This is a genomic window from Pseudomonas sp. CDFA 610 (assembly GCF_021147865.1).
Lineage (GTDB): Bacteria > Pseudomonadota > Gammaproteobacteria > Pseudomonadales > Pseudomonadaceae > Aquipseudomonas > Aquipseudomonas alliivorans.
This window is the reverse complement of sequence record NZ_JAGTPM010000012.1, coordinates 170851-228521: the sequence shown is the minus strand read 5'-3', so window position 1 is coordinate 228521 and position 57671 is coordinate 170851. Positions and strand designations below refer to the sequence as shown.

Below are 57671 nucleotides of genomic sequence, written 5' to 3'. Positions count from 1 at the left end.
ATTCACTTACTCTAAAATCCACTACCGGCCCAGTGGACACTTGAATGTCTAATGCCTTTAAATCTCCCTTAAAGTCAATTCTTTCTGCCTCCTTTGATATAGGAAATGAAGGTATATGTATAAACATATCTTCATCATCAGGAAAAACAATACTATCTGCATCAAAAGTAAAGGCTTCCATATCTAATAAAGCATCGTCTGTTGACCGACTTATCGATATGCTGCCTTGCACGCCACCTCGCCTTAGAACTATTATTACATTTTCCTGCAATACCGAATCATCTTTAAAAACGGCATTTCTGGCTTTGAACAAATGAAGATGCACTACTGAAGCATTGGAAAAAATCAGCTTTCTAAACTTCTTGAAATATGTACCCGTGCAAAAACTTCTTGGTATCAAAGCAACCAATAACCCGTTCCTTTTAAGCTGAAGCAACGAAAGCCCCACAAATCCAGAATACAAATTGGTAGCATCAACCCCCATTAGCTTCAAGTTTTTACTGTGAGCAGAGTCACTTCGAATTTTTTTATATGGTGGATTTAGTAAAGCATGGGTATACCTTCGCTCTAAACACCCTAGCTTCAAAAACTCCTTCGTTATTAAATCTATATAATCACCATTAACAATGGTTGCGCTACACCCATCGTAACTCTCCAAGTTTTTCTCAAGATCTCCAACTAGCGCGCAGTCAACTTCATAAGCAGTGACTTTTACTTTGTTCTTTGTTTTTAAGCCCTTATTTTCCATACCTTCTAGAAACGCACAACTAAGAGCGCCCACCCCTGCCCCTGCATCTAACAGGTGATAGTTTTTAAAACTGACATCAGGAAACAAACTAGACATAAATCTAGCTATATTTTCGGGGGTCAAAAACTGTCCCAGCTTAGACTTATGTTCTTGCGACACATTTGCAGACACGGCTCGTCTCAACAACTCCGCCCGGCTTAACATTTTTCATACCAAACGAATACTGATACGTTTCTAAAGCATTGAATCTCTAAACAGTTCACTACACTCAGCCTTTGAGATTTTTGCCCAAACTATATCGAAGATTATATACAAATCAATAAAATGTAGATAGATACTTTTCTCACAACAACGGAAACACGCAGCGTAAGATATTTAATCGCGTCGTGAAGCCAATGAGCGCTTTGGTGTACCTCATGTGTAGACCCCTTCACCTTTAGCCCGGATGTTACATACCCAAGGAGACCAACATGCCTTACCGCAATCGTGAAAGCCTTATGCTTTGATCTCATATCCTAAGCTTTCTCACAATACTCAAGCAGAAAAGATTATCTCACGTCTAGTCGGCTCACGATGCGCCGATAACCGATCATACGATTGGAGAGCACTGATCGGCCCAGTCCATTTCGTAAGGAACCTACCCTCGTTATCTGCATTGCCGCACTGATAAATCTGGGTAACACGCGGTCTAGACGCTCGTGACCGTCTTTGTGCAGACTGATTTTAGACCTCATAGCGCTTCTCTGCGCAGCGAAGTTCACACTCATCATCGCGAATCGCGATGCATCCATTTGAAAGCAACGCTCCATTACTCCGGTGATGGCGAAAAGCGATTTGCGGGTCTGGAGCGTTTTCTCATCTTACGAAACACTGCCGGGGGTGCCTGATACATGGGCAAGATTGTTCACTTTCCAAGGCCCATTTCTGATTTTGTTGCTGATGCACATCAAGCTAAAAGAGATCACCCCGAAGATTTGGCATAGATTCGCAGTGTCTGCAAACATTATCCTCGTGAAGCTAGTCAGGTGATCCAAGCCCTGATGGTCCGGAGCGACAGCTATCTGCATGAATTTGAAATCGCCGGTGAGCGGTACGGCTCCCGATCCTGAAGGCTGGGGGCGGAAAGTGAATAAGGAGGCTTGCAAAACCTCGATCGAAGTGCCGAATGGAAAGCGGACGCTTACTTATCTCTACGGCCTCGAGGACAGCCCGGAGCACATATCAAGGCCGAAAAACGTTGCCTGCGAACGCCTTTCCTCAAATACCAACTGCTTCGAAGGTGCCGATGCTCGTCCACCCGAAGACATGGATGGCGAGGCGTTACAAGATGCTCCGGAAGGCTGTGGCCGCCCCTGAAAACCCCGAGCACAAATCCATGATGGAATGGATCGGGAAAGATTTCAACCCAATACACTTCGATCACAAGGCCGTAAACCACTGGCTTGCACGCATCTCCAAACGGCAGTGGGACGGCGCTTACCTTGAAACAGTCCGGCAGAAGTGTTGGGCAAGTCGTGCGGCCATACGAACACTGGCTGAACTGTCTCATCGAGGTTGACAGACAAACCTTTTTCAAGCGCTTTTTCGACGTTCAGATGGACATTAATCTAGCCACACGTTGAAACGACAGCCCCTCACCACTTCGAAAAAGGATTCCACCATGACCAATGCCACTTACAACCGCCTGAACAAAGACGACGCCGTAGTTCTGCTGGTCGACCACCAGACCGGTCTGATTTCGCTGGTGCAGGACTTCACCCCGAACGAGTTCAAGAACAACGTGTTGGCGTTGGCCGACGTGGCGAAGTTCTTTGAGCTGCCGACCATTCTGACCACCAGTTTCGAACAAGGCCCGAATGGTCCGCTGGTACCGGAACTCAAAGAGATGTTCCCGGACGCGCCGTACATCGCTCGCCCTGGCCAGATCAACGCCTGGGACAACGAAGACTTCGTCAAAGCCATCAAGGCTACTGGCCGCAAGCAACTGATCATTGCCGGTGTGGTGACGGACGTTTGTGTCGCCTTCCCGACGTTGTCGGCGCTGGCTGAAGGCTTTGATGTGTTCGTGGTGACCGACTCTTCCGGCACGTTCAACACGGCTGTGCAGCAGGCCGCCTGGAACCGCATGACACAGGCAGGCGCGCAGATGATGAACTGGTTCTCGGTGGCGTGTGAGTTGCAGCGCGACTGGCGCAACGATATCGAAGGTTTGGGCAATCTGTTGTCGCAGCGTATTCCGAACTACCGCAATCTCATGAACAGCTATGCAGCGTTGACTGCACGCTGACCGGTAATCGCAGGAGGGCATTTTGCCCTCCTGCATGCACCTCGATATCAACGCTGACTAAGCGGTACCGCCCTCAGCTCGGCATTCCCCTCAACCTGAGCACTTCCCTCGCTTGAATCCCCCGCTCCTCTTCACTCAATGCCCGCTCGCAATATTCACGACTCAGGAAAAGTATCACGTCGTTCCCATCCGGCTCTGCGGCATACCCCGGATGACCTGCAACCTCCACAAGCAGTGCCTCAGTAACCGGCGCGACATGAAAATGCAGACTGAACCCGGCAGAGAATCCCAATTTATATATCACCACTTTTCGAGGCTCATACGCCCGCACCAGAAGCTGTTCTGTTCTGCGCAAAACACCTCCCAGCTCGGCCAGCGCCGCCTCGTTCAGGTCGCCCAGATCAGAAGCGGGTGCAACAGACGCAACCATCAGATAGCCGCGGTATCGCGCATCACGTCGATGGCTGACACGCCAGTGCCCGGTCTCAAAGATGTCACACTCGGTCATACGCCCCTCCTCTGGTCCCTTATCTGCAACTGACTCACAACGGAGGATATGACACTGCACCTCAGGCATGCGAAATTGCAGGCACTTGTTATCCACCGCACCAGCAGGAACGGCTCTCAATGGACCTGACATTCAGCCACATCGACGTTCTCGTCACCGACCTTGAAGAAGCCTGCGCTTATTACGCGCAGATCCTGCAAGCCAAAATCTCCAGAACCCTGATCTGGGAACGCGGCGGTCTGCATGTGCGTTATGCCATTGCGATGATCGGCACTGAACGCTTCATGCTGGTCCAGCCGTTGGCGGGGAATCTGAAGGACCTGCTGGATACGTCAGGCGAGGGCATGATTTATCGACATTGTTATTCGACGCCGGATATCGAGAAGGCTTACGACGAACTGATCGCAGCCGGTGTGCAACCGGAGGACGAGAACGGCAAACCGCTTGATCGCTCAAACCTGCAATCACCGTCCGGGGGAAGGATTATCTGGCTGCCCAAACGGTTCGGGCATTTCTCGGTGGAGATTCTGGAAGAGAAGACGCTGGAGGCGTTTATCGAGGCGGCGTTTGCCTGAAGTCCAATAACGCGCGACTGACACACCGCACTAACCTCATCGCGGGCAAGCCCCCTCCCACAACTCGATGTTCGCCACGACACTGCGCAAACGCCCCCTCCCCTCGCTATTTCCAGAATCACAGCTAAACCTAGTACAGGCGCACCATGCACTTCGTCACCCAATTGTCATCAACCGGACGGATGGCGCCTGTGCGCTCTCAAGTTGCCATGATCGAGGCAGATAACCCCTAAGTTGCTTTCATCCGCTGCAATGTTCAAGGATCGAACCTATGACGTCGAGTCAGTACAGTAGTACTCCAGGTCAAAGTCATCCACGTTTCCTCTGGTTTCCACTGGTCCCGGTGATCCCGGCCATTGCCTGGATTCTGACTCAGTCGGGCACCTCTCCTGCCAATCTTGCTGCCTGTGGCGTACTGGCCGTTCTGGGTGTCGGTGCCGGGGTGTGGAGTGCGCGTTCGCAACGTGAACAAGCCGTGCGTCTGACCGACGATGCGCTTACACAGCATCAGTCCAATGACGCTGCAATCGGCGCGAAGGCTTCTCGGGCGCAGCTCAATGAAGTGCTGCTGGGTGCGATGCCGATCTGGGCCAAGCAGGTCGAAAGCTCGCGTCAGCAGACCGAGACCGCCATTATCGAGCTGACCAGTCGGTTCACCGGTATTTCCGAACGATTGCAGGAAACTGTTCAGGCGTCGCAGCAGGCCGCAGGCGAGCTGGACGGGCAGAATGCAGACGGCGCGCTCAAGGTGCTGGCGCAGAGTGACAGCGAGCTGAGCCAAGTCATCGATTCCCTGAAAGCCACGCAGGCCAGCCGCGACCAGACGCTGACTCAGGTGCGCAGCCTCACGGCCTATACCGGCGAGTTACGTACCATGGCAGCCGACGTTGCGGCCATCGCGGCGCAGACCAACCTGCTGGCCCTCAATGCGGCCATTGAAGCAGCCCGCGCCGGTGAAGCCGGGCGAGGCTTTGCGGTGGTGGCCGATGCGGTGCGCAGCCTGTCGAGCAAGTCCAGCGAGACCGGCCAGCAGATGTCGGCCAAGGTCGACATCATCAACAACGCAATCACCCAGTTGGTTGAGGCCGCCTCCAGCGGCGCGGATCAGGACAGCCATTCGGTGACTGAGTCCGAACAGAGCATTCAACACGTGCTGCAGCGTTTCCAGAGCATAACCGGACGTCTCGCCGAATCCGCCGATCTGCTCAAGCAGGAAAGCTACGGCATTCGCGACGAGATGACCGAGGTGCTGGTCAGCCTGCAGTTTCAGGACCGAGTCAGTCAGATCCTTACCCATGTGCGCGACAACATTGACTCGCTGCACACCCATTTGCAGCAATCCAGCCAGTCTCCAGACGAAGCCGTCGCGATCAATGCCCGTGAGTGGCTGGCACGCATGGAATCCACTTACGCCACTGACGAACAGCGTCTTACACATCGCGGCGAATCAGCAGCGCAGCAGAATTCTCAGGAAATCACGTTCTTCTAGGAGCGCATCATGGCTAAGAGTGTATTGGTGGTCGACGACTCAAGCAGCGTTCGGCAGGTCGTCGGCATCGCGCTGAAAAGTGCCGGATACGACGTGATCGAAGCCAGCGACGGCAAGGATGCACTGGGCAAGCTCACCGGGCAGAAGGTCCACTTGATCATCAGCGACGTGAACATGCCGAACATGGATGGCATCACGTTCGTCAAGGAAGTGAAGAAGCTGGCCAGTTACAAGTTCACGCCCATCATCATGCTGACCACCGAGTCCCAGGAATCCAAGAAGGCTGAAGGCCAGGCTGCCGGGGCCAAGGCCTGGGTGGTCAAGCCGTTCCAGCCTGCACAGATGCTGGCGGCGGTCTCCAAACTCATTCTGCCCTGAGTGTCCGGGCCACGGAGGCCAGCATGCCGATGTTGATCGAAACCACTGCTGACACCGTGCGTGTCAGCATCGATGGCGAACTGACGATTTACACCGTGACCGAGCTTGCTGCGGGCCTGCTGCCGCAGATGGGTGCCACGCCGCGCATGCAAATCGATCTGTCGCAGGTGACGGAAATGGACGGTGCGGGGTTTCAACTGCTGGCGGTCATCGAGCGCGAGGCTGGCAGGACCGGCACCGCGCTCAGCCTGACCGGGCAGAGCAAGGCGGTCGTGGAAACATTCGAACTGTGTCATCCGGGTGCCTTCGCTTAGCGTCCGTTGCAGTGTGGTTCAGTGACCGAAAAGGAAGTTCACGTGAGCATTAATCTTGATCAGGCACAGCAGACGTTCATCGTCGAGGCGCGCGAGCTGTTGCTGGCCATGGAGGAATCCCTCCTGCAACTGGAAAGTGAGCCGGGCGATCAGGATGCCATCGGTGCGATATTCCGTGCGGCCCACACCATCAAGGGCTCTGCGGGATTGTTCGGCCTGACGCCAATCGTCAGCTTTACCCATATTGTCGAAGACGTGCTCGACCGGTTGCGTGAAGGCAGCGTCTCGGTGGATGCGGCGTTGATCGCAGTGCTGCTCAGGTCCGGCGACCACATGCTTGAACTGATCGACGTGGTAGCCAGCCGCGGCGAGCAGCTTGCAGCCGCAGCGCTGGAGCGTGAAGCGGCGCTGCGTCAGGCCTTGCAGGCGTATCAGGCACCTGCGGAAGCGGCTGCCCGGCCTGTGCAGACGCCCACTGTCAGCGATGTGCAGACGTCCATGCTGTGGCACATTTCCCTGCGCTTTGGCGTGGACGTGTTTCGCAACGGCATGGACCCGCTGTCATTCCTGCGCTACCTCAATACGCTGGGCCAGATGGTCCAGGTCACGACGGTGACCGACAGCATTCCGGCTGTTGAGGAATGGGACCCTGAATCCTGCCACCTGGGTTTCGAGATCGACTTCCGCTCGGCAGCCGGGCACGCAGCAATCAATGAAGTGTTCGATTTCGTGCGCGAAGACTGTGCGGTAGAGATCACAGCCGTGAACGAAACCATCACAGCGACCGGCACCGATCTGATGCCGCAGAACGACAACAGCCCGGTGGTCAGCAGTGGCGAACTGCTGGGCGATCAGCGCGCCGTGCCGCGAGGCCCTGCACAGGTTTCCACAGAGCGCGCCTCACCCGCGAACGAACAGAAGAATAAGGACGGCCGCTATGTGCGGGTCAACGCCGACAAGCTCGATGAACTGATCAATCTGGTCGGCGAACTGGTCATCGCCAGCGCTGGCGCGAATCTGCTGGCGCGCTCCTGCAACCATGCGCCGCTTCAGGAGGCCAGCTCGACGGTATCGGGGCTGGTCGAGGAAATACTCGATGGTGCCCTGCACCTGCGCATGATCCCCATCGGCGACACCTTCAACCGCTTCCGTCGAGTGGTGCGCGATGTCAGCCAGGAACTGGGCAAGGACATCGACCTGATTATCAGTGGCGCAGAGACCGAGCTGGACAAGACCGTGGTCGAAAAAATCGGCGACCCGCTGATGCACCTGTTGCGCAACTCCATGGACCACGGCATTGAAAGCGCTGAAGCGCGTCGTGCTTCAGGCAAGTCGGCAAAGGGTCATTTGAACCTCAACGCCTACCACGACTCGGGCAGCATCGTGATCGAGATTGCCGATGACGGCGCTGGCCTCAACCGCGAGCGGATTCTGGAGAAGGCTCAGGAGCGCGGACTGGTGGCCAGCGGTGCGGTGCTGACCGACCAGGAGATCTACAACCTGATTTTCGAGCCCGGTTTTTCCACTGCCGAGGCGGTCACCAATCTGTCCGGACGGGGCGTCGGCATGGACGTGGTCAAGCGCAACATCACCCTGCTGCGCGGCACCGTGGACCTGGACAGCCAACCCGGTCAGGGCACCATCGTGCGGATCCGCCTGCCGCTGACGCTGGCAATCATCAACGGTTTTCTGGTCGGCATCGATCAATCGACGTATGTCATTCCTCTGGACATGGTTCAAGAGTGCATCGAACTCGACGAACAGGACCGTCAGTCCAGCCGCGACAATGGCTATCTGGACCTGCGCGGCGAGGTACTGCCGCTGGTGTACCTACGCGATCACTTCAATCACGAAGGTCCCGCCGCCCGCCGCCAGAATGTGGTGGTGGTGCGTTACGCAGAGCACAAGGCCGGGCTGGTGGTGGACGACCTGCTCGGCGAATTCCAGACCGTGATCAAACCGCTGGGCAAACTGTTCGGCGGCCTGCGTGGCATCAGCGGCTCGACCATTCTGGGCAGCGGCGCGGTGGCACTGATTCTCGACATACCGGCACTGCTCAATCAGATCGTCCAGCTGGAAGCCCGCTCGACCCAAACCCCTTATTCGCTGTCGGCTTCGACCCGCTGACGCGCCTGTATTTCCATGGAGGTAACCCCGATGAAATGGTTTTACGATCTGAAGATATCCACCAAGTTGATCACCTCCTTTCTGGTGGTGCTGGCGCTGACGGCGGCCATGGGCGTGTTCGCCATCATTCAGCTCGGGCAGGTCAACCAGACCGCTCATGACATGAAGGAAAACTGGATGCCCTCGATGCGCGCCGCTTCGGGCATGCGCTTTTACGCGGCCAGCTACCGCCTGAAGGAAAACCGGCACATCGCAGCCGATACCGCGCAGGAAAAGACCCAGATGGAGCAGGAGGCTGCCGAAGCACGCCAGCAGTTCGAAACCCGCCTGGGCACCTATGAACATCTGCTGTCCAGCGACACGGATCGCCAAATGCTCAACGGCGTGAACACTGCATGGTCCGCGTACCTGGTGGTCAGCAAAGAACTGTTCGACCTTTCACGGCAGGGTCTCGAGAATCAGGCTCGCACGCTGTTGAAGAACGAATCGAAACTGCACTTCGATGAAGCGACCAATCAGTTACAGAAAATGGTCGAGTTCAACGATGCAGGCGCAACCACGGCCAGCGAGAAAGGCACAGCCCTGTATGAAAACGCACGCATCTCGATCATTGCGGTGCTGGTCGCTGCGCTGCTGATCGGGCTGGGCCTGGCGCTGTTCATCGCTCGTATCATTTCCCGTCCACTCAAGGACGCCGCCATCGCCGCCGAGCAATTGGCCGAAGGCAATCTGAGCGCGCACATATCGGAAGGTTCGAAAGACGAAACCGGGATGGTGCTCAACGCCATGCGCAACATGGTCGGCAAGCTGTCGCATATTATCGGCGAAGTGCGAAACGCCGCCGACAACCTGGCCAGCGCCTCGGAAGAAGTCAGCGCCACGGCTCAATCCATGAGTCAGGCCACCAGTGAACAGGCCGCCAGCGTTGAAGAGACCAGCGCTTCGGTCGAACAGATGAGCGCCAGCATCAATCAGAACACCGAGAACGCCAAGGTCACCGACGGCATGGCCAGCAAGGCCGCCAAGGAAGCCACAGAAGGCGGCGATTCGGTGCAGCAGACCGTGGTGGCGATGAAAAAAATCGCCCAGCGCATCAGCATCATCGACGACATCGCCTACCAGACCAACCTGTTGGCCCTCAACGCGGCCATCGAAGCGGCCCGTGCGGGTGAGCACGGCAAGGGCTTTGCCGTGGTTGCCGCCGAAGTGCGCAAGCTGGCCGAGCGCAGCCAGGTGGCGGCTCAGGAAATCGGCGAGCTGTCTTCGAGCAGCGTGGACATGGCCGAGAAGGCCGGCAAGTTGCTGGACGAGATGGTGCCGTCGATCAACAAGACCTCGGATCTGGTGCAGGAGATCAGCGCTGCGTCCGAAGAACAGGCCGCAGGCGTGGCGCAGATCAATACCGCCATGACCCAACTCAACCAGGTGACGCAGCAGAACGCGTCGAGCAGTGAAGAGCTGGCGGCCACAGCCGAAGAAATGAGCAGCCAGGCCGAACAGCTGCAGCAGGCCATGAGCTTCTTCGTTTTGAGTCCGGCTTCCAGAGCGGCCGTGAACGACATCAGTGTCGACACCTCCGGCAGTACGCCGCCTCGCCAGCCGTCGCGCCCGGTCAAGACCGCCCCCAAAAAGGCGTTTGCCTACAACATGGCCAGCGCGCCGGATGAATCGGAATTCACCCGTTTCTGATCGCAGACCGGATACAGGTCATACAGGGAGAACGACATGGGCGCACTGGCCAAGACACACCAGACCGCATCCGCAGTGGAAGAAGAGGCGCAGTACCTGACCTTCATGCTCGGTGGCGAGATGTTCGCCATCGGCATTCTGGGCATCAAGGAAATCATCGAGTACGGCAGCCTGACCGTGGTGCCGATGATGCCCTCGTTCGTGCGCGGCGTGATCAACCTGCGGGGCGCTGTCGTGCCGGTGGTCGATCTGTCGGCGCGGTTTGGCCGGCAAAACTCGGAAACCACACGACGCAGTTGCGTGATCATCATCGAAGCCAGCACTGAAGACGGTCAGCCGCAGGACATCGGTCTGCTGGTCGATACGGTTTCGGCCGTGCTGGAAATTCCCGCTTCGCAGATCGAGCCGCCGCCCAATTTCGGCGCGCGCATTCGTGCCGACTTCATCAGCGGCATGGCCAAGGTCGAGGGCAAGTTCGTCATCGTGCTGGAGGTCGAGCGCGTGCTGTCCATCGACGAGATGTCGAGCCTGGCCGAAGCAGGCCAGACGCCTGCTCTCGATTTCGACGCACACTGAGATTCGCACATGCCTGACACAGCCGCACTCAACGACCGCGAATTCGGCCAGTTCCAATCCTGGCTGTATCGCGCAGCGGGTATCAATCTGTCGCCTGCCAAGAAGGCGCTGGTGGCCGGTCGCCTGTTCAAGCGTCTCAAACACTATGAACTGAAAAGCTATGGCGACTACTTCAAGCTGATCATGACGGACCAGCGACACGGTGAACTACAGATCGCGCTGGACCTGCTGACGACCAACGAGACGTACTTCTTCCGGGAGCCCAAGCATTTTGATTTTCTGCGCCAACACGTGTTGCCCCTGGCAACGCCGGGCAAGACGTTTCGACTGTGGAGCGCTGCCAGTTCATCCGGCGAAGAGCCCTACAGCCTGGCCATGACCCTGGCCGAAGGCCTGGGGAGCACGCCCTGGGAAATCATCGGCTCGGACATCAGCACTCAGGTGCTGGCCAAGGCGCGCACCGGTCATTACCCCATGGAACGCGCGGGCACGCTTGCGCAGCCGTTGCTGGTCAAGTACTGCCTGAAGGGCACCGGGCGTCAGGAAGGCACCTTTCTGATCGAGAAGTCGCTGCGCAACCGGGTCAATTTCGTTCAGGTGAACCTCAACGAAACCCTGCCGGATCTGGGCGAATTCGACGTGATCTTTCTGCGCAACGTGATGATCTATTTCGACCAGGAAACCAAGAGCAAAGTCGTTGCGCGCCTGCTGCCGCGTCTCAAGCCGGGCGGCTTTTTCATCATCAGCCACTCGGAAAGCCTCAACGGTGTGAACGACACCCTGAAGCTGGTCGCCCCCTCGATTTACCGCAAACCATGAAAAAGCCTGTCGGCGCGGCCGAAGTGGTGCTGGCTCCCGGTGAAGTGAGCTTTGCGACCCGCCCTACCCGTCTGCGCACTCTGCTGGGGTCCTGCGTGGCAATCACCTTCTGGCATCCGCTGCGGCATATCGGCGGCATGTGCCACTTCATGCTTCCGGGACGCATACGCAGAGGCCAGCCACTGGACGGCAAGTACGCCGATGAAGCACTCGAATTGCTGATCCGCCATGCCCGAATCAATGACACACGGCCTGAGGACTACCAGGTCAAGCTGTTCGGCGGTGGCGAGATGTTTCCCTGCCATCGCAACGGTCTGCATATGCATGACGTTGCCAACCTCAACATCAACGCCGCCCTGAATCTCGCCGAGCAGCACCACTTGCACCTGATGGCCCAGGACATGGGCAGCACTGGCTACCGCAACATCATCTTCGACCTTTGGAACGGCAACGTCTGGGTCCGGCACACACCAACAGGGACCATCGAAAAAGATGCCAACCAAAAAAATAAGCGTACTACTGGTCGATGACTCGGCCGTGGTTCGTCAGGTGCTGCTGGCGATCCTCAATGACACGCCCGACATGCATGTGATGGGTGCCGCTTCGGACCCGATCTTTGCCATGGACAAGCTGGCCAAGGAATGGCCGGACGTCATTGTGCTGGACGTGGAGATGCCGCGCATGGACGGCATTACTTTTCTCAAGAAGATCATGAGCGAGCGGCCGACGCCGGTGGTGATCTGCTCGTCGCTGACGCAGAAAGGCGCAGAAACCTCATTGCAGGCACTGTCCGCAGGCGCCGTGGAAATCATCACCAAACCCACCACGGGCCTGAAGAACTTCCTCATCGAGTCGGCAGCAGAATTGGTGACGGCGATCCGAGCGGCGGCCAACTCCAACGTCAGGAATCTGGGAAAGCGTGCTGCGGTTCCGGTCTTGGCGCCCGCCAGCAAGCTCACTGCTGATGCCATCCTGCCCGCTGCCAACGGCCACGCCATGGCTCAGACAACCGAACGGATTGTCGCCATCGGTACCTCGACCGGGGGAACCCAGGCGCTGGAAGCTGTGCTGACGTCCTTGCCCCGGGTGTGTCCTGGCATGGTCATCGTCCAGCACATGCCGGAGAAATTTACCGCCTCGTTCGCGGCACGCCTCAACGATCTGTGCCAGATAGAAGTTCGCGAAGCGAAAAACAACGACCGGATCCTGCCCGGACTGGCGCTAATTGCGCCAGGCGGCAAGCACATGATGGTGACCCGCAGCGGCGCCTACTATCACGCCCAGGTCATCGACGGTCCGCTGGTCAACCGGCATCGGCCGTCGGTGGATGTGCTGTTTCGTTCGGTGGCCAAATTCGCGGGCAAGAACGCCACCGGGATCATCATGACCGGCATGGGCGACGACGGCGCGCGTGGTCTCAAGGAAATGCTCGATGCCGGCAGCTCGACTGTCGCTCAGGACGAAGCAAGCTGCGTGGTGTTCGGCATGCCCAAGGAAGCCATCAAACTCAACGCCGCGCAACGCATCATGCCGCTGCAGGAAATCCATCAGGCCATACTGCATCGTTAGGCCTGCGCATCAGGAAACCGAACCTGGAGAGCAACCCGGCCATCAATCGTAAAACGGCGCAACCGGCACCCGGCTGCCCACGAAAAAGCTGTCCGCCACCAGCCGCAATGGCTGCAGGTCCAGGTCGCTCTTCCTATCGCCAATCAGCTGCTGAAAATGCCGGTATACCACGGTGTATTCGCCCTCTTGCGAGACTGTCTGGCGCACGCCATCGATGCTCAACAACGCGCCTCCGTTATCCAGCCGCAGGACGCCTTCTGCGCAACGGATTTCAATGCTCCACAGTTCGTTTTGACCGTGGTCGAAGTCGAACTCGGCGCGGATGTCGAGGTGGCGGGCGTCGGACATTTTAATGTCAGCGGCGATGGGCGACTGGCAGTTGTCGGGGACACGCAGTTCGGCGGACTCGACGAACAGTTGCAGCGGTAACAGGTGGGTCAGGATCGACAGGGCATTGATGCCCGGATCGAAAACACCAAGACCGCCGGGCTGCCAGATCCACGCCTGGCCGGGGTGCCATTTGCGGACATCTTCTTTCCATTCGATCTTCACGCTATTCAGGGTGCACGTCGCAAGCCAGTCACGGGCGACTTCGATGCCGGGTGCGTAGCGCGAATGCCAGGCGAACAGGCCGCTGACGCCTTGTTCGTGCACCTGACTCACCAACTCCATGGCTTCACCCAGCGTGGCGCACGGCGGTTTTTCGACCAGCACATGTTTGCCAGCAGCGATGGCTTGCTGCACCAGCGCGAATCGGCCTTGGGGCGGTGTGCAGAACGCGATGGCGTCGACTTGCGGCCCGTTTTCGAGCAGTTCGGTCAGGGACTTGAAGTTCTCGACCCCGGCACAGGGCTGGCCTTGGGTGGCGACAGACACGAGCGTGAAGGCGGGGTTGGCGAAGATGGCGGGGACGTGCTGGTCCTGAGCGATCTTGCCGTAGCCCACCAGACCGAGACGAATGGGTTGCATCGGTGACTCCTGATTCTTGTACTTATTAGAGGGTGCGATTAATAGTCATACTAATTAGGGAGCAAATTAGACGTAAATGACGTGCCAGACAATGGGCAAACGCGACATACGTCAGTTTTCCGCTCAGGCTGCGGTCACGAGATTGGCAATCCTGCCGAGAAACGGGTCGAGCCGCTCGCGTGGCGCGTCTTGCTCGACCACCAGCGCCGCCACGTCTTCGCACTGGGCTACCTGGTAGTGAGCAACGCTGGACAGCTTTTCATTGGTCACGGCCACCACAATCTGACCGCTCGCTGCGACGACTGCGCGCTTGAACTCGGCGTCTTCCAGCCCGAATGCAGTGACGCCGTTGTCCGGGTCCAGCGCGCAGGCGCCGAGGAAGCACAGGTCGAAGTTGAACTGACGCAGTTGCCGGACCGCCGTCAGGCCGATCACGCCTCCCGCCGTCGGATTCAGGCGGCCACCCAGCAGAATCACTTCGGCGTTGGGCAATGCCATCAGTTGCACGGCAATCAGTGGCGAATTGGTGGTGAGGGTCAGGTGAAGCCGCGGATCAATGGCGCTGGCGATGGCAAAGTTGGTGGAACCGGCGTCGATGAAGACATGCTGCCCGTCGCTGAGCAGGGAAGCTGCGGCCCGTCCGAGGCTGTCTTTGCGTGTGGTGTCCTGCTGCACACGTGCGGCCATGGGGCCTTCGGCACTGCGCAACAAGATGGCGCCGCCATACACGCGCTTGCACAGACCCGAGGCGGCCAGCGCGCTGAGGTCGCGGCGGATCGAGTGTTCAGACACGTTGAATTCACTGGCCAGATCGGCCGCAATCACCCGGCCATAACGGGCCAGGCGCTCACTGATCAATTGCTGGCGTTCGCCGGGAAAGGTTTCGTGGGTGGGAGTCATGACAATCTGAGCCTGCATAAACGAGCATTAACGATCGAAAACGAGCGCTAATATGCCGGGCAGGTGGTGGAGCGTCAATCGGTGTGTAACGACCGATGTGGCACGGAGCGTCCCGACGGCACGCCCACGCAGAGCATTGGTGTGATCAAACACCACCCCCGCGTGGGAACGCCGCTCAGGACACTATGCGCCCCGGAACTTCATGTTAATACCGAGCAGAAACAATCAGGCTCTCGGTTCAAAGCTTCGGCAACTGCCCGATACGTCCCATCATTTCCGTCACGATCTGCAGGTCGAGCAAGAATTGCTCGGTGGTCTTGAACTCGCTGTCGGTGTGTCCGGTGTATTTGGCTTCAGGTCGAGCCAGACCAAACTGCACGCCGTTGGGCAAGTTGTGGACCGAGGTAGCGCCCGCCGAGGTGCCGAATTTGTGCGGCATGCTCAGGTTTTCAGTGGCGACGGCCAGAAGCGCCTTGACCCATTCACCTTCAGGGTTGCGGTACATCGGCTCGGCGATGGAGTAATCGAACGCAGGCGCAATCTTGCTCTGCTTGCTCCATGCCGTCAGCTTTTCAGCGATCTCGGCCTTGAGCTTCGCAGGCGACTTGCCTTTCGGTACGCGCAGGTTGACCGCGAGTTTGAAGGTCTTCGCATCCATCCCCACGAAGGTCAGGGAAGCGGTCAAAGGCCCCATGAACTCGTCCGAGAAACCGACACCCAGCTTGCTGCCCAGATAATCCAGCCCCCAGTTGTCCGCCGCATAGCGGGCCGCGTCGGTGATGTGGTTGTGTTTCAGCGCAAGCTTGCCGTCGAGGCTGTTGATGAAGTCGAGCATTCTGGCCACCGGGTTGACGCCCGAGGCGGGCTCGGACGAGTGGGCAGACACACCCGTGACGGTCAGCGTCACATCTTTGCCCTCGACCGCAGCGTCCACCTGAAAGTCGCCACCGTTGCGCCTGGCGTACTCGGCACCGGCCTTTTGCAGCTCGGCGGCCAGCTCTGACGGGTTGTCCGCCACCAGCGTGGCGACTGATTTCGATGGAATCTGATTGGTCGCCGCGCCGCCAGTCAGCGAGGTGATTTCCGCCCCCTTGCCCTCCCCTTTACGCACGGGGAAGTTCGCCATCACGGTGCCGTAACCTTTCTCGGCGATGACCACCGGGTAGCTGCCGTCCAGCGCCAGGTTGTAGTTCGGCGTCGGGTTGCGTTCGAAGTAATACGGAATCGCATCGCCGGAGGTTTCTTCGGTGGTGTCGATCAGCAGTTTGAAGTTTCGGGCCAGCGGCAGCTTTTCTTCCTTGATGACTTTCATGGCGTACATCGCGACCACGATGCCGTTCTTGTCATCCTCGGTACCGCGACCGTACATGCGATCACCAATCAGCGTGACCTTGAACGGGTCGAGTCTGGTGCCGTCCGGCAGCACCCAGTTCGCAGGCGTCACAGGCACCACGTCAGCGTGGGCATGAATACCGACGACTTCTTCGCCCGCGCCTTCGAGCGACACTTCATAGACGCGGTTGTCGATGTTGCGGAAGTTAAGGTTGAACGACTCGGCGAGTGTCTTGAGCTTCTCGGCGATCTTGATGAACTCGGGGTTGTCGTGCTGCGCAACACCTTCCACGGCGAAGGTCGGGATGGCGACCAGTTCACGCAGGGTTTCATTCGCTGCACTGCCATATTTCACGCGGGCGTAAATACCCAACAGCCGATGGATTTCGTTTTGCTGCTCGGCCGTCAGGGTTTTGTTGCCGAGAAAGGCATGGATAGCAGGCTCGAGGCTGGCGGTTTTGGCCAGATCACTTTTCGCGACGCTTGCCAGGAACTGTCTGAAATCAGTCGCCGATTTTTCGTTGAAAGCTTTCAGAATGTCCGCACTTTGTTGCGGCGTGATATTGGCCAGCGCAAGCGGTGTGAACGCTGAAAGGCTGGCGAACATCAGGGTCGTTGCGGCCAGATGCCTGAGTGAAAGGTTCATTGTTGAGGGCATTCCTTCGCGGAGAGTTGTGAGAAATAGCTGATCAGTCGATCAGAAACATCTCAAAATAACACCTCGCAGGATGAATGCGGGAGCCAACAGAACACGCGTTGTCGCGTTGGCGGTTGAAAGCGGCGCAGAACTGCAAAAACGAATACTGGCACTTTGTATTGCATCCCCCATGCAAAACATGACGCCTGAACGAACGCTTAACTAACTCGATTCTCGATAAACGAGCCGATTAAAACAGCCAAACAGCACTCAATAAAACGCGCCAATACGACGCCAGCTTAAAATACTCGCAAGACAATTAAATGAATTCAAATTAAATAATTCACCCTCGACAGACAAAGCTGTCGCCTCACTTAACGACTCCAATCTTTCAGTACAGCGCACTCTGTTTTGGATCAACAATGATCCATCCGCCGAGTGATCGTGCGCCTTGACACCGGTACGGAAGCCTTTGAAAACGGGCTGTACGCTCGAGACAAGCGACGACTCACGTAATGATTGACGGCGTTGAAAGCGTTAACTGCTTGCAGTTTAAACCCTCAGACGCGGGCCTGTTCCTGACCGTTAGACATTTGATTAAACGGCGGCCATTGAATGTCGTTTATCGACGGCGTGGCATAAACACACTTCACGTTATTTAGCCTGCGTGGGAAACCCATTGATGAATCAGTCTTTTCTTCCATTTTCGCGTCCGTCCATGGGCGATGAAGAGATTGCGGCCGTTACTCGCGTATTGAAGTCTGGCTGGATCACCACCGGACCGGAATGTCAGAAGCTCGAAGAGCAGTTCGCCGAGCGGGTAGGCGCGCTGCATGCCATTGCGCTGTCATCCGCGACAGGTGCCATGCATCTCACGTTGCTGGCACTGGGTATCGGTCCTGGCGACGAAGTGATCACCCCGTCCCAGACCTGGGTTTCCACCGCCAACATGATCTGCCTGCTGGGTGCGACCCCGGTGTTCGTCGATGTGGATCGCAACACGCTGATGGTGGATGCCGCACACGTCGCACAGGCCATCACGCCCCGGACAAAGGCGATTGTTCCGGTGCATTACGCAGGTGCCGCGCTTGATCTCGACCCGCTCTACGCGCTGGCCAGCCGGCACGGCATTGCGCTTATCGAAGACGCTGCCCATGCGGCCGGCACCGAATACAAAGGGCGGCCGGTCGGTGCTCGTGGTACTGCGATCTTCTCGTTTCACGCCATCAAGAACATGACCTGCGCCGAGGGCGCGATGTTCGTCACCGATGACGGCATGCTGGCCGCTCGCGTGCGCCAGTTGAAATTCCACGGCCTCGGCGTCGATGCCTATGACCGCTTAACGATGGGACGCAAGCCGCAGGCCGAGGTCATCGAACCAGGGTTCAAGTACAACCTGGCCGACCTCAACGCCAGCATTGCCCTGGTGCAGTTGCAACGCCTGAACGCGATCAATGCCAAGCGTCAGATGCTTGCCAGTCGCTACCTCGAAAGGCTCGCCAGCAGCGCCGTATTGCCCTTGTCGCAATCCGGCTACGCGCAGCGCCACGCCTGGCACCTGTTCATTCTGCGCATCGACGTCGAGCGCTGCGGGCTGGATCGCGATGCGTTCATGAAAGCGTTGCAGACGCACAACATCGGCAGCGGCATTCATTTCATCGCCACCCACCTGCACCGCTATTACCGCCAGCGCTTCCCCGACGTTCACCTGCCGGACACCGAGTGGAATTCATCGCGCCTGTGTTCCATCCCGCTGTTTCCCGACATGACCCTGGACGATGTCGAGCGGGTCGTGAACGCCATTGAATCAATCGTGGAAGCCCGGCCTTGAAACCCTACCCTATTCACTGTGTGTCAATCGTCATCCCGGTCTACAACGAGCAGCAAAGCCTGCGGGAACTGCTACGGCGTACTGAAGCAGCGTGCGCACTGCTGCGTCATGATTACGAGATCGTACTGGTCGATGATGGCAGCCGCGACCAGTCCGCCGAGATCCTGCAACAGGCCGCCGAACGCGAAGGCAGTCCGGTCGTTGCAGTGATCCTGAACCGCAATTACGGCCAGCACGCGGCGATCATGGCCGGTTTCGAGCAGTGCAAGGGCGATGTGATCGTCACCCTCGATGCCGATCTGCAAAACCCGCCGGAAGAAATCCCGCGCCTCATTGCGCTGGCCGAACAGGGTTACGACGTGGTCGGCACAGTGCGCAACAAGCGTCAGGACTCGGCCTGGCGACGCTGGCCCTCGAGACTGATCAACCTCGCGGTGCAGCGTTCGACGGGCGTGGCCATGAACGACTACGGCTGCATGCTGCGCGCGTACCGCCGCACCATCGTCGACGCGATGCTGGCCTGCCGTGAACGCAGCACGTTCATACCTGTCCTGGCCAACAGCTTCGCCCGCCACACCACTGAAATACGGGTCGAGCACGCCGAGCGCGAGCATGGCGATTCGAAGTACAGCCCCATGCGGCTGATCAATCTGATGTTCGACCTGATCACCTGCATGACCACCACGCCCTTGCGGCTGCTCAGCATCGTCGGTTTCAGCATGGCGTTTCTGGGCCTTCTGTTCGCCGTGATGCTCATCGTGCTGCGGCTGATCTTTGGCGCGCCGTGGGCCGAGAACGGCACCTTCGTGCTGTTCGCCGTGCTGTTCGTGTTCACCGGCGGCCAGTTCATCGGCATGGGCCTGCTGGGCGAGTACCTGGGCCGGATGTACAGCGATGTGCGAGCCAGGCCGCGCTTCTTTATCGAAAAGGTCGTACGCAGCTCAACCGAGACGACGACCGACAGTGTGGATTCCTCTGCTTCTCCTTATCTGAACAAGGTTGCGCCATGAGCATTAAAGCTGTCGTTTTCGCTTACCACGATATTGGCTGTGTCGGGCTGCAGGCGCTGCTGGAGAGTGGCTATCACATCTCTGCCGTGTTCACCCATGCCGATGACCCCGACGAAAAAACCTTCTTCGGCTCGGTCGCGCAACTGTGTGCGCAGCACGACATCCCGGTGCACGCCCCAGAGGACCCGAACCATCCGCTGTGGATCGAGCGCATCGGCAAGCTGGACCCGGACTTCATCTTTTCCTTTTACTACCGCCAGCTGCTCAGCGAGCCCCTGCTGGCCTGTGCCAGGAAAGGCGCCTTCAACCTGCACGGTTCGCTGCTGCCGCGCTATCGCGGCCGGGCACCGGCCAACTGGGTGCTGGTCAATGGCGAACGCGAAACAGGCGTCACCCTGCACCAGATGGTCAAGCGTGCGGATGCAGGTCCCATCGTGGCGCAGCAGCGCGTGCCGATCAGCGCGCTGGACACAGCCCTGACCTTGCACGGAAAACTGCGCAAGGCCGCCGCCAATCTGCTCTCCGACGCGTTGCCGCTACTGGCGCGAGGCCGATTGCCCGGCACGCCGCAGGACGAATCCCAGGCGACTTACTTCGGCCGTCGCACACCGGCCGACGGACTGATCGACTGGGCACGCCCAGCCGTGCAGTTGAACAACCTGATTCGTGCTGTGACCCAGCCCTACCCCGGCGCTTTCTGCCCGGTGGGCGAGCACAAGCTGATTATCTGGAGCGCACGTGTGGAAGAGGCCGACCACGGTCTGGCGCCCGGCACGGTCATCAGCTGCGATCCGCTGCGCATTGCCTGTGGCGAGGGCGCTCTGGTGATCGGTGCAGGCCAGCGCGGCGACGACGGTTTATACCTGAGCGGCGTACAACTGGCCCGCGAGTTGGGACTGGTCGAGGGTTCACGTCTGCAGGGCCAACACCAGACCGGTTCGAAACGCCGCACACGCGTGCTGATTCTGGGCGTCAACGGGTTTATCGGTAACCACCTGTCAGAGCGTTTGTTGCAGGATGACCGCTATGAGATCTACGGCATGGACATCGGCTCGGACGCCATCGAACGTCTGCGCGCCAAGCCCGACTTTCACTTCATCGAAGGCGACATCAGCATCCACACCGAGTGGATCGAGTACCAGATCAAGAAATGCGACGTGGTTCTGCCGCTCGTGGCAATTGCGACGCCCATCGAATACACCCGCAACCCGCTGCGCGTGTTCGAACTGGATTTCGAAGAAAACCTGAAGATCGTTCGCTATTGCGTGAAGTACAACAAGCGGGTGATTTTCCCGTCCACCTCGGAGGTGTACGGCATGTGCCAGGACGCCAGCTTCAAAGAGGACACGTCGAACCTGGTGGTCGGCCCGATCAACAAGCAGCGCTGGATCTACTCGGTGTCCAAGCAACTGCTGGACCGGGTGATCTGGGCCTACGGTCAGAGGGGACTGCAATTCACACTGTTTCGCCCGTTCAACTGGATGGGGCCGCGTCTGGACCGTCTGGATTCGGCGCGGATCGGCAGCTCGCGCGCCATCACCCAGTTGATCCTGCATCTGGTGGAAGGCACGCCAATCCGGCTGGTGGACGGCGGCGCACAGAAACGCTGCTTCACCGACGTGGCCGATGGCATCGAAGCACTGGCGCGCATCATCGAAAATCATGGCAATCGCTGCGACGGCCAGATCATTAACATCGGTAACCCGGATAACGAAGCCAGCATCCGGCAATTGGGCGAAGAGCTGCTGCGCCAGTTCGAAGCGCACCCGTTACGCTACAACTTCCCGCCGTTCGCGGGGTTTCGTGAGGTGGAAAGCCAATCCTTCTACGGCAAGGGCTACCAGGACGTCAGCCACCGCAAGCCCTGTGTCGACAACGCCCGACGACTGTTGGACTGGACGCCCACCATCGAGCTGAGCGAAACCATCGGCAAAACCCTGGACTTCTTTCTGCGCGAAGCCATGGCCGAACAAACGGATCGGCGCTGATGCAGGCAGGCCTGAGAGTCGACGTCGACACCTACCGTGGCACCCGCGAAGGCGTGCCGCGCCTGCTGGACATACTGGAGGAAGCGCAGGTCAAGGCGACGTTCTTTTTCAGTGTCGGTCCGGACAACATGGGGCGTCATGTCTGGCGGCTGATACGCCCGCAGTTTCTGTGGAAAATGCTCCGTTCCAGAGCCGCCAGTCTTTACGGCTGGGACATTCTGCTGGCTGGCACCGCCTGGCCGGGCAAACCCATCGGCCGCGACCTCGGTCCATTGATGCGCAGGGCCATGGACGCAGGCCATGAAGTCGGCCTGCATGCCTGGGATCACCATGGCTGGCAGGCCAATGCCGGGCACTGGAACCCGGCGCGACTGCACGCGCAGATACGTCGGGGGGTCGACTGCCTGAGCGACATTCTGGGCGGGCCGGTGACCTGTTCGGCAGCGGCTGGCTGGCGGGCCGACGAGCGTGTGGTACAGGCCAAGCAGTCTTTCGGGTTTCGCTACAACAGTGATTGCCGGGGTCACTCGATGTTTCGCCCGACCCTGGCTGATGGCACGCCGGGCACTCCACAGATTCCGGTGGACCTGCCGACCTTTGACGAGGTGGTCGGCCCGCACATGGAGGCCCACGCGTTCAACGCTTTCATTCTCGGTCGTTTTGCGGCCGAGCGACTGAATGTCTATACACTGCACGCCGAAGTCGAAGGCATCGTCATGGCCGAAGACTTCAGGCAATTGTTGGCGCTGGCGCGCGTTCAAGGCATCCGCTTCCAGCCGCTTGGCAACCTGTTGCCGGACGCCCTCGAGCATTTGCCCTCCGGTCAGGTGATTCGCGGAACACGCCAGGGGCGTGAAGGCTGGCTCGGGGTGCAGCAATGACGACAGGCCGCCATCGCGATATCGCCCTGCTGTTACTCGCTTTCGTCGTGGGCTACCTGCTGCCGCTCGGCTCCCACGGGCTGTGGATTCCAGACGAGACGCGCTACGCGCAGATCAGTCAGGAAATGCTCCACAGCGGGCAATGGACCGCGCCGTACTTCATGGGTGTGCGGTACTTCGAAAAGCCTGCAGCGGGTTACTGGTTTATCGCAGCCGGACAGGCGGTCTTTGGCGAAAACCTGTTCGGCGTACGCATTGCCTCGGCACTGAGCACGGGCCTGAGCACGCTGCTGGCCTACCTGATCGCTGCCCGGATATGGAACGAGCCGCGTAAAAGCGTTGCCAGCGCACTGCTGTTCATGAGCTTCGGCTTCGTTGCCGGACAGGCCGGTTATTGCAACCTCGATCCGCAATTCACCCTGTGGGTCAACCTGTCACTGGTCGCATTCTGGTTCGCCATTCAACACGAAGGCCGCGCGCGACTGGCGGCCTGGACGGTGCTTGGTCTGGCCTGCGGCATGGGGTTCATGACCAAGGGCTTTCTGGCCTGGGTGCTGCCGGTACTGATCGCGGTGCCCTACATGCTATGGCAGAAACGTTTGCTCGAGTTGATGCGCTACGGGCTGCTCGCCATTGTCGTCGCCATTGGCGTATGCCTGCCCTGGGTGCTGATGGTCCACGCTCAGGAGCCCGACTACTGGCGCTTTTTCTTCTGGCACGAGCACGTACGCCGTTTCGCCGGCGAAGATGCGCAGCACGCCCAGCCGGTCTGGTTCTATGTACCCACACTGATTGCCGCCAGCCTGCCCTGGGCCCTGCTGCTGCCTGTAACGTTCAGGCAGGCATGGCAGCAAAAACAGCAACCGGCCATCGGTTTCCTGCTGATGTGGACGCTGTTTCCGCTGGCCTTTCTGAGCCTGAGCCGTGGCAAGCTGCCGACCTACATCCTGCCCTGCCTGTTGCCACTGGCCCTGCTGATGGCCGACGCGCTGGTCGAACGCCTCAAGCACGGCCAGGTTACGGCCCTGCGCCTCAATGGCGGGTTCAACGCCGTCGCCGCCCTCGTCGGTCTGGCGGCGCTGCTGTGCCTGCAATGGAAAAACCCGGTCTACGACCACGAACCGATGCACCTGCTGCTGGCCATCGGTGTGCTGACGGTCTGGATGCTGGCCAACGCGCTGCAGGGTCTGCGGCCTCTGTCGGCCTGGGCGATGCCGGCAGCGGGCAGTCTGCTGCTGGTGGCGCTGTTGCCCGCAGCGCTGCCTTACAGCCTGGTGTACGACAAGACACCCGACCAGTTCGTGGCCCGACACTTCTCGGAGCTGGCGGTCAGCCAGTCGTTGTTGAGTAATGATCTGGGGGCGGCCTCGGCGCTGGCCTGGCGTTTGAAACGCCCGGACATCGCGTTCTTCAATACGGTAGGCGAGCTGAAGTACGGTCTCGGCTATCCGGATGCCAGTCAGCGCAAGGTCAGCCTGAACAGCATTGATGCCTGGATGACCGAGGCCCGGCGCAAGGGTCAGGTCGGGGTGATCATGCGCGGTGACGGCAGGGAGGAATTACGCGAGATCGATGCGTTGCCCAAGGACGGCAAGCGCTATGAGGAAGGTGATCTGATCATCGTGATCTACAGGCAGTCGGCATCATGACCTGGCTGTTGCTGTTGACCGCGTGCGCGCTGACCTGCCTGGGACAGATCGCCCAGAAATGTGCCGTCGAAAGATGGCGAGGCCAGTTCACCGGCCTGCGGGTCGCTGCACGCTCGGCATGGTTGTGGCTGGCGATGTCTTGCCTGGGACTTGGGTTGCTTGTCTGGTTGATGGTGCTGCAGCGCCTTGAGGTTGGCGTCGCGTATCCCATGCTGGGCCTGAACTTCGTGCTGATCACCCTGACCGGTCGTTACCTGTTCCATGAGCCGGTCGACCGCAGGCACTGGCTGGGCGTGATGCTGATTCTGGCGGGCGTCGTTCTGTTGGGACGTCAGGCATGAGCCGTCGTGGCGTAATGCTCGCGCTGGGCAGCGTTGCGCTGGTCAGTGCCGCGCAACTGGGCATGCGCTGGAGTATGAGCCGCCTGCCCTCGCCCGCGCAGTTGTTCGAATTTCAAAACGTTGGCGCAATCGACTCAAGCGCGGTGACCATCATCTGCCTCGCAACGGGCGCTTACGCGCTGTCGATGCTGCTCTGGCTGATGGCCCTTCGCAGCCTGCCCCTGAGTCGTGCCTATTCCTTACTGAGCATCAGCTACGCACTGGTCTTCGTGCTGGCCGCTGGCCTGCCGTTTTTCCATGAGACGGTCACGGTTTCGAAAACTGTGGGTGTCATCCTGATCGTGATGGGGGTTCTGACCATCAACCTTCGGCGCATTTCTCGCACTTCTCTTCAGGGTTCTCTCCATGAAAATCAGCGTTTTCGGTAGCGGATATGTCGGTCTGGTACAAGCGGTGGTGCTTGCCGAAGTGGGTCATGACGTTGTGTGCATGGACATCGATCAGGCCAAGGTCGACCAGTTGCGTCAGGGGCAGGTGCATATCTATGAGCCGGGCCTTGCCAGTCTGGTACGGGAAAACCTCGACAACCATCGGTTGAGTTTCACCAGCGATGAGCAGATGGCCGTCGAACATGCCGAGGTCCTGTTCATCGCCGTCGGCACGCCATCCTGCGAGGACGGATCGGCGGACATGCGCAGCTTCTTCGCCGTGGGCGAGAGCATCGCCAGGCACCGCAGCGAGCCATTGATCATCGTGGAAAAATCCACAGTGCCGGTGGGCAGTGGCGACGCGTTGCGTACGCATATCGACAAGGCCTTGCGACAGGCAGGGCGCTTGCTGCAGTTCGACATCGTCTCCAACCCCGAATTTCTCAAGGAAGGCTCGGCCGTCAAGGATTGCCGCCGCCCGGACCGTATCGTCATCGGCTGCGAAAGCGAAGCGGTCAGAAAGGTCATGCGCGAGCTGTATGCTCCCTTCAACCGCAATCATGACCGGATCATGTTCATGGACCTGCGCAGCGCCGAACTCACCAAGTACGCGGCCAACTGCATGCTGGCGACCAAGATCAGCTTCATCAACCAGATCGCCGAACTGGCCGAACACCTGGGCGCGGACGTCGAAGCGGTACGACTGGGTATCGGTGCCGACTCGCGCATCGGTTACGACTTCATTTACCCCGGCTGCGGCTACGGCGGCTCATGCTTTGGCAAGGACATCCGCGCGCTGATTCACAGCGCCCGCGAAGCCCATTGCTCCAACGACCTGCTGTCGGTGGTCGAGGCCATCAACGAGCGGCAGAAGAACAAACTGTTCGAGCGGGTCAATGCGTTCTTCAAAGGTGATTTGCGCGGCAAGACCTTTGCCTTGTGGGGCCTGGCGTTCAAACCCAACACCGATGACATGCGCGATGCGCCGAGCAGGGTGTTGATGGAAGCCTTGTGGGCGGCGGGCGCAACCGTGCGCGCGTTTGATCCCGAGGCCATGCAGGAGACCCAGCGGATCTACGGCTATCGCAAGGATCTGGTGCTGATGGGTACCCCGGAATCGACCCTCGACGACGCCGACGCCCTGATCATCTGCACCGAGTGGCAACAGTTCAAGGCACCCGATTTTGACCTGATCCAGCAACGGCTCGGCGCTCCAGTGATCTTCGACGGACGTAATCTGTACGACACCGAGCGCCTGTCAAAAAGCGGCTTCCATTATTTCCCGATCGGCCGTGGCGAATCGTGCGAGCTGCCGATCCCACAGAAACAGTGGATGCCTGTGCAGCCGGTCGCCAATCGCCAGACTTTCTGAGCTCAACTGCCAGGCGTCGAGCGGTCGTAGCTGACGAAATAGTAGCTGCGACTGCCGACCTTCACTTGCTGGATGGCCTTGAGCGGCGGCGCAGGCTCGCTCGTGCGCTCCATGATCGCCACATTACGCGAATCGCTCATCAGGAAACGGTTGACGCTTGCGTCGCTGTCGTAAGCGTCAAGCAAGGCGTGAACGTAAAATGCACTCGCACCTGACAACCGCTCGCTGGGCTGGAACAAGGCCACCTGATGCCCCTGAGCCTGCAGTGCCTGAACGGTCGTGGCCAGCGGCAGGAACGAGAAGTGTCGGTCTTCCCGCGGCAACAGCCACACCGCTGCCGACAGGTAGGCCGTAACGGTCAACGCGATGCCCGTTGTCATCAGCGTGCGTTGGTGGCGTACTGCAAATGCGGCAATCATCGAGTTTCGGGACCGCGCCTTGAGCCTTTCACCCAGCACCGCCGCGTACTCTGCTGCAATCACTGCCGCTGCGGGTGCCGCCGACATCAGATAGACCATGCGCTTGCTGGACGCCAGCGTCAGCAGCAGGAACTGCGCAGCCAGCCAGAGACTGAAGAACAACAGATACCGATTGGCGAGCAGTTGCCTGCGAAAATGCCAGAGCCCGAGGTACACCAGAACGTTCCAGGGCATGAACGCTTCGGGCAGTTTGGCGATGTAGTAATAAAACGGCTCGTAGTGCCCGGCCTCCTGAAAAGAGCCGTCGAAGCGACCGACACTGTTGGTCCACAGCACATCCTTGAGTGATTGCACGCCGCCCTGCCCGTACAGGAAATACAGCCAGACCATCAACGGTATCAACCCCAGCAGCGTGAAGGCCGCCGGACACAGCCAGTCGACCAGGATCAGCCGCCGTTGTCGCACCGTTTCGCAAAGCAGCCAGGCGAAAATCACCACACCCGGCAGCGCCAGTCCCAGCACGCCCTTGCTCAGCGTCGAGATGGCGATACCCAGCGTGAACAACCACCACACCCAGAATTTTCGAGGGTCCGACGGCGCTCGATTGACCGCATGAACATACATCAGCAAAGCCATGGTCACGCCAAGCGCCAGCAGTGCATCTTCACCGACCTGGCGTGAGTTGGACCAGAAGCTGGCCAGGGTTGCCAGCATGAACGCGGCCAGCCAGGCGACCGGTGCCGGACGCGCCATACGCTTGAGCATCGCGTAGAGCAACAGGACGCTGAACAACCCGGCGAACGCCGACGCCAGCCGCACCGCCCAGGGCGTGGCACCCAACAGCCGGATCGCGCTGGCATCGAGCCAGACACTCAACGGCGGCTTTTCCAGAAATGGCTGCCGGCTCAACGTCGGCATGACCCAGTTGTCCGTCAGGTGCATCTCCATGGCGATACCCGCCACGCGCGGCTCCGTCGAACTCTGGAGTTGATGGTTACCCAGTGCAAAGAAGAACAGCAGGACGCTCAGCATCAACAACCACAGCGTGCGAGAAGCCAGCATTGCAGCGATCCGGTAAGCCAGGAGGACTCGCAGTATAGGCACCCGGATATGCCCGATTCATGAAACAAAGCGTCTCGTTCAGGTGTTTCGCATCCCTTGAAACACACGCAAAAGCGGGCCGCCGAATAGAAACGCCATGAGCTGACCCGAGCAACAGGCCATCCGCCTGCCCTGCTGCGGTCGCAGTACGCGCTATGCGATCAACTGGCCGTGACGATCAAGAATTCCTGAATCCGTCCGAAAGCCTTTCAACCGCACACGCTGAACCCCGCAATCACCTTGCACATGGAAAGGACTCCAGATGAATTACACCGCCATACTCGGTCCGGCCTTGAACATGCTCATCTGGCTGGTTCCGGCCGTGCTGTTTGTGGCGTTCCTGAAATCTCCCTGGGCGAAAGGCCAGATCGGAGAGTTCTGGGTGCGTCTGTTCACGCACTGGAAACTGGACAGAACGGTCTATCGTCGTCTGAACAATGTCACGCTGAATACGGTCGATGGCACGACGCAGATCGATCATGTGTTTCTTTCGCCTTTCGGCATTTTCGTGCTGGAGACCAAGAACATGAGCGGCTGGATCTTCGGCGGCGAGAAACAGCCGCAGTGGACGCAGAAAATCTATCGTCGTACTTACAAATTCCAGAACCCGCTCAGGCAGAACTACAAACACCTCAAGGCGCTTGAAGCGACGCTGGGTGTCAGCCTGGAGAACGTTCACTCCGTGGTCTGCTTCGTCGGTCAAAGCACGTTCAAGACCCCGATGCCTCCCAACGTAACTCAGGGCATCGGCTACATTCGTTACATCCGCTCTTTTCAGCAGCCGGTGTTCAGCGACGCGCAGGTCGATGCCCTGATGCAGACCTTGCTGAGCAGCAGGCGAGCGCCCACGCGAGCGACCCACCGTGAGCACGTGCAGAAACTCAAGCGTCGCCGATGATTGTTTCCGCGCCGGCCATCACTCAGAAACCAGCCGCCTGCATCATCAAATGTGGCTTACTGGCAACCATTGCCATCCAATCAGGGATTTCTTCCCCACCCTCGCGGTCTTTTAACGCATGACGAATTCGCGCTCTGCTTACATACCTTCCTGGCTTCGCCCTGTTCTGCGTCCCTTGCTGGATCCGTATCGCCGTTATCGAAATGCACGGCTGATCCACGCGGCGCGGATTTCAGTGGGTTTGCTGGTGACCATTCTGCTGACCACCGGGCTCAATCTGCCCCATGGCGAGTGGGCGTCGGTGACCATGCTGATCGTGATCGGCGGATTGCAGCACCACGGCAACATCGGCAAGAAATCGGTCGAGCGGGCCTACGGCACCTTGATCGGTGCGGGGCTGGGCCTGATGGTCGTAGTGCAGCAGGGTTATCTGGAAATACCCCTGCTGACCTACGCGATCATGTCGGTGCTGTGCGGTTTCTTTGCTTATCACGCCATCGGCAAGGGCGGTTACACCGCGCTGCTGTCGGCCATCACGCTGTTCATCGTCGCAGGGCATGGTTACAACCCGATCAGCGACGGGCTGTGGCGCACCGTGGATATTCTGATCGGTATCGCCCTGGCGCTTGTCTTCTCCTTTGCCCTGCCGCTGTACGCTGTGTTTTCGTGGCGTTACAACCTGGCCAGCGGACTGCGTGATTGCGCCAAGGTCTACGGACGGATCGTGCAGGGTCAGCCCGTGACAGCCGATGAGCATGTGAAGCTCACCGCAAAGCTCAACGCAACGATGCTGCAACTGCGCTCGCTGCTCCCGTCGGTGTCCAAGGAAGTGAAGATGTCGATGGTCGAGCTGGACGCCATTCAAGGACACTTCCGCATGTGCCTGAGCACGCTGGAAATCCTCGCCAATATTCGCCCGGCCAATCTGGATCAGATAGCGGGAGAGTCATTGAAGGCATCGCTGGATACCGAGTACCGGCAGGTCCGTCGTCAGTTGATCGGCATGGCCCGAGCGCTACAGACCGGCGCGACCGACCGGCTGGCGCGCTCTTCGGAAACGAACCCTGCGAAACCCGACGTTCCCGCCGAGCTGGTGGGCTATCAACTGATGACTCAACAGCTGGCGCACAATCTGGACGGTTTGCAGGCGCGTCTGGCCAAGACTGCCAGGCGCTGGAAGTTCTGATACAACGCTGATTCACCGCAGGCATGCGATTGTGGGAGGCGGCTTGCCGGCGAAGGTGTCAGGCCAGTCAATGATGGGTTGCGTTGGAAACCCAGATCGCCGGAAAGCCGCCTCCCACAAAAAGTATTTTGCCAGTAGCCTGTGTTTTTGATGGAGATTCCTGTGTCCGCTGCTCACCCACCCGTGCTGGACGAAATAGACCGCAAGCTGATCGCCGCCCTGCAGATCAACGCCCGCGAGAGCGTTGCCACGCTGGCCCGCCAGCTGGGTATTGCGCGGACCACGGTCACCTCGCGTCTGGCGCGGCTGGAGAGCACCAAAACGATCACGGGCTACGGCGTGCGTCTTGGCCAGCGTGTGGTTGATGGCGGTTTGCAGGCCTATGTCGGCATCACCGTGCAACCGCGCTCGGGCAAGGAAGTGTTGCGTCGGCTGAGTGCGCTGGCGCAGGTACAGCAACTGTGTGCAGTCAGCGGCGAGTTCGATTACGTGGCATGGCTTCGCACCGACTCACCCGAGCAGCTGGACGAACTGCTGGACTTGATCGGCAGCGTGGACGGCGTTGAAAAGACCACCACGTCCATCATCCTCAGCAGCAAGATCGACCGGGGCCAACCGGTGTGAAGCTGATCAAACCTACGGACATCTGCGCAAAATAACCGCCAGCTTCGTCACTTTGCACAAACAAACATCATATCGACGACACTTTGCGTCTTATTAACGTACGCGCGCTTATCTAGACTGTTGTTTTTCGCCGTTGCCCACCAAGGTCAGTCATGAAAAACAACCGTCACCCCGCCAACGGCAAGAAGCCGATCACCATGTTTGGTCCGGATTTTCCGTTTGCCTTCGATGAATGGATCGAGCACCCGAAAGGTCTGGGCAGCATCCCCAAGGAACAGCATGGCGCGGAAGTGGCGATCATCGGTGCCGGTATCGCCGGGCTGGTAGCCGCTTATGAGCTGATGAAGATGGGCCTGAAACCCGTGGTCTACGAAGCGTCCAAGATGGGCGGACGTCTTCGCTCGCAAGAGTTCGAAGGCGCCAAGGGCATCGTCGCCGAGCTGGGCGGCATGCGTTTTCCGGTGTCGTCGACGGCATTCTTTCATTACGTCGACAAACTGGGCCTTGAATCCAGACCCTTCCCTAACCCGCTGACGGCGGCCTCGGGCAGTACAGTCATCGATCTGGAAGGCACCACCTATTACGCACAGATGCTGTCGGACTTGCCCGTGCTGTTTCAGGAAGTCGCCGACGCCTGGGCCGATGCACTGGAAAGCGGCTCGCAGTTCGCTGACATTCAGCAGGCGATTCGCGACCGTGACGTGCCGCGCCTCAAGGCGCTTTGGAACAAACTGGTCCCGCTGTGGGACGACCGCACGTTCTATGACTTCGTCGCGACCTCTAAGGCGTTCGCCAAACTGTCGTTCTACCACCGCGAAGTGTTCGGCCAGGTCGGTTTCGGCACCGGCGGCTGGGACTCGGACTTCCCCAACTCGATGCTGGAAATCTTTCGCGTGGTCATGACCAATTGCGACGAACATCAGCACCTGATCGTCGGTGGCGTGCAGCAGGTGCCGGTCGGTCTGTGGAGCCATGTGCCCGATCATTGCGCGCACTGGCCCAAAGGCACCAGCCTGTCATCCCTGCACCGCGGCGCACCCCGTCCCGGCGTGAAGCGCATCGCTCGCAGCGAAGACGGCAAACTGACCGTGACCGACAACTGGGGCGATACCCGCCAGTACGCTGCCGTGCTGACCACTTGCCAGAGCTGGCTGCTCACCACCCAGATCGAATGCGAGGAAACGCTGTTCTCGCAAAAGATGTGGATGGCGCTGGACCGCACGCGTTACATGCAGTCGTCGAAAACCTTTGTCATGGTCGATCGCCCGTTCTGGAAGGACAAAGACCCGGAAACCGGCCGCGACCTGATGAGCATGACCCTCACGGATCGCCTGACCCGTGGTACTTATCTGTTCGATAACGGCGACGACAAGCCGGGCGTGATCTGCCTGTCGTACTCGTGGATGAGCGACGCGCTGAAAATGCTGCCGCAACCCATCGACAAGCGCGTAAAGCTCGCACTGGACGCCCTGAAGAAGATCTACCCGAAAGTCGATATCGCCGCGCGCATCATCGGCGACCCGATCACCGTTTCCTGGGAAGCCGACCCACACTTCCTCGGCGCGTTCAAGGGTGCGCTGCCGGGCCATTACCGCTATAACCAGCGCATGTACGCGCACTTCATGCAGCAGGACATGCCCGCCGAACAGCGCGGCATGTTCATCGCCGGTGACGACGTGTCCTGGACGCCCGCCTGGGTGGAAGGCGCGGTGCAGACGTCGCTGAATGCGGTGTGGGGCATCATGAACCACTTTGGCGGCAAGACTCACGCCGAAAACCCAGGCCCCGGCGACGTGTTCAATGACATCGGGCCGATTGCACTCGCCGACTGACAGAAGGGAATCCCCATGCGTGTCGCTTTGTATCAATGCGAGCCCATGCCGCTGAACGTCAGCGGCAACCTGACTCGGCTGGAACACCAGGCCCAGGCGGCGGCCGCGCAAGGTGCGCAGGTGCTGGTCTGCCCGGAGATGTTTCTGACCGGCTACAACATCGGCGCCAGGGCCTGCGCTGAGCTGGCGCAGGCGCAGGACGGACCTGCCGCACAGCGCATTGCGGAGATTGCCCGTCAGTACGCAATTGCGATTCTGTACGGCTACCCGGAACGCAGCGTCGAACAGCGGATCTACAACGCCGTGCAGTTGATCGACAGCCGAGGCGAGCGATCGAGCAACTACCGCAAGACCCACCTGTTCAGCGAGCTGGACAAGTCGATGTTCAGCGCGGGAGAGGATCTTGGTCCCGTGGTCGGGCTGAACGGCTGGCGGCTCGGGATGCTGATCTGCTATGACGTGGAATTCCCGGAGAATACCCGCCGTCTGGCACTCGCCGGTGCCGAGCTGATTCTGGTGCCGACCGCGAACATGGCCCCCTTCGATTTCGTCTGCGACGTGACCGTGCGGGCGCGAGCGTTCGAAAATCATTGTTACGTGGTGTACGCCAATTACTGCGGCAGCGAGGGCGAGATTCGCTATTGCGGCCTGAGCAGCGTCTGCGCACCGGACGGCAGCCGTCCCGCCCTGGCAGCGCAGGATGAGCGGTTGCTGATCGCCGATCTGGACCAGGCGCAACTCGCGCAGGCCAGAACGGTGAATGACTATTTCAAGGATCGCAGGCCGGATGTGTACTCACTGCGATAAGCCCGCACCGATCATGCCCGCGCGCAGCGATGGGCATAATCAGTGCCGAGGCCTGTTCATAGCCATAGGCACCTCGCGGAGCGGCCTGATTATCCGCTAGCATGACGTTCTGTCTCCCCAGCCCTTGCGATCCGCCATGCCCGCCCCGCGCACGTCTGCCGTCGAACGCATCACCCTGGCCAACGGCCTGAGCGTGGTGCTGTGCCATGAGCCACGGCTCAAGCGCTGCGCCGCTTCGTTGCGGGTCGCAGCGGGCAGTCATGATGTACCGCAGGCATGGCCAGGGCTGGCGCACTTTCTGGAGCACCTGTTCTTTCTGGGCTCCGAGCACTTCGCCAAAGAGCAGAACCTGATGACCTTCGTGCAACGCCACGGCGGTCAGATCAACGCCAGTACCCGCGAACGCACCACCGACTTCTTTTTCGAATTGCCGCCCGCTGTTTTTGCCGACGGGCTGGAGCGTCTGTGCGACATGCTCGCTCATCCGCGCATGGCCGTTTCAGACCAGTTGCGTGAACGCGAAGTGCTGCACGCCGAGTTCATTGCCTGGCGCGGAGATGAACAGGCTCGTCAGCAGAATCGTCTGCTGTCATCGGTGAACCCCAGACATCCACTGCGCGGCTTTCATGCAGGCAACCGCTACAGCCTGTCGGTGCCCAATCCTGCGTTTCAGCAAGCGTTGAAAGCCTTCTACCAGCGCTTTTATCAGGCCGGGCAGATGACACTGTGCCTGAGCGGGCCGCAGTCGCTGGCCGAACTCGAAACAGTGGCAACGCGTTACGGCACATTGTTCGCCAGCGGCCAGCGCATCGAGCAACAGGCGCCACCTTCATTGGCTGAAAACGCTGCACCCGTGCTGGATACCGAGTCCCGGCATCTGCACCTGTTATTCGCCTGCGAAGGTTTGCCGGAAAGGGCTGACGAGGCCGTCGCGTTCCTTTGCCACTGGATGAGCGTTGCAAAACCGGGTGGACTGGTGGCGACATTGATCGAGCGGGGGCTGATCGATTCGCTGAAAACCACGCCGCTGTACCAGTTTGACGGACAGTTGCTGCTGGATGTGGCGTTCGAGAAAAGCGCCTCAAGCACGGTCACGCCCCTGGAAGCGGCGCGTCTTTTACTCGATTGGTTTTCGTTTTTCAGGCAAAACTGGCCCTCGCTCGCAGAAGAATATGGGCGTGTTCAGCAACTTCAGTTGCAGGCCTGCGGCGCTCTGGCGCTGGCGCATCACTATTGCCGCGATCTTCCGGCCCGACTCAGCGGGCAAGGTGCAGAGGCGTTGCGCACGCTACTGGATCGGCTCGGCCCGGACACGCTGATCAATCTCCCCGCTGTGGATAACTCGACGCCTGAGCACGTTGTCTGGCATCTGCCTGCACCCAATCCGTTTTTGCTGGCGTTGTCAGACGCTCAACCCATCGCCGACGAAGCGGTCCTGTATCTGCGCTGGAGATTGCAGCACCCGCAGCCCGCGCTCTGGCGAATGCTCAATGACAGCCTGAGAGACCTGATCGAAGATGCCCGACAGGCAGGCGTGACCCTGAACTTCAGTGCCTACGGCACGTATTGGCAACTCAGGCTTGGCGGGGCGCCGGCGCCATTCGCCGCGATTATCGAACATTGCTTGCAACGATTGGCGCATCCAGCCGCTGAAGCCTTGGTCCGCTACGGGCAACCGGCAAGCGAATCAGCGCTGATCCCCATTCGGCAGTTGCTCAAAGAGCTGCCTGATCATTTTTTAAACACGGCTTCAGGACCAGAGACCGACGACCTGCAACGTGTCTGGGCGGCGTCAAGCTGGACGAGTCTTGCAACAGGATTGCCGGAACACTGCAAAACTCGCGTGGATGCAGCGTTGGCCAGCGCGCCGGGCAGTCCACAAACTCAGTCGCAGACGTTCAGCGCCAGGCAGTCAGGCAAGCGCTGGCAAACAGAAGCATCGCCTTCCTCGGAAAGCGCAGTGGTGCTGTTCTGCCCGGCACCCAGCTTATCGGCGGAGGATGAGGCTGCGTGGCGCCTGCTCGCTCACCTGCTTCAAGCGCCCTTCTACCAAAGGCTGCGGGTCGAATTGCAACTGGGTTATGCAGTGTTCAGCGGCATCCGGCAGATCGACGGAACAACCGGACTGCTGTTCGGTGTCCAGTCACCGGTGTGCGATGCCGATCAGCTCGTCGCACACATCGAGGCGTTTCTGGGTGCGTTGCCTGAGCTGACAGCCCACGCCTCTCTGTCCGAACAACGCCAGGCATTGAGCGCGCAACTGGACCTGTCCACCCTGCCCTGTGATCAGGCTGCCGAAACGCGCTGGCAGGCACACCTCGCCGGGCACACCGCAGGTCACGCAGATCGCTTGCGAAATGCTCTGTCAAATCTGGATACACACTCGTTGAACGCGGCCGCACGCCGTTTGAGTGATGCCAGCGCAGGCTGGCTCATCCTCGCCAATCGCCCGCCAGCCCCAGCCTGCAAGGATCGTTACCTGAACGGTAATGGTCTTTCGTAGAGATTTGGCCCCTTCGGGATGGTTAAATTGAGTAAGATAGCTCCCTAAGCATCTGAACGTATGGCGTTACCCGTGCACTAAGATGTAGTCACCAACCGCAGCATTATCTGAAGGAGCTTTCCCATGTCGTGGACTAAACCTGCTTACACTGATTTGCGCATCGGTTTCGAAGTCACCATGTACTTCGCAAGCCGCTGATTCCAGTGCGCTGTAAAGCCTCGGTTCGCCGGGGCTTTTTTTATTGTCAGGCTGCTTTTGTTTTTTGTTTCGGGTCATGTGGTAGGGAGCTGACATGTACATCCAGATTCTAGGTTCCGCTGCCGGTGGTGGTTTTCCCCAGTGGAATTGCAACTGCGTCAACTGCGCAGGCTTTCGTGACGGCAGCCTGCGGGCGCAGGCGCGCACCCAGTCGTCCATCGCGCTGTCCGACGATGGCGTGAATTGGGTGCTGTGTAACGCGTCGCCGGATATTCGCGCTCAATTGCAGAGCTTCGCACCGATGCAACCGGGCCGTGCGCTGCGTGACACGGGCATCAGCGCCATCGTGTTGATGGACAGCCAGATCGACCACACCACGGGCCTGTTGAGCCTGCGCGAAGGCTGTCCGCACCAGGTATGGTGTACCGACATGGTTCATGAAGACCTCAGCACCGGTTTTCCACTGTTCGAAATGCTCAAGCACTGGAACGGCGGTCTGAACTGGAACCGCATCGAGTTGCAGGGCAGTTTTGTAATTCCGGTCTGCCCGAACCTGCGCTTCACGCCATTCCCGCTGCGCAGTGCCGCGCCGCCCTACTCGCCGCACCGTTTCGACCCGCACCCGGGCGACAATATCGGTCTGCTGGTGGAAGACACGCGCACCGGCGGCAAGCTGTTCTACGCGCCGGGCCTGGGCAAGGTCGATGAAGCGCTGGCCGAGAAGATGCGCGACGCCGACTGCCTGCTGGTCGACGGCACGATGTGGGACGACGACGAAATGCAGCGCCGTGGCGTGGGCACTCGCACCGGGCGGGAAATGGGCCATCTGGCTCAGAACGGTCCCGGCGGCATGCTCGAAGTGCTGGAAGGCTTTCCAACCCAGCGCAAGGTGCTTATCCACATCAACAACACCAACCCGATCCTCGACGAAGACTCTCACGAGCGCGCCGAGCTGGTCCGCCGCAACGTCGAAGTCGCCTTCGATGGCATGAGTATCGAGCTTTAGGAGCCGACATGAGCGAAGCCACTGCGCTGTCCCCCGCCGAATTCGAGCAGGCCCTGCGGGCCAAGGGCGCGTATTACCACATCTACCATCCCTATCATGTGGCGATGTACGAAGGCCGTGCGACCCGCGAGCAGATTCAGGGCTGGGTCGCCAACCGCTTCTACTATCAGGTGAACATTCCGCTCAAGGACGCCGCGATTCTGGCCAACTGCCCGGACCGCGAGATTCGCCGCGAGTGGATTCAGCGCCTGCTCGATCATGACGGCGCCCCCGGTGAGGACGGCGGCATTGAAGCCTGGCTGCGACTGGGTCAGGCCGTGGGGCTGGACCCGGATCAGCTGCGCTCGCAAGAGCTGGTGCTGCCGGGCGTGCGTTTTGCCGTCGATGCCTATGTGAACTTTGCCCGCCGCGCCAATTGGCAAGAAGCGGCCAGCAGTTCGCTGACCGAGCTGTTCGCGCCGCAGATTCACCAGTCGCGTCTGGACAGCTGGCCGCAGCACTACCCGTGGATCGACCCCGCCGGTTACGAGTATTTCCGCACGCGTCTGGGTCAGGCACGTCGTGATGTGGAACACGGTCTCGCCATCACGCTGCAGCACTACACTACGTATGAAGGCCAGCAGCGCATGCTGGAGATCCTGCAGTTCAAGCTCGATATTCTGTGGAGCATGCTTGATGCGATGTCCATGGCTTATGAATTGAACCGCCCGCCCTACCACAGCGTCACAGACCAGAGGGTCTGGCATAAGGGAATCGCGCTATGAACGTTCATCCCCACAACGATAATTCGAACCCGGAACGCCTGGCATTTCGCAACAAGGTCCCCAAGTGGCGCCAGGGCTATCGCTTCCAGTTCGAGCCGGCTCAGAACGGCAATGTGCTGCTGTACCCCGAAGGCATGATCAAGCTCAACGACAGTGCCGGCTGGATCGGCGGTCTGATCGATGGACAGCGAACGGTCGCCGCCATCATTCAGGAACTGGAGCACAAATTCCCCAACGTTCCTGAGCTGGGCATGGACGTCGATGACTTCATGAAGGTCGCCCAGGAAAAACACTGGATCACTCTTGACTGACATGACACTCGCAACCTCCAGCCCACTGATACCGCCCAGGCCGGAAACCGGCCTGCCGCTGTGGCTGCTGGCCGAACTGACCTATCGCTGCCCGCTGCAATGCCCGTATTGCTCGAACCCGCTCGATTTCGCGAAACAGGGTCAGGAGCTGACCACCGAGCAGTGGTTCAAGGTGATGCAGGAAGCCCGGCAGATGGGCGCCGCACAGATCGGCTTCTCCGGCGGCGAGCCGCTGGTGCGTCAGGACCTGGCCGAACTGATCGCCGAGGCGCGACGGCTGGGCTATTACACCAACCTGATCACCTCCGGGATCGGCCTGACCGAAGAGAAAATCATCGCGTTCAAGGAGGCCGGGCTGGACCATATCCAGATCAGCTTTCAGGCCAGCGATGAGCAGGTGAACAACATGCTTGCCGGCTCGAAGAAAGCCTTCGCGCAGAAGCTGGAAATGGCCCGCGCCGTGAAGAAGCACGGCTACCCGATGGTGCTGAACTTCGTCACCCATCGGCATAACATCGACAAAATCGACAAAATCATCGAACTCTGTCTGGCCCTCGAGGCGGATTTTGTCGAGCTGGCGACCTGTCAGTTCTACGGTTGGGCGCACCTGAACCGCATCGGCCTGTTGCCGACCAAGGATCAGTTGGTGCGCGCCGAGGCCGTCACCAATCAATACCGTGAACAGCTGGAAGCGGAAAATCATCCGTGCAAGCTGATTTTCGTCACTCCAGATTATTACGAGGAACGCCCCAAGGCCTGTATGAACGGCTGGGGCAGTATCTTCCTGACCGTGACACCCGACGGCACCGCCCTGCCGTGCCACGGCGCGCGCCAGATGCCGATCCAGTTTCCCAATGTGCGCGAGCACAGCATGCAGCACATCTGGTACGACTCGTTCGGCTTCAACCGCTTTCGCGGCTACGACTGGATGCCCGAGCCTTGCCGGTCCTGCGACGAGAAGGAAAAGGACTTCGGCGGCTGCCGCTGCCAGGCGTTCATGCTGACCGGCGACGCCGCCAATGCCGATCCGGTGTGCAGCAAGTCCCAGCACCACGGGATGATCACGCAGGCTCGCGACGAATCCGAGACTGCCACCCAAACCATCGAAGAGCTGGCCTTCCGCAATGAACGAAACTCACGACTCATCGCCAAATCTTCCTGAGCCGCTTTCCGCCGCCCAGGCCGTCGCTGCAGGCGTGGACTTCGCCGAACTGGATGTCAGTTCGGCAGGTCTGTTCTGGAATGAATTCCGCCCTGAAGACGGCGCTTGCCGCATCTGGCAATGGTACGCGGGCGATACGCGCTGCCTGACGCCCGATGGCTTCAGCGTGCGCAGCCGGGTGTATGAGTACGGCGGAGGATCGTTCTGCCTGGCCGATGACGCGGTGGTGTTCGTCAACGAGCGCGACCAGCAGCTGTATCGTCAGCCTCTGGATGGCAGCACACCGGTGGCGTTGACCCAAGGGGATAAACGCTACGGCGGCGTATTCCATACCAATGGCCAGATCCTTGCCGTTGAAGAAGACCATAAAACCCATCGACTGGTGAGCATCGATCTGGCTGATGGGCAGCGTGTGCTGCTGGCCGAAGGCCCAGACTTCTATGCCTCGCCAGTGGTCAGCGCCGATGGCGGGCGACTGGCCTGGGTCGAGTGGCAGCGTCCGCATCAGCCATGGACGGTCACGCGACTGATGTGCGCGGCCAGGCAGGATGACGGCAGTTGGGGCCAGCCGCTGTGCATCGCGGGCGATGACGCAGAAGAATCCTTGCAGCAGCCGCGCTTCGATGCGCAGGGCCGTTTGTATTGCCTGACCGACCGGGCCGGATTCTGGCAGCCCTGGAGCGAGACGGCGTCTGGATTCGCTCCCTTGAAAGCGGCGGCAGCGGACCATTCGCCAGCACCCTGGCAGTTGGGCGGGTGTACATGGCTCCCGCTCAGCGATGGTTTTCTCGCCAGTTGGTCGCAGGACGGCTCGGGCATTCTGGGCCTGAGCGACACCGAGGGTTCGATCACCGACTTCAGCGCCGGTTACAGCCGTTTTCGCAGCCTGGCACTGGACGAGGAATACATCTATTGCATCGCCGCGTCAGCCGTCAGCACATCGGCGGTGCTGGCGATTTCGCGTGCCGACAACAGCGTGCAGGTTGTGGCCGGAGGGACATCGCCGCTGCCACCCGAGCAAATCAGTAGCCCGGAGCCGTTGTGCTACCCGAGCGGCAATGCCGAGGCTTACGGATATTTCTATCCGGCCATGACCGGTGCAGAAAAGCCGCCACTGGTGGTGTTCATTCACGGCGGTCCGACCTCGGCGTGCTATCCGGTGCTGGACCCACGTATTCAATACTGGACCCATCGCGGGTTCGCCGTTGCCGACCTCAACTATCGGGGCAGCACGGGCTACGGTCGTGAGTATCGCCAGGCCCTGCACCTGACCTGGGGCGTGGCGGATGTCGAGGACGCCTGTGCCGTCGTTGCCCATCTGGCCGACAGAGGCTTGATCGACGCGAATCAGGCGTTCATCCGTGGCGGCAGCGCAGGTGGCTATACAACCCTGTGCGCATTGGCGTTTCAGAAGGTTTTCAGAGCGGGCGCCAGTCTGTATGGCGTCAGCGACCCGGTTGCACTGGCAAGGGCGACTCACAAGTTCGAAGGCGATTACCTGGATTGGCTGATCGGCGACCCGATCGAAGACATCGCACGCTACGAGGCAAGAACGCCGCTGCTGCACGCTGACCGCATCAGCGTACCGGTGATCTTTTTTCAGGGCGAACTGGATGCAGTCGTGGTCCCGGCGCAGACCCGCGACATGCTCAAGGCTCTGCAGGACAAGGGCATCAAGGCCGAAGGACACTTTTATCCGGACGAATACCATGGTTTCCGCAAGGCGGCCAACCTGGCAGATGCGCTGGAAAAGGAGTGGCGATTTTACCGGGATGTTCTGGATGGCGCCGTATGATCGTTCCCGCGCAGGGAACGATCAACCGCAGCACGTTACAGCGCTGACTGCTTACTTACGCGAAACGATGATGTAGATCGCGTGGATGATGCCGGGGATGTAGCCGAAAAGCGTCAGCAGAATATTCAGCCAGAAAGCGCCGCCCAGACCCACTTGCATGAACACGCCCACCGGGGGCAGCAGAATGGCGAAGATGATACGAATGATGTCCATGGAAAGCTCCTGAGTGATTGGCTCTGATTGGCCATACAGCTAATCGACCCTGGGCATCCATGAGGGTTCAACCCGCTCTGGCACGGCGCCAGTATTCTTTGGCCAAATCCTGGGGTGAACGTTGAAAACGCCCGTGCAAGGCGAGGGATACAAAACACGCGCACAAAGAAAACCCCGCCGAAGCGAGGTTTTCCAGACTGTTTCCCTGACATCCCTTTCGTCCCACCATCCTGGCAGGCTTCCCTACGTGTCCCTGTTATGTTTGATTGCGCATCCTGCGCTACGTCCATGGATTTAGAGTAACTTTGGATCCGAATTAAAGGAAGAGGCCAAATGGCAGCACGACGTGTAAGCAAATGCTTACACGCCGCTACTGTTTCAAAACTGATCAGCCTCCAGCAGGAACAATGACTCGCTACCCGCGCGCACCGAGGCATTCAACGAGTGGATGCGCGGCAGCAGGCGGGCGAAATAGAAACGTGCCGTGCCCACCTTGCTCGCATAGAAATCTTCCTGAGCCTCCTTGCCCACAGCGGCCTTGGCCATCATCGCCCACATGTAGGCATAAGCGGTGTAGCCAAACAGGTGCAGATATTCCACAGAAGCGGCACCGATCTCATTGGGATTGCTGCGCGAACGGTCCAGAACCCAGCCGGTCAGCTCATCCAGCATGTCCAGTGCCGACGCCAGCGGACGTGTGAACTCGCCGAGCGAGCTGTCCGAAGCGGCGATGAACTGACGCACTTCCTCCGAGAACAACTGGTAGAACGCGCCACCCGAACCCACGATCTTGCGGCCCACCAGATCCAGCGCCTGAATACCATTGGTGCCTTCGTAGATCTGGGTAATGCGCACATCGCGCACCAATTGCTCCTGGCCCCATTCGCGAATGTAGCCGTGGCCGCCGAAGATCTGCTGGCCATGCACAGTGGTTTCCAGGCCAACATCGGTCAGGAACGCCTTGGCAACCGGCGTCAGCAGGGCGACCAGGTCGTCAGCGCGTTTGCGATCCGCGTCGTCTTCGCTGAACTTGGCGATATCCAGTTGCAGGGCGACGTAGCTGGAAAACGCACGACCACCTTCATTGAACGCCTTCATGGTCAGCAGCATGCGCCGCACGTCAGGATGGACGATGATCGGATCAGCGGCTTTGTGTTTGTTCTGCGCACCGGTCGGCGCACGGCTTTGCAGGCGGTCGAGGGCGTATTCAACCGCGTTCTGGTACGAGCGCACGCCCGACGCGAGCCCCTGAATCCCGACACCCAGACGTTCGTAGTTCATCATGGTGAACATCGCCGCCAGCCCCTTGTTGGGCTCGCCGATCAGGTAACCGACCGCGTCATCGAAGTTCATCACGCACGTGGCCGAAGCCTGGATACCCATCTTGTGCTCGATGGAGCCACAACTCACGGTGTTGCGCTCACCGACACTGCCGTCGTCGCCGACCATGAACTTGGGCACCAGGAACAGCGAAATGCCTTTGGGACCTGCAGGTGCATCCGGCAGCTTGGCAAGAACCAGATGAATGATGTTCTCGGTCAGATCGTGCTCGCCACCAGTGATGAAAATCTTGCTGCCGGTGATCTTGTAGGAACCGTCGTTCTGCGGCTCGGCTCTGGTGCGAATGATGCCCAGATCGGTACCGGCATGAGCTTCGGTCAGGCACATGGAACCGCACCACACGCCTGAATACATGTTCGGCAGGAATTTGGCCTTCAGTTCTTCGGTGGCGTGAGTGTTGATCGAGACACAGGCACCGGACGTCAGCATCGGATACAGACCGAACGCCAGACTGGCGGAGTTGAGCATTTCCTCGACCTGAGCCGAGACCACCTTGGGCATGCCCATGCCGCCGAAATCAGGATTGCCGCCAACGCCGACCCAGCCGCCTTCGGCATAGGTGCGATAGGCTTCGGGGAACCCCGCAGGCGTGGTCACGACGGTGTCCTTCCAGTGACAGCCTTCCTCATCACCATTGCGGCTTAGTGGCGCGATGGTCTTGCTGGTGACTTTGCCTGCTTCTTCAAGAATGGCTTCGACGGTCTCGGCATCAACCGTTTCAGCCAGTGCTGGCAGTTGAGCCCAGAGTCTGGAAACCTCGAACACTTCATTGAGGACGAAGCGCATATCGCGCAGCGGCGCTTTGTAATCAGCCATGGCAAACCTCGTGAACACGGAGCGAGAGACCTGTAAATGCTGATTCGTTGCGGTCGGAAACACGGATCAGCCGTCGATAGGCACGAGTCTACCCGAACAACATTTCAGACACATAGGGTCGTGTCGTGACCATTAAGTCATAACAGGTCACTGGTCAGAAACGTTTTCTCAGGTAGCCGCTTCGGTGGTCCGCACGGCTCCACGCCGATTCTGCTGCTGGTGGGAAATCACGCAATTGCGCCCTGCGCCCTTGGCGGCGTAGAGCGCCTGGTCAGCGGCCTTGAGCACTTCTTCAGGCGAGCGATGCTCCGGCTGACGCTCCGCCACACCGATGCTGACCGTGACCGACACAGTGCCGGTATGTGCGCCGCTGCGACGTTGTCGGCCTTGCTGGTCGTCCTGCGGCCGGCTGTCCTTGTTGCGCAGCTGGATTTCGTAACTGGCGATGGATTCACGAATCGCCTCCAGATGCGGCAGGCACTCGTCGATGGTCTTTGCTGCAAACACGATGGCGAACTCTTCGCCGCCGTAGCGATACGCTTTGCCGCCTCCGTTGGTGATCTTCGACAGCTTGCTGGCCACCAGGCGCAGCACCTGATCGCCTACGTCGTGGCCGTGGGTGTCGTTGAATTTCTTGAAGTGATCGACATCGCTCATCGCCAGTACGTAATTGCGCCCCAGACGCTGCATGCGTTCGTTCAGCGCACGACGTCCGGGCAAGCCAGTCAGTTCGTCACGGAAGGCCATCTGATAGGCCTCATGGGCAACGGCGGCGGCGATCATCAGCATCACCTGGCTGCATAGAATATTCAGCGTGAACGGCAGAATGAAGGTCTTGGGCAACGCCCAGAACAAACCCAGCAGACCGACCAGTTGCGCCGCGTGCAACGGCCTGGGTTTTTCCAGGTATTGCCAGAGCAATACCGCGAACGAGATCAGGAACATTGCATACGACAACTGGATCAGGCTCATCCACGCGCCATGCAGCGCAGGCCAGCGAATGTCGGCAAGCCAGGTCTGCAACGCCATTGGGTAACTTTGCTCGAGCCCCAGCGCCACGCTGCCCACGGCCAACAGCACCGCCAGCCGTGCGACCAGATCCTGGAACAGATGCGTGCGCTCCTCCCACGCGGCGTAAAGCCCGTAGAGCACCGGCAGCAGCAGGCAGACCAGATGAAAGATCACCGCAGCGTCTTCGCGCACCTTGCCGAAGTCGCGGTAATAGTCGGTCTGGGTGTCGAGCAGGTAGTAGGCGATGTACACGGTGATCATCAGAAACAGCTCGCGCTGACGACGATAGACACCACAGTAGGCACCGCCCAACAGCAGCACCAGCGTCGGCAGCACGTTGAACAGCGAGGTGAAGAACACGTTCAGGTCTTTGACATACGCAGCCGCCAGCCCCGCCACCAACAACGCCAGTGACGGCAGAAAATGACTCAGTCGCGCAGCAGATGGACGTAACAAAAGAGGCTGTCTCCTCGCCTGAATCCGAGTAACCACCCGGATCGATAGCATTGTGCCTTCATCCTGAAAACAATGCATTCAGCAGGATTGAACAGTGACTGAGTCTGTAACGGCAGGAGACGGAAAAGGTTTATCGATTGATGGTAAATAGCCATACAACGCTGAAATACCTGTGTGCCCCAACCTGTCGGGACGCAACGCGTCACAGGTTGCATGCTCATACGGGGCGATGGGTAGATCAAATAAAAAAGCCGCCTGATCAGTGATCAGGCGGCCTGGGTGACCCGGACCGGACTCAGTAAGCCAGGCCGAAATCTTCCTCTTTCATTTCCATCAGGTTGCCAGCACCCGACAGCATGGTCGCGACGTGAGTGCGGGTGCGCGGCAGGATGCGCTGGAAGTAGAACCGTGCGGTCTGGATCTTGGCGCGATAGAACGCCTCGTCCGACGTACCGGCTGCCAGCTTCTCGGCCGCCAGACGCGCCATGTCCGCCCAGAAGTAGGCCAGGCAGGCATAACCCGAATACATCACGTAGTCCACCGAAGCGGCACCGACTTCCTCACGGTCCTTCATGGCGGCCATGCCCACTTTCATGGTCAGCTCGCCCCACTCCTTGTTCAGCGCAGCCAGCGGGGCCACGAATTCCTGAACGGACTCGTTGCCTTCGTTGGCCTGACAGAACTTGTGCACAATCTTGGTGAAGCCCTTGAGCGCTTCGCCCTGGGTCATCAGAACCTTGCGGCCCAGCAGATCGAGCGCCTGGATACCGGTGGTGCCTTCGTACAGCATGGAGATACGGCTGTCGCGAACGTTCTGCTCCATGCCCCACTCGGCGATGAAGCCGTGGCCGCCGTAGATCTGTACGCCGTGGTTGGCCGCTTCGAAGCCCACTTCAGTCATGAACGCCTTGGCGATCGGCGTCATGAAGGCCAGCAGCGCATCGGCTGCTTTCTTCTGATCGTCATCTTCGCTGTATTTGACGATGTCGACCTGCTTTGCCGTGAAGTACACCATGGCACGCGTGCCCTCGGCGAACGCCTTCATGGTCAGCAGCATGCGACGCACGTCCGGGTGAACGATGATCGGGTCAGCCGCTTTTTCCGGCGCCTTTGGACCGGTCAGCGAACGCATCTGCAGACGCTCACGGGCGTATTTCAAGCCGCCCTGAAACGCCAGTTCAGCGTGAGCCAGCCCCTGCAATGCAGTGCCCAGACGCGCCGTGTTCATGAAGGTGAACATGCAGTTCAGACCTTTGTTCGCCGGGCCGATCAGGTAACCGGTCGCGCCGTCGAAGTTCATCACGCAGGTCGCGTTGCCGTGGATGCCCATCTTGTGTTCGATGGAGCCGCAGCTCACTGCGTTACGCTCACCGACGCTGCCATCGGCAGCCGACAGGAACTTGGGCACGATGAACAGCGAAATGCCTTTGGTGCCAGCCGGTGCATCCGGCAGGCGGGCCAGCACGATATGGACGATGTTATCGGCCATGTCGTGTTCACCAGCGGAAATGAAAATCTTGGTGCCGGACACCTTGTAGGTGCCGTCAGCCTGAGGCTCGGCCTTGGTGCGCAGCATGCCCAGGTCGGTGCCGCAGTGTGGCTCGGTCAGGCACATGGTGCCGGTCCATTCGCCAGACACCAGTCGGGTCAGGTAAGCCTCTTGCTGCTCGGGCGTACCGTGTTCGGAAATGGTGTTCATCGCGCCATGCGACAGGCCTGGGTACATGCCCCACGACCAGTTTGCTTCACCGACCATTTCGCTGACAGCCAGACCCAGCGACTCGGGCAAGCCCTGACCGCCATGCTCGACGTCGTGAGCAAGGCTTGGCCAGCCGCCCTCGACGAATTGCTTATACGCTTCCTTGAACCCGGTCGGCGTCTTCACGCCGGTTTCGCTCCAGGTACAGCCTTCGATATCACCTACCCGGTTCAGCGGAGCCAGCACCTGCTCACAGAACTTGGCGCCCTCCTCAAGAATGGCGTCAACCATGTCTGGGGTAGCGTCCTGGCAGGCTGGCAGACTCTGATAGTGCGCTTCGTAGCCGAGCAGTTCGTCACGAACGAAACGAATATCACGCAAGGGGGCCTTGTAATCAGGCATAGCGATAAACCTCTGCTGATGAATCCTGGAACGAATGACCGGGCGGTGACTGGAAGCCCGCTTCCAGAACCAGACAATCTCGTATGCCTTACGGTCAAACAGGTGTTTGAAACATACGTTTACGCCTAAACCTTGTCAATAGCCGCGCACGCACCATTCGTCCACGATGCGCTGCAGACCACGCAGGCAGGGGAAGCGGCGTTATGTAAACGATTGTTTGGAGTCTAGTTGAGAGGTAAAGAGTTGCGGCGGCGATACAGGATGGTGATACAGGGAGATTCAGAACATGACGCCGTGCACGGAAGGCACGGCGCGAGGGTTACAGGCAAGGCTCAGGCGTAGGTGTCGATCAACGTGCCAAGCGCTTCATCACTGGCTTTCTGCGCAGCGAGCCCGGCTTCGATCTGCGATTTGCCAGCGGCCATTTCCACGATATTGGCAGGCAGATCGGAACGCTGGCTGCGATCAACCGAACGCAGGTTCTCGAGCTGGAAGTCAGAAGACTGGCTTCGGCCCGATACCTCGATATTGCTGCTGGCGATCTGCGTGGCTGCCTGATCGACACGGCCCTGCCCGACCTGCATGGCACTAAGACCTGGGTAGAGGGTGTTGTTCATGGTGATTTGCATAAGCCGATCCTCGGTTCAAATAGCGAACAAGTGCCATTGAACCAGTAACTGCAGGGAAATGCTCGACAAATAGACTAATGGCATTAGGCCTGTTAATAGGCTCGGCCTTGAATGATCAAAAGCTTCAAGCCCGTCAATGAGATAGCCACGCTATCCGTCGAGCAGCTCAAGATGCAGACATTGCGCCACATTTTCGGCGTTGGGGTTCTTGAGCCGTGGCACACGCCCAAGACAGGGCGCTGGCAGACGCTCGGCAAGCGTGGCAAGGTTTTCTTCAAGGCGCGACGTCTTGCCATCGATGATGTTGGCGACCCAGCCCGCGAGGTGCAGCCCATCCCTGGCAATCGCCTCGGCCGTCAGCAGCGCATGGTTGATGCAGCCGAGCCGTACGCCGACCACCAGAATCACCGGCAGCCCCAGGGCGATTGCCAGGTCAGACAGATTGCTCTGATCCGCCAGCGGCACCCGCCAGCCTCCCGCGCCCTCGATCAGCGTGAAGTCCGCCTGCCTGTTCAGGATGTGCAGCATCGGTTGCAGCAGGGAACGAACGGTCAGCGCCACACCCGCCTCACGTGCAGCCAGATGAGGCGCAATCGCAGGCTCGAACGCCACGGGATTGACTTCGTCATAGCCCAGTTCGATCGAACACTGCGCCTGTAACGCCAGCGCGTCGGAGTTGCGCAGCCCTTGGGGCGTGACGGCACAGCCCGATGCAACCGGCTTGCCTGCCGCCGTGCTCAGACCATTCAGTCGTGCGGCATGCAGCAGACCGGCTGCGACAGTGGTCTTGCCGGCATCCGTGTCAGTTCCGGTGATGAAATACGCAACGCTCATCTCAGCGGCCTTCCCTTTATGAAGTGAACCCGGTCAGGTTTTTTCAAGTACCGCATAGACCACCTGGTAGGTGGCGGGCAGCCCTGCGTCCTGGCGAAAACGCTCGTATGCCTGCACCAAACCCAGAATCCGTTCGCGCCCCGTCAAGCCGCTGGGTCTGCCGGGGTTGAGGTTATGCGCGCCCAGCGCTTTAAGCTCATGAGTCAGGCTGCGCACGTCCGGGTAATGCAGCACATGCGGACGCACGCCAAGAATGCTGACGTTCAAACCGCTGGCCGCACACAACTGTCGATAATCGTCCTCACGCCGAAAGCGGTTCACATGCACCCGACCATCAACGGATTGCCAGCTTTCGCGCAACTCATGCAACGTCCCTGTGCACAGGCTGGCAAAGGCAAACACGCCGCCAGGCTTCAGCACCCGAAAGGCTTCGCTCAGCACAGACCTGAAATCGGCACACCATTGCACCGCCAGGCTGGAAAAAATCAGCTCGCAGGATTCATCGGCCAATGGCATGCGCTCGGCATCGCCTGCCACGAAGTGGCGGGCCCCACCCAAAGGCTGGGCATGACGCAGCATGCCTTCGGCGATATCCAGCGCAATGCCTTCACTGTGCTGGAACCTCTGCGCCAGTACACGGCTGAAATAGCCGGTACCGCTACCCAGATCGAGCCAGCGTGCCGGGCTGCACTCGGCTGGCAGCCGGGACATCAGCTCATGCCCGACGGCGCGCTGCAATTCGGCAACGCTGTCGTAACTGCCCGCCGCGCGGGAAAAGGAGGCCGCCACCTGACGCTTGTCAGGCAGCCCAGCCGACAGCACGGCCTGTGAAAGGTCAGTCATGGTCCGACTCGTGTTCCGATTCATGTAGAAAAGCCTGGATCGCAGCCGCCACGCCATGTGGGTTTTCCAGAAGGAAGGCGTGGCTGGCCTGTTCGATCACGCCGACTTCAACGTCAGGCAACAGGTCCAGCAGATCGCCCGCTGCTTCGGCTGGCACGAATGCATCAAGCCCGGCAAACAGATGCAGTTGGGGCCCGCGATAGGTCTGCAACGCACTGCGCGTGTCGAGTTGCTGCAGGATCTTCAGCCCGTCGATCAGTGCAGCGGGCATGGTGTGCGGCGCACCGGCCTTGAGCAGTCGGGCCAGTCCACGTGGGTCTTCTGCGCCTTGAGTACACAGCAGACTGAAACGCTTGAGGGTCGCATCCGGATCAGCAGCACAGCCCGCCAGAAATGCCTCGAAATCCTGCTCAGGCATCGCATGCGGCCAGGCACCCTGCGTGACGAAACAGGCATTGCTGGCCAGCGTGAACAGGCCGCAGCAACGTTCGCCACGCCGCGCCGCCAGTTCAGCCGCGAGCATGCCGCCCAGTGACCAGCCGCCCAGCCACGCGTCATCCGACAGGTTGGCGTCCAGCTCATCGAGCCAGTCGTTCAGATCACAACTGTCGATGTCTGGAAGCGGCTCGACCTCGACGCGCAAGTGCTCGTCCAGCCCACGCAATGCAGCCGCCAGCGGTTCAAGTGGCGAAACACCCAGGCCCCAGCCCGGCAGCAGGATCAGACGATCACGCATGATCGGGCTCCATGGATTCAACCGCGCCCAGCAGCGGGTAACACTGCTCCAGTGCATTTAACAATAGCTGCACTTGCGCCTCGGTGTGCGCCGCCGAGAGTGTCACGCGCAGACGCGCGCTGCCGACGGGTACCGTGGGCGGGCGAATGGCAGTCACCATCACGCCGCGCTCGCGCAGCAGTTGCGACAGGCGCAAGGCGCGTCCGGCATCGCCAATCAGAATCGGCTGGATCGGTGTGAAGCTGTCCATCAGTTGCAGCCCAAGCTGCTCTGCCCCCTGACGGAATTGGCGGATCAGGTGGGAGAGATGGTTGCGGCGCCACTGTTCGGTGCGCAGCAACTCAAGGCTTTTCAGCGTTGCACAGGCCAGCGCAGGCGGCTGGCTGGTGGTGTAGATGTAGGGCCGGGCGAACTGGATAAGGGTTTCGATCAGCTCTTCACTTCCCGCTACAAATGCACCGGATGTGCCGAAGGATTTGCCGAGAGTACCGATCAGCACCGGCACATCCTCCATGCTCAGGCCGAAATGCTCGACGAGCCCGGCACCGTTGGCTCCCAGCGGGCCGAAACCATGTGCGTCGTCAACCATCAGCCATGCGCCTTTGGCCTTGGCGGCACGCGACAGCGCAGGCAGGTCGGCCACATCGCCGTCCATGCTGAACACGCCGTCGGTCACCACCAGCGTGTCGCCCACGGCCTTTTCCAGCCGGGACTCGAGGCTTGTTACGTCGTTGTGCAGATAACGGGAAAACCGCGCACCGCTGAGCAGACCGGCATCCAGCAAAGAGGCGTGGTTCAGACGGTCTTCCAGCACGGTATCGCCCTGACCCACCAACGCTGTGACGGTGCCGAGGTTGGCCATGTAGCCGTTGGAGAACAAGAGCGCGCGCGGTCGGCCGGTCATTTCGGCCAGGGCTTCTTCCAACTCATGGTGCGGGGTGCTGTGGCCGATCACCAGATGCGATGCCCCGCCGCCTACACCCCAGCGCTCGGCGCCAGCCTGCCACGCGGCGATCACGTCAGGATGGTTGGCCAGCCCCATGTAGTCGTTGTTGCAGAAAGCCAGCAACGGCTTGCCATCGACCACCACCAGCGGACCTTGCGGGGTTTGCAGCAGTGGGCGCTGGCGGTAGAGATGTTCGTGACGGCGAGCCTCTAGTCGGGTACGCAGATCGAAAGACATGCAGGCTCCGTTTCAGAGTGTCAGGCGGACGCTGCGTCGTAGAACAGCGCGCTGCTTTGCTGCTCGACCAGTGCCTGCTCGATGGCTGCCTGATGCACCTCGTCAGGATGCTCTTCGCCCGCTTCCGGCTTGATGCCCAGACGGGAGAACAGCAGCATGTCCCTGTCGGCCTGCGGGTTGGCGGTGGTCAGCAGTTTGTCGCCGTAGAAAATCGAGTTCGCCCCCGCAAGGAACGCCAGCGCCTGCATCTGCTCGTTCATCGCTTCGCGTCCAGCGGACAGGCGCACGTGGGATTTGGGCATCAGAATCCGCGCCACCGCCAGCATGCGGATGAAGTCGAACGGGTCGACGTCTTCGGCGTTTTCCAGCGGCGTACCGGCGACTTTTACCAGCATGTTGATCGGCACGGATTCCGGGTGCTCCGGCAGGTTGGCCAGCTGGATCAACAGACCGGCGCGGTCATCGAGCGACTCGCCCATGCCCAGAATGCCACCCGAGCAGATCTTCATCCCGGCATCGCGCACGTAGGCCAGGGTTTGCAGGCGCTCGCCGTAGGTGCGGGTGGTGATGATGCTGCCGTAGAACTCAGGCGAGGTGTCCAGGTTGTGGTTGTAGTAATCCAGCCCGGCGGACGCCAGCGCGGCGGTCTGCTCCTGATCCAGACGACCCAGCGTCATGCAGGTTTCTAGGCCCATGGCCTTCACGCCTTTGACCATCTCCAGCACGTACGGCATGTCTTTGGCCGACGGATGCTTCCAGGCCGCTCCCATGCAGAACCGGGTCGAACCGATGGCTTTGGCACGGGCGGCCTCCTCCAGCACTTTCTGGACTTCGAGCAGCTTTTCCTTTTCCAGACCGGTGTTGTAGTGGCCGGACTGCGGGCAGTACTTGCAGTCCTCGGGGCAGGCACCGGTCTTGATCGACAGCAGGGTCGAAACCTGGACGCGATTGGCATCGAAATGAGCGCGGTGCACGCTCTGCGCCTGAAACAGCAGGTCATTGAATGGCTGTACGAACAGCGCCTTGACCTCGGCTAAAGTCCAGTCGTGACGCAGAGTGGCGGTGATGCTGGCGCTCATCGGGCGGCTCCTTGAGGGTTCTGGTGGCTGAGCGCAGGGACGAAAAGACCACAAGCGCTACACGGATGTTCGGCATATTTAAGGAAGAGCGATGCGCTGTCAACCAAACCACAAGCACGAGGTTTACATCTGGTTAAAAAACAAACAGACCTGTTTGTTATGCGATGAACGCAGCGATGCCCCGCTGCCCATCTGCATGCCGTGCGAAACCGAGCTGCCCTGGCTGGGCGACCAATGCGAATGCTGCGCCCTGCCCTTGCCGATGTTCGGCACGAGCTGCGCCCAGTGCATCCGAAAGCCGCCAGCCTTTACCCAGGTTGTCGCGCCCTGGCTGTATGACTTTCCGGTCGACAGCCTGATCACCCGCTTCAAGCACAACGGCAAATGGCCCATGGGGCGGTTGATGGCTGAACTGCTCGCGCAGTTTCTGCAGCACCGTTTTGAAGAAGGCCTGGCACGTCCTGATTTTCTCGTGCCTGTACCGCTGGCCAACAAGCGCCTTCGCCAGCGCGGTTACAACCAGGCCGCAATGCTCGCCACCTGGCTGAGTCAAGAGGTTCAGCTACCGATGGATGAACGCCATGTGCTGCGCACCCGGGAGACGCCCAACCAGCAGGGCCTGGATGCCAAGGCACGCACGCGCAACCTGCACGGGGCGTTCACACTGGTTGATGGCGACTGGCTGCGCGGCAAGCACATCGCGCTGGTTGATGATGTACTGACCACTGGCTCCACGGCCGACGTGATTGCTCGTTTATTGACCGGCGCAGGTGCCAGTCGTGTAGACGTCTACTGCTTGGCCAGAACGCCCAAACCGGTAGATTGATCAACTCATGATCGGGCTGCGTGCAGCCTGTGACACTGGGCATCACCTCCGAAGCGAACACAGCGTGTGGGAACCATCAGAAGCCGGGTTATGTTTTACACTCGCGTCAACTGCCAGAGCGTTCAAACCACTATGCCGCTACCTCCCCTCCTCACCCAACACATGGCCCGCCGCCCGCAGCGCATTGCGTTGTTGCAGCACATCAACGAGCAGGGTTCGATCACACGAGCCGCCAAGAGCGCGGGGCTGAGTTACAAGGCGGCGTGGGACGCCATCGATGAGCTGAACAATCTGGCGCAGAAGCCTCTGGTCGAGCGCAGTGTTGGCGGACGCGGCGGTGGTGGCGCGAAGTTGTCGCCAGAGGGCGAAAGAGTGCTGCGGCTTTATCAACGGGTGCAGGCACTTCAGGCGCAGGTGCTGGAAGCTGCCGAAGACAGTAGCGACCTCGACCTGCTCAATCGCCTGACCCTGCGTACCAGCGCGCGCAACCAGCTGCTGGGGCGGATCGTAAGCATGACCCGGCAAGGCCATAACGACACGGTTCGCCTGCAATTGGCCGATGAGGTGTTCATCGACGCACAAATCACTCACGACAGCAGCCTGCGCATGGAGCTGAAGACAGGGTCTGAAGTGGTCGCCCTGATCAAGGCCGGATGGCTGGACGTGTTCGCTGCAGACCACTCCGAAACATTGGGAAACAATTGCCTTTTCGGACAGATCGAAGCAGTTATAGACGCCGAAGATGGCCCCAGCGAAGTGCGCATCTTTTTGCCCAGCGGCCATACGCTGTGCGCTCTGGCGAGCCGTGACGTCCTGCAGACGCAACAGTTGGAAACCGGCAATCCCGTGCAGGTTCGCTTCGCGCCTTCACGGGTGCTGCTGGGCACGCCGCTCTAGCGATTCGGCACCATTGTCACGACACAATTCCGTCATACACGCGCTTTAAGGTAGCCACCACATTTGTGGGAGCCGTGATGATGAAACTATTAGAAGAAAATCAGTCCACCGATCTGGAAAACATGGTCGGTCTCACCCGCCGAGGCTTCATCAGCGCGGGCGCCTTGTGCGGCGCCGCGATGTTTCTGGGCGGCAACCTGTTGACCCGTAGCGCACTGGCCGAAGGCGTCAGCACGGCTTCCCGCAGACTGCTGGGTTTTGAAAGCATCCCCGCTGCTACGGCCGACAGCATCAGTCTGCCGGCGGGCTATACCTCGTCCGTGTTGATCAGCTGGGGGCAGCCGCTGCAGGCAGGCGGCCCGGCATTCGACCCGAGCGGCAAAGGCTCCGCCCGAGCGCAGGAAGTGCAGTTCGGCGACAACAACGATGGCATGAGCCTGTTCCCGATGCGCGGGCGAAAAGATCGCGCGCTGATGGCGATCAACAACGAATACACCAACTATCGCTACCTCTTCGATCACGGCCAGACGCCGCAATCGGCCGAAGACGTGCGCAAGGCCCTGGCCGCCGAAGGTGTTTCAGTGATCGAAGTCCAGCAGAAGAACGGCAAATGGCAGTTCGTGCAGGACTCGCGCTACAACCGTCGCATTCATGGCAACACGCCGATCAAAATGAGCGGTCCTGCCGCCGGCCATGACTGGCTCAAGACCGAAGCCGACAGAACCGGTACCCGCGTGCTGGGCACCTTCCAGAACTGTGCCAACGGCAAGACACCGTGGGGCACTTACCTGACCTGCGAAGAAAACTTCACCGATTGCTTCGGCAGCACCAATCCTGATCAAGTCTTCGATGCAGGCATGAAGCGATATGGCGTGACGGCTGCCAGCCGGGATAACAACTGGCACCTGTACAACCCACGCTTCGACGTCGCCAAAAACCCCAACGAGATTAACCGTCACGGCTGGGTGGTCGAGATCGATCCATTCGAGCCCGATTCCATGCCGGTCAAACGCACCGCGCTGGGTCGCTTCAAGCACGAGAACGCCGCCTTTACCTTGACCAAGAGCGGTCGCGCCGTGGTGTACATGGGCGATGACGAACGCGGAGAGTTCATCTACAAGTTCGTCAGCCGCAACAGGATCGATCGCATCAATCCGAAGAACAACCGCAACATGCTTGACCACGGCACGCTGTACGTGGCGCAGTTCGACGGTGGCGACAACAACCCGGACCGTCCGAAAGGCAAGGGCCAGTGGATCGAACTGACCCACGGCAAGAACGGGCTCGACGCAACCAATGGTTTCAATAATCAGGCTGAAGTGCTGATCCACGCGCGTCTGGCCGCCAGCGTCGTGAAAGCCACGCGCATGGACCGCCCTGAATGGATCGTGGTCAGTCCCAAGGATGGCCAGGTCTATTGCACCCTGACCAACAACGCCAAACGCGGCGAGGATGGTCAGCCGGTCGGCGGTCCGAACCCGCGCGCCAAGAACCAGTACGGACAGATCCTGCGCTGGCGCGAAACAAAGGATAATGCTTCATCCTTGACGTTCGAGTGGGATCTGTTCGTGGTCGCAGGCAACCCGACCGTGCATCCGGGTACGCCGCAGGGTGGCTCCAGCAACATCAACCCGCAGAACATGTTCAACAGCCCGGACGGGCTGAGCTTCGACGCCGACGGCCGCCTGTGGATCCAGACCGATGGCGACTCCAGCAACAAAGGCGACTTCGCCGGCATGGGCAACAACCAAATGCTCTGCGCCGACCCTGCCAGCGGTGAAATCCGCCGCTTCCTGGTCGGCCCGGTCGGCTGCGAAATCACCGGCATCAGCTTTGCGCCGGACTACCGTACCCTGTTCATCGGCGTTCAGCACCCAGGCGAGAACGGCGGCTCCACCTTCCCCGAGCACTTGCCCAACGGCAAGCCGCGCTCATCGGTGATGGTGATCACACGTCAGGACGGCGGCATCATCGGCGCCTGATGCAGACAAGGATCGTTCCCATGCTCCTGCGTGGGAACGCTTTGGCACGATCAACCTCAGAGATGGCCTACTTCAGTCAATCAACCCGTTCACGTCATAAAACGGATACGGTCCTTCATACCCCCCGAACACTGCGTTGTGACTGACCAGCCCTTCCTGGGGATGCCAGCGGTGCAGCAGGTAACCCGCAGGCTCCAGATTGAAATGCGCAGGCGCCGCTTCGTCCAGATCAAGTACGATCTGGTGTGAAGTGCCGGGGCAGACGCACGTCAGGCTGCCACCGAAACGACGCTGCATCGGCCGGTGCAAATGCCCGCACAGCAGACGCTCCACCTGCGGATGCCTGGCGATGACCCGCTCCAGCTCCATCGCGTTACCGAACGGCTTGTGATCCATGTGGCCAATGCCGGACATGAACGGCGGGTGGTGCAGGATGATCACCGTGGGCACATCAGGCCGACGCGACAGTTGAGCGTTCAGCCAGTCAAGCTGGCAATAATCCAGTTGTCCGCCATGCTCGCCGGGGATGGTCGAATCCAGGCCGATCAGACGCACCGGATGTTGCTCGACCACCCAGTCCAGCGGACCGTCTGCCGACAGCGGCAGGTAGACGTGATCGGCAAACGCAGCCAGCAAATGCTCGCGGTCGTCGTGATTGCCGGGCACCAGATAGAACGGCATCTGCAGGCGATCCAGTTCCGGCTTGAGCACTGCGTATTCATCTGCACGACCGAAGTCCACCAGGTCGCCGCTGATCACCACAATATCGGGCCGCTGTTTGCTGGCATTGATGTGTTCGACAGCGCGGCGCAAGGCGCTCAGTGTGTCGACGACACCGTAAGTGAGTCGACCATCGGCCTTGAGGTGCAGGTCGCTGATCTGGGCAATAAGAAACGGACGATTCAAAATAAGTTCTCGACAGAAAACGGCTTACGAATGCAGGGTAAACAGCACTTGCGGATCGACGCTCAGGCCAAGATGCGCACCTGCTGTGTGGATCAGGTTGTCAGGGCTGTCGACCAGCAAAGGCTGACCGCCGCCAACATCCACCAGCAGCCGACTCTGCGCGCCCTGAAAGAACTGACCGACCAGCCGGCCCTGTAACTGCCCGCCTCCGGACGTCAGACGCAGGTGCTCGGGACGGCAATACACTGTGCCGGGCAGATCGACGCCCGACCAAGGCAGCTCACCGCCACTGACCTTCAGCCCCGACTCGGTACGCCCGAGCACGCTGAACGCATTGAGATTGCCGACAAACCCGGCCACGAACGCGTTGGCGGGCTGCTGATAGATTTCCCTCGGTGTGGCCAGTTGCGAAACACAGCCTTTGTCCATGACCAGAATCCGGTCACCCAAGGCCATCGCTTCGCCCTGGTCGTGGGTCACGAACACCGAGGTGATGCCGAGCCCGCGCAGCAATTGACCCAGCTCACTGCGCAGGCGCTCGCGCAGTTGTGCATCCAGGGCAGCCAGCGGCTCATCGAGCAGCAACACCCTGGGACGCGGCGCAAGCGCACGCGCCAGAGCAACACGCTGACGTTGCCCGCCAGACAGCTCATGAATGCGCCGCTTGCCGTGATCGGCCAGGCCGACCCGTTCAAGCAACTCATCGCAGCGCTTATTACGCTCGGCCTGGGACAGGCCTCGAATCTTCAGGCCATAAACGATGTTTCCCGCCACATCAAGGTTCGGGAACAGTGC

Annotated in this window: 52 protein-coding genes and 1 pseudogene (2 of these 53 only partly in view); 35 read left to right on the top strand and 18 right to left on the bottom strand. The window is 59.7% G+C overall.

The features are described from left to right. On the bottom strand, window positions 1-919 hold the 5' portion of the coding sequence (locus KDX39_RS22520; RefSeq protein ID WP_231661864.1) for an Eco57I restriction-modification methylase domain-containing protein. The gene continues 536 nt to the left of window position 1, outside the view; 919 of the gene's 1455 nt are visible here — the first part of the coding sequence; it begins with the start codon at window positions 917-919; the stop codon falls past the left edge of the window. An 894-nt stretch (window positions 920-1813) separates the two neighbouring features. Here KDX39_RS22520 and KDX39_RS22515 point away from each other — a divergent pair. Continuing rightward, on the top strand, window positions 1814-2104 hold the full coding sequence (locus KDX39_RS22515) for a hypothetical protein (RefSeq protein ID WP_231661863.1): 291 nt from the start codon (window positions 1814-1816) through the stop codon (window positions 2102-2104). A gap of 304 nt (window positions 2105-2408) precedes the next feature. Continuing rightward, complete coding sequence (gene ycaC, locus KDX39_RS22510; protein WP_069142817.1) at window positions 2409-3035, top strand: isochorismate family cysteine hydrolase YcaC; 627 nt, start codon at window positions 2409-2411, stop codon at window positions 3033-3035. A gap of 73 nt (window positions 3036-3108) precedes the next feature. Here the strand turns inward: ycaC and KDX39_RS22505 are convergent, their stop codons facing one another. After that, a complete protein-coding gene (locus KDX39_RS22505) occupies window positions 3109-3543 on the bottom strand; it encodes an HIT family protein (protein WP_231661862.1) in 435 nt (144 codons plus the stop codon). 119 nt (window positions 3544-3662) lie between these two features. Between KDX39_RS22505 and KDX39_RS22500 the strand changes: the two genes are divergently transcribed. From KDX39_RS22500 to KDX39_RS22455, 10 genes are all read left to right on the top strand, one after another. Continuing rightward, the gene (locus tag KDX39_RS22500) at window positions 3663-4118 is read left to right on the top strand and encodes a VOC family protein (RefSeq protein ID WP_099228612.1); all 456 of its coding nucleotides are present in this window, start codon (window positions 3663-3665) and stop codon (window positions 4116-4118) included. A 271-nt stretch (window positions 4119-4389) separates the two neighbouring features. After that, window positions 4390-5607 carry a methyl-accepting chemotaxis protein gene (locus tag KDX39_RS22495; protein WP_231661861.1) on the top strand — a complete coding sequence of 406 codons (1218 nt, stop codon included), beginning with the start codon at window positions 4390-4392 and terminating at the stop codon, window positions 5605-5607. Window positions 5608-5616: 9 nt separating this feature from the next. Next, window positions 5617-5985, top strand: a complete 369-nt coding sequence (locus tag KDX39_RS22490; RefSeq protein WP_005895634.1) for a response regulator — start codon at window positions 5617-5619, stop codon at window positions 5983-5985. Between the two features lie 23 nt (window positions 5986-6008). After that, on the top strand, window positions 6009-6299 hold the full coding sequence (locus KDX39_RS22485; protein ID WP_231661860.1) for an STAS domain-containing protein: 291 nt from the start codon (window positions 6009-6011) through the stop codon (window positions 6297-6299). 42 nt (window positions 6300-6341) lie between these two features. After that, window positions 6342-8426 (top strand): chemotaxis protein CheA, encoded by a 2085-nt coding sequence (locus KDX39_RS22480; protein WP_231661859.1) that lies wholly within the window; start codon window positions 6342-6344, stop codon window positions 8424-8426. Window positions 8427-8456: 30 nt separating this feature from the next. Then, a complete protein-coding gene (locus KDX39_RS22475) occupies window positions 8457-10115 on the top strand; it encodes a methyl-accepting chemotaxis protein (RefSeq protein WP_231661858.1) in 1659 nt (552 codons plus the stop codon). Window positions 10116-10151: 36 nt separating this feature from the next. Further along, window positions 10152-10691, top strand: coding sequence for a chemotaxis protein CheW (locus KDX39_RS22470; RefSeq protein ID WP_210075462.1), 540 nt, complete (start codon window positions 10152-10154; stop codon window positions 10689-10691). Between the two features lie 9 nt (window positions 10692-10700). Next, complete coding sequence (locus KDX39_RS22465) at window positions 10701-11510, top strand: CheR family methyltransferase (RefSeq protein ID WP_231661857.1); 810 nt, start codon at window positions 10701-10703, stop codon at window positions 11508-11510. Then, the gene (gene cheD / locus KDX39_RS22460; protein WP_231661856.1) at window positions 11507-12040 is read left to right on the top strand and encodes a chemoreceptor glutamine deamidase CheD; all 534 of its coding nucleotides are present in this window, start codon (window positions 11507-11509) and stop codon (window positions 12038-12040) included. Before KDX39_RS22465 ends, cheD begins: the two co-directional genes overlap by 4 nt. Next, complete coding sequence (locus KDX39_RS22455; RefSeq protein ID WP_099228620.1) at window positions 12003-13079, top strand: protein-glutamate methylesterase/protein-glutamine glutaminase; 1077 nt, start codon at window positions 12003-12005, stop codon at window positions 13077-13079. Before cheD ends, KDX39_RS22455 begins: the two co-directional genes overlap by 38 nt. A gap of 42 nt (window positions 13080-13121) precedes the next feature. On the opposite strand, the gene KDX39_RS22450 is transcribed toward KDX39_RS22455, so the two are convergent. The 3 genes from KDX39_RS22450 to KDX39_RS22440 form a co-directional block, all read right to left on the bottom strand. Then, window positions 13122-14048: a Gfo/Idh/MocA family protein gene (locus tag KDX39_RS22450; RefSeq protein ID WP_231661855.1), complete on the bottom strand. Its 927-nt coding sequence runs from the start codon at window positions 14046-14048 to the stop codon at window positions 13122-13124. A gap of 123 nt (window positions 14049-14171) precedes the next feature. Next, entirely contained in the window at window positions 14172-14948 is a 777-nt protein-coding gene (locus tag KDX39_RS22445) for a DeoR/GlpR family DNA-binding transcription regulator (protein ID WP_231661854.1), read from the bottom strand. Between the two features lie 238 nt (window positions 14949-15186). After that, entirely contained in the window at window positions 15187-16926 is a 1740-nt protein-coding gene (locus KDX39_RS22440) for a dipeptidase (protein WP_231661853.1), read from the bottom strand. A gap of 673 nt (window positions 16927-17599) precedes the next feature. Here KDX39_RS22440 and arnB point away from each other — a divergent pair. Genes arnB through KDX39_RS22400 form a run of 8 tightly spaced genes read left to right on the top strand, consistent with a single transcriptional unit; the run spans window position 17600 to window position 26417 of the window. Then, window positions 17600-18748: a UDP-4-amino-4-deoxy-L-arabinose aminotransferase gene (gene arnB / locus KDX39_RS22435; protein ID WP_231661852.1), complete on the top strand. Its 1149-nt coding sequence runs from the start codon at window positions 17600-17602 to the stop codon at window positions 18746-18748. After that, window positions 18745-19758, top strand: coding sequence for an undecaprenyl-phosphate 4-deoxy-4-formamido-L-arabinose transferase (gene arnC / locus KDX39_RS22430; protein WP_231661851.1), 1014 nt, complete (start codon window positions 18745-18747; stop codon window positions 19756-19758). Before arnB ends, arnC begins: the two co-directional genes overlap by 4 nt. Further along, window positions 19755-21746 carry a bifunctional UDP-4-amino-4-deoxy-L-arabinose formyltransferase/UDP-glucuronic acid oxidase ArnA gene (gene arnA, locus KDX39_RS22425; protein ID WP_231661850.1) on the top strand — a complete coding sequence of 664 codons (1992 nt, stop codon included), beginning with the start codon at window positions 19755-19757 and terminating at the stop codon, window positions 21744-21746. The genes arnC and arnA overlap by 4 nt, the downstream gene beginning before the upstream one ends. After that, complete coding sequence (gene arnD, locus KDX39_RS22420; RefSeq protein WP_231661849.1) at window positions 21746-22627, top strand: 4-deoxy-4-formamido-L-arabinose-phosphoundecaprenol deformylase; 882 nt, start codon at window positions 21746-21748, stop codon at window positions 22625-22627. Before arnA ends, arnD begins: the two co-directional genes overlap by 1 nt. Beyond that, complete coding sequence (gene arnT / locus KDX39_RS22415) at window positions 22624-24276, top strand: lipid IV(A) 4-amino-4-deoxy-L-arabinosyltransferase (RefSeq protein WP_231661848.1); 1653 nt, start codon at window positions 22624-22626, stop codon at window positions 24274-24276. The genes arnD and arnT overlap by 4 nt, the downstream gene beginning before the upstream one ends. Further along, the gene (gene arnE / locus KDX39_RS22410; protein ID WP_231661847.1) at window positions 24273-24617 is read left to right on the top strand and encodes a 4-amino-4-deoxy-L-arabinose-phosphoundecaprenol flippase subunit ArnE; all 345 of its coding nucleotides are present in this window, start codon (window positions 24273-24275) and stop codon (window positions 24615-24617) included. The genes arnT and arnE overlap by 4 nt, the downstream gene beginning before the upstream one ends. Next, complete coding sequence (arnF, locus tag KDX39_RS22405; protein ID WP_231661846.1) at window positions 24614-25045, top strand: 4-amino-4-deoxy-L-arabinose-phosphoundecaprenol flippase subunit ArnF; 432 nt, start codon at window positions 24614-24616, stop codon at window positions 25043-25045. Before arnE ends, arnF begins: the two co-directional genes overlap by 4 nt. Further along, entirely contained in the window at window positions 25023-26417 is a 1395-nt protein-coding gene (locus KDX39_RS22400) for a UDP-glucose dehydrogenase family protein (protein WP_231661845.1), read from the top strand. The genes arnF and KDX39_RS22400 overlap by 23 nt, the downstream gene beginning before the upstream one ends. Before the next feature lie 2 nt (window positions 26418-26419). Here the strand turns inward: KDX39_RS22400 and KDX39_RS22395 are convergent, their stop codons facing one another. After that, window positions 26420-27898, bottom strand: a complete 1479-nt coding sequence (locus tag KDX39_RS22395) for an ArnT family glycosyltransferase (RefSeq protein ID WP_231661844.1) — start codon at window positions 27896-27898, stop codon at window positions 26420-26422. Between the two features lie 301 nt (window positions 27899-28199). Between KDX39_RS22395 and KDX39_RS22390 the strand changes: the two genes are divergently transcribed. From KDX39_RS22390 to KDX39_RS22335, 12 genes and pseudogenes are all read left to right on the top strand, one after another. Next, on the top strand, window positions 28200-28835 hold the full coding sequence (locus KDX39_RS22390) for a nuclease-related domain-containing protein (RefSeq protein ID WP_231661843.1): 636 nt from the start codon (window positions 28200-28202) through the stop codon (window positions 28833-28835). A 118-nt stretch (window positions 28836-28953) separates the two neighbouring features. Beyond that, a complete protein-coding gene (locus KDX39_RS22385) occupies window positions 28954-30021 on the top strand; it encodes an FUSC family protein (protein ID WP_231661842.1) in 1068 nt (355 codons plus the stop codon). Window positions 30022-30183: 162 nt separating this feature from the next. Then, on the top strand, window positions 30184-30645 hold the full coding sequence (locus KDX39_RS22380) for an Lrp/AsnC family transcriptional regulator (protein WP_180274341.1): 462 nt from the start codon (window positions 30184-30186) through the stop codon (window positions 30643-30645). A gap of 152 nt (window positions 30646-30797) precedes the next feature. Continuing rightward, window positions 30798-32477 carry a flavin monoamine oxidase family protein gene (locus tag KDX39_RS22375; RefSeq protein WP_231661841.1) on the top strand — a complete coding sequence of 560 codons (1680 nt, stop codon included), beginning with the start codon at window positions 30798-30800 and terminating at the stop codon, window positions 32475-32477. 15 nt (window positions 32478-32492) lie between these two features. Next, window positions 32493-33284, top strand: a complete 792-nt coding sequence (locus tag KDX39_RS22370; RefSeq protein ID WP_231661840.1) for a carbon-nitrogen hydrolase family protein — start codon at window positions 32493-32495, stop codon at window positions 33282-33284. Window positions 33285-33420: 136 nt separating this feature from the next. Continuing rightward, window positions 33421-35774 (top strand): annotated as a pseudogene (gene pqqF / locus KDX39_RS22365) (pyrroloquinoline quinone biosynthesis protein PqqF). Window positions 35775-35910: 136 nt separating this feature from the next. Further along, the gene (gene pqqA / locus KDX39_RS22360; protein ID WP_003422658.1) at window positions 35911-35985 is read left to right on the top strand and encodes a pyrroloquinoline quinone precursor peptide PqqA; all 75 of its coding nucleotides are present in this window, start codon (window positions 35911-35913) and stop codon (window positions 35983-35985) included. Between the two features lie 94 nt (window positions 35986-36079). Further along, on the top strand, window positions 36080-36991 hold the full coding sequence (pqqB, locus tag KDX39_RS22355; protein WP_231661838.1) for a pyrroloquinoline quinone biosynthesis protein PqqB: 912 nt from the start codon (window positions 36080-36082) through the stop codon (window positions 36989-36991). Between the two features lie 8 nt (window positions 36992-36999). Then, window positions 37000-37755: a pyrroloquinoline-quinone synthase PqqC gene (gene pqqC, locus KDX39_RS22350; protein WP_004880097.1), complete on the top strand. Its 756-nt coding sequence runs from the start codon at window positions 37000-37002 to the stop codon at window positions 37753-37755. Further along, window positions 37752-38066 carry a pyrroloquinoline quinone biosynthesis peptide chaperone PqqD gene (gene pqqD, locus KDX39_RS22345; RefSeq protein ID WP_099228638.1) on the top strand — a complete coding sequence of 105 codons (315 nt, stop codon included), beginning with the start codon at window positions 37752-37754 and terminating at the stop codon, window positions 38064-38066. Before pqqC ends, pqqD begins: the two co-directional genes overlap by 4 nt. Window position 38067: 1 nt before the next feature. Further along, window positions 38068-39228 (top strand): pyrroloquinoline quinone biosynthesis protein PqqE, encoded by a 1161-nt coding sequence (gene pqqE / locus KDX39_RS22340; RefSeq protein WP_370454403.1) that lies wholly within the window; start codon window positions 38068-38070, stop codon window positions 39226-39228. Next, window positions 39191-41023, top strand: coding sequence for a S9 family peptidase (locus tag KDX39_RS22335; RefSeq protein WP_231661837.1), 1833 nt, complete (start codon window positions 39191-39193; stop codon window positions 41021-41023). The genes pqqE and KDX39_RS22335 overlap by 38 nt, the downstream gene beginning before the upstream one ends. Window positions 41024-41074: 51 nt before the next feature. Here the strand turns inward: KDX39_RS22335 and KDX39_RS22330 are convergent, their stop codons facing one another. The 10 genes from KDX39_RS22330 to bioB form a co-directional block, all read right to left on the bottom strand. Further along, the gene (locus tag KDX39_RS22330; RefSeq protein WP_004880105.1) at window positions 41075-41236 is read right to left on the bottom strand and encodes a YqaE/Pmp3 family membrane protein; all 162 of its coding nucleotides are present in this window, start codon (window positions 41234-41236) and stop codon (window positions 41075-41077) included. A 378-nt stretch (window positions 41237-41614) separates the two neighbouring features. Next, on the bottom strand, window positions 41615-43393 hold the full coding sequence (locus KDX39_RS22325) for an acyl-CoA dehydrogenase C-terminal domain-containing protein (protein WP_231661836.1): 1779 nt from the start codon (window positions 43391-43393) through the stop codon (window positions 41615-41617). A 168-nt stretch (window positions 43394-43561) separates the two neighbouring features. Beyond that, on the bottom strand, window positions 43562-44860 hold the full coding sequence (locus tag KDX39_RS22320; protein ID WP_231661835.1) for a GGDEF domain-containing protein: 1299 nt from the start codon (window positions 44858-44860) through the stop codon (window positions 43562-43564). 295 nt (window positions 44861-45155) lie between these two features. Beyond that, window positions 45156-46961 carry a phenylacyl-CoA dehydrogenase gene (locus tag KDX39_RS22315; RefSeq protein WP_184322234.1) on the bottom strand — a complete coding sequence of 602 codons (1806 nt, stop codon included), beginning with the start codon at window positions 46959-46961 and terminating at the stop codon, window positions 45156-45158. 332 nt (window positions 46962-47293) lie between these two features. Then, a complete protein-coding gene (locus tag KDX39_RS22310) occupies window positions 47294-47590 on the bottom strand; it encodes a pyrroloquinoline quinone biosynthesis protein PqqE (protein WP_099228643.1) in 297 nt (98 codons plus the stop codon). Window positions 47591-47740: 150 nt separating this feature from the next. Next, window positions 47741-48424 (bottom strand): dethiobiotin synthase, encoded by a 684-nt coding sequence (gene bioD / locus KDX39_RS22305; RefSeq protein ID WP_231661834.1) that lies wholly within the window; start codon window positions 48422-48424, stop codon window positions 47741-47743. Between the two features lie 33 nt (window positions 48425-48457). After that, on the bottom strand, window positions 48458-49267 hold the full coding sequence (gene bioC / locus KDX39_RS22300) for a malonyl-ACP O-methyltransferase BioC (protein WP_231661833.1): 810 nt from the start codon (window positions 49265-49267) through the stop codon (window positions 48458-48460). Next, window positions 49260-50003, bottom strand: a complete 744-nt coding sequence (locus KDX39_RS22295) for an alpha/beta fold hydrolase (RefSeq protein ID WP_231661832.1) — start codon at window positions 50001-50003, stop codon at window positions 49260-49262. Before KDX39_RS22295 ends, bioC begins: the two co-directional genes overlap by 8 nt. Continuing rightward, complete coding sequence (bioF, locus tag KDX39_RS22290; protein WP_231661831.1) at window positions 49996-51186, bottom strand: 8-amino-7-oxononanoate synthase; 1191 nt, start codon at window positions 51184-51186, stop codon at window positions 49996-49998. Before bioF ends, KDX39_RS22295 begins: the two co-directional genes overlap by 8 nt. Before the next feature lie 20 nt (window positions 51187-51206). Next, on the bottom strand, window positions 51207-52265 hold the full coding sequence (bioB, locus tag KDX39_RS22285) for a biotin synthase BioB (RefSeq protein ID WP_099228648.1): 1059 nt from the start codon (window positions 52263-52265) through the stop codon (window positions 51207-51209). A 91-nt stretch (window positions 52266-52356) separates the two neighbouring features. Between bioB and KDX39_RS22280 the strand changes: the two genes are divergently transcribed. The 3 genes from KDX39_RS22280 (at window position 52357) to KDX39_RS22270 (ending at window position 55970) form a co-directional block, all read left to right on the top strand. Further along, a complete protein-coding gene (locus KDX39_RS22280) occupies window positions 52357-53091 on the top strand; it encodes a ComF family protein (RefSeq protein WP_231661830.1) in 735 nt (244 codons plus the stop codon). 132 nt (window positions 53092-53223) lie between these two features. After that, on the top strand, window positions 53224-53988 hold the full coding sequence (locus KDX39_RS22275) for a TOBE domain-containing protein (protein WP_231661872.1): 765 nt from the start codon (window positions 53224-53226) through the stop codon (window positions 53986-53988). A gap of 80 nt (window positions 53989-54068) precedes the next feature. After that, window positions 54069-55970, top strand: coding sequence for a PhoX family protein (locus tag KDX39_RS22270; protein ID WP_210042214.1), 1902 nt, complete (start codon window positions 54069-54071; stop codon window positions 55968-55970). Window positions 55971-56042: 72 nt separating this feature from the next. On the opposite strand, the gene KDX39_RS22265 is transcribed toward KDX39_RS22270, so the two are convergent. Further along, a complete protein-coding gene (locus KDX39_RS22265) occupies window positions 56043-56876 on the bottom strand; it encodes a phosphodiesterase (protein ID WP_231661829.1) in 834 nt (277 codons plus the stop codon). 24 nt (window positions 56877-56900) lie between these two features. Then, window positions 56901-57671, bottom strand: partial view of an ABC transporter ATP-binding protein gene (locus KDX39_RS22260; protein ID WP_231661828.1) — the 3' portion only. The gene runs 261 nt beyond the window's last position; 771 of the gene's 1032 nt are visible here — the last part of the coding sequence; the start codon falls outside the window, past its right edge; the stop codon is at window positions 56901-56903.

Excerpts from the sequence above, each read along its gene's own strand:
- KDX39_RS22385 (WP_231661842.1), top strand. The coding sequence starts at position 28,954 with ATGACGAATTCGCGCTCTGCTTACATACCTTCCTGGCTTCGCCCTGTT.
- KDX39_RS22465 (WP_231661857.1), top strand. The coding sequence starts at position 10,701 with ATGCCTGACACAGCCGCACTCAACGACCGCGAATTCGGCCAGTTCCAA.
- KDX39_RS22490 (WP_005895634.1), top strand. The coding sequence starts at position 5,617 with ATGGCTAAGAGTGTATTGGTGGTCGACGACTCAAGCAGCGTTCGGCAG.
- pqqD (WP_099228638.1), top strand. The coding sequence starts at position 37,752 with ATGAACGTTCATCCCCACAACGATAATTCGAACCCGGAACGCCTGGCA.
- cheD (WP_231661856.1), top strand. The coding sequence starts at position 11,507 with ATGAAAAAGCCTGTCGGCGCGGCCGAAGTGGTGCTGGCTCCCGGTGAA.
- bioF (WP_231661831.1), bottom strand. The coding sequence starts at position 51,186 with ATGTCTTTCGATCTGCGTACCCGACTAGAGGCTCGCCGTCACGAACAT.
- KDX39_RS22455 (WP_099228620.1), top strand. The coding sequence starts at position 12,003 with ATGCCAACCAAAAAAATAAGCGTACTACTGGTCGATGACTCGGCCGTG.
- KDX39_RS22395 (WP_231661844.1), bottom strand. The coding sequence starts at position 27,898 with ATGCTGGCTTCTCGCACGCTGTGGTTGTTGATGCTGAGCGTCCTGCTG.
- KDX39_RS22280 (WP_231661830.1), top strand. The coding sequence starts at position 52,357 with ATGCGCTGTCAACCAAACCACAAGCACGAGGTTTACATCTGGTTAAAA.
- KDX39_RS22375 (WP_231661841.1), top strand. The coding sequence starts at position 30,798 with ATGAAAAACAACCGTCACCCCGCCAACGGCAAGAAGCCGATCACCATG.
- arnE (WP_231661847.1), top strand. The coding sequence starts at position 24,273 with ATGACCTGGCTGTTGCTGTTGACCGCGTGCGCGCTGACCTGCCTGGGA.
- KDX39_RS22270 (WP_210042214.1), top strand. The coding sequence starts at position 54,069 with ATGAAACTATTAGAAGAAAATCAGTCCACCGATCTGGAAAACATGGTC.
- KDX39_RS22310 (WP_099228643.1), bottom strand. The coding sequence starts at position 47,590 with ATGCAAATCACCATGAACAACACCCTCTACCCAGGTCTTAGTGCCATG.
- KDX39_RS22390 (WP_231661843.1), top strand. The coding sequence starts at position 28,200 with ATGAATTACACCGCCATACTCGGTCCGGCCTTGAACATGCTCATCTGG.
- KDX39_RS22315 (WP_184322234.1), bottom strand. The coding sequence starts at position 46,961 with ATGCCTGATTACAAGGCCCCCTTGCGTGATATTCGTTTCGTTCGTGAC.
- KDX39_RS22500 (WP_099228612.1), top strand. The coding sequence starts at position 3,663 with ATGGACCTGACATTCAGCCACATCGACGTTCTCGTCACCGACCTTGAA.
- KDX39_RS22445 (WP_231661854.1), bottom strand. The coding sequence starts at position 14,948 with ATGACTCCCACCCACGAAACCTTTCCCGGCGAACGCCAGCAATTGATC.
- KDX39_RS22275 (WP_231661872.1), top strand. The coding sequence starts at position 53,224 with ATGCCGCTACCTCCCCTCCTCACCCAACACATGGCCCGCCGCCCGCAG.
- arnA (WP_231661850.1), top strand. The coding sequence starts at position 19,755 with ATGAGCATTAAAGCTGTCGTTTTCGCTTACCACGATATTGGCTGTGTC.
- KDX39_RS22470 (WP_210075462.1), top strand. The coding sequence starts at position 10,152 with ATGGGCGCACTGGCCAAGACACACCAGACCGCATCCGCAGTGGAAGAA.
- ycaC (WP_069142817.1), top strand. The coding sequence starts at position 2,409 with ATGACCAATGCCACTTACAACCGCCTGAACAAAGACGACGCCGTAGTT.
- KDX39_RS22475 (WP_231661858.1), top strand. The coding sequence starts at position 8,457 with ATGAAATGGTTTTACGATCTGAAGATATCCACCAAGTTGATCACCTCC.
- KDX39_RS22335 (WP_231661837.1), top strand. The coding sequence starts at position 39,191 with ATGAACGAAACTCACGACTCATCGCCAAATCTTCCTGAGCCGCTTTCC.
- KDX39_RS22505 (WP_231661862.1), bottom strand. The coding sequence starts at position 3,543 with ATGACCGAGTGTGACATCTTTGAGACCGGGCACTGGCGTGTCAGCCAT.
- KDX39_RS22440 (WP_231661853.1), bottom strand. The coding sequence starts at position 16,926 with ATGAACCTTTCACTCAGGCATCTGGCCGCAACGACCCTGATGTTCGCC.
- KDX39_RS22515 (WP_231661863.1), top strand. The coding sequence starts at position 1,814 with ATGAATTTGAAATCGCCGGTGAGCGGTACGGCTCCCGATCCTGAAGGC.
- KDX39_RS22325 (WP_231661836.1), bottom strand. The coding sequence starts at position 43,393 with ATGGCTGATTACAAAGCGCCGCTGCGCGATATGCGCTTCGTCCTCAAT.
- pqqE (WP_370454403.1), top strand. The coding sequence starts at position 38,068 with ATGACACTCGCAACCTCCAGCCCACTGATACCGCCCAGGCCGGAAACC.
- arnF (WP_231661846.1), top strand. The coding sequence starts at position 24,614 with ATGAGCCGTCGTGGCGTAATGCTCGCGCTGGGCAGCGTTGCGCTGGTC.
- KDX39_RS22330 (WP_004880105.1), bottom strand. The coding sequence starts at position 41,236 with ATGGACATCATTCGTATCATCTTCGCCATTCTGCTGCCCCCGGTGGGC.
- KDX39_RS22485 (WP_231661860.1), top strand. The coding sequence starts at position 6,009 with ATGCCGATGTTGATCGAAACCACTGCTGACACCGTGCGTGTCAGCATC.
- arnT (WP_231661848.1), top strand. The coding sequence starts at position 22,624 with ATGACGACAGGCCGCCATCGCGATATCGCCCTGCTGTTACTCGCTTTC.
- pqqB (WP_231661838.1), top strand. The coding sequence starts at position 36,080 with ATGTACATCCAGATTCTAGGTTCCGCTGCCGGTGGTGGTTTTCCCCAG.
- pqqC (WP_004880097.1), top strand. The coding sequence starts at position 37,000 with ATGAGCGAAGCCACTGCGCTGTCCCCCGCCGAATTCGAGCAGGCCCTG.
- bioC (WP_231661833.1), bottom strand. The coding sequence starts at position 49,267 with ATGACTGACCTTTCACAGGCCGTGCTGTCGGCTGGGCTGCCTGACAAG.
- KDX39_RS22370 (WP_231661840.1), top strand. The coding sequence starts at position 32,493 with ATGCGTGTCGCTTTGTATCAATGCGAGCCCATGCCGCTGAACGTCAGC.
- arnB (WP_231661852.1), top strand. The coding sequence starts at position 17,600 with ATGAATCAGTCTTTTCTTCCATTTTCGCGTCCGTCCATGGGCGATGAA.
- KDX39_RS22295 (WP_231661832.1), bottom strand. The coding sequence starts at position 50,003 with ATGCGTGATCGTCTGATCCTGCTGCCGGGCTGGGGCCTGGGTGTTTCG.
- KDX39_RS22495 (WP_231661861.1), top strand. The coding sequence starts at position 4,390 with ATGACGTCGAGTCAGTACAGTAGTACTCCAGGTCAAAGTCATCCACGT.
- bioD (WP_231661834.1), bottom strand. The coding sequence starts at position 48,424 with ATGAGCGTTGCGTATTTCATCACCGGAACTGACACGGATGCCGGCAAG.
- KDX39_RS22400 (WP_231661845.1), top strand. The coding sequence starts at position 25,023 with ATGAAAATCAGCGTTTTCGGTAGCGGATATGTCGGTCTGGTACAAGCG.
- arnD (WP_231661849.1), top strand. The coding sequence starts at position 21,746 with ATGCAGGCAGGCCTGAGAGTCGACGTCGACACCTACCGTGGCACCCGC.
- KDX39_RS22450 (WP_231661855.1), bottom strand. The coding sequence starts at position 14,048 with ATGCAACCCATTCGTCTCGGTCTGGTGGGCTACGGCAAGATCGCTCAG.
- bioB (WP_099228648.1), bottom strand. The coding sequence starts at position 52,265 with ATGAGCGCCAGCATCACCGCCACTCTGCGTCACGACTGGACTTTAGCC.